Raw genomic sequence first — 55,925 nt, 5'->3', positions numbered from 1 at the left:
GCGCGGTACGGTCGGATCGCAGTCGTCGAGGAGGGCGACCGGAGCAAACTCGTGCTGGGATATGCCATGACTGTCGGAATCGGCGTGCTGTTCCTCGCGGTGCTTGCGTTCGAATGGTCGAACCTGCTGGCCGAGGGACTCAGGTGGACAACGGGTCCCTACGGGGCAACCTATTACGCACTGGCAGGACTGCACGCTGGTCACCTCATCGCAGGGCTGGTACTGTTCGGGATCGTCATCTACCGCGCCCGAGTCCGAGACCACTTCAGCGCCAACCGGAATCTGATGGTTCGAACGGCCGAGGCGTACTGGCACTTCCTGACCGCCATCTCGATCGCGATATTCATCTTCATCTACTTCGGCACCACCTAACCAATCAACTCCACCACCTCTTTCGAAGCCATGACCACAGCACCACAGTTGGAACGGAAACTACCGATACCGAATGTGCCGGTCACGAACCTGCTGGCAGCCTCAGCGCTCGGCGTCTATCTTCTCGTCGTTCTCGGAGCGACCACATCCCTCCTCGATGGGGCGGTGGCCTGTCCGACGTGGCCCGCCTGCAACGGCCAGTGGATCGTCTCGCTCTCGGACCCGGCGCTCGCTGCTGCATGGGGACACCGCTTCGTGACGCTCGTGGTCGGGCTGCTCTTGCTTGGCACCATGGTAGTTGCGTGGATTCGCCCCGTCGAAAGCCGGGTCCGCCTCGCGCTTGGCGTCGCAGGGGTACTGTATCCGGGACAAATCGTCCTCGGTGCACTCACCGCGGTCACCCGGACGTCGTCGCTATTGCCGGCTGCTCACCTCGTCGTGGGGATGGGAATCTTCTCTGGGCTACTCGTCGCGCTCCTCTGGCAACTCGAGAGTGAGTCCGCTCCGTCCGTCGCTGTCACCGAAACCGAACCGGCCGCACCGGCCGGTGACCTGGTTACGACGGAGCAAGCGAGCAGCCCAGCCCACGAACGATCGAACGGCGGAGCGGACCTCGGGCAGATGTCACGAGTACGCGCGTATGTGGCGCTGACGAAGCCGAAACTCATGTGGTTGCTCTGTCTGGTCGCGCTGGCCTCGATGGGGTTGGCCGCGGGAACGAGCCTCGACCCGGGGACTGCTGTCGCGACGCTGACTGGTGGCGTACTCTCAATCGGAGCCTCAGGGACGTTCAACAACGTCCTCGAACGGGACGTCGACCGGCACATGGACCGGACTGCCGACCGACCGGTCGTGCAGGGGCAGATTTCACCTCGTCGGGCCACCGCGTTCGGTCTCCTGCTCGCGGCTGCATCTGTCGGTGTGTTCGTCGTGTTCGTCAACGCCCTCGCAGCCGCGCTAGGGCTGCTCGCAATCCTGTTCTACAGCGTGGTGTACACCCTCGTGCTGAAACCGCATACCACACAGAACATCGTCATCGGCGGGGTAGTTGGTGCGTTCCCTGCGCTGATCGGCTGGGCCGCCGTCGAAAATACGGTCGGTATGCCTGCGATCATCCTTGGTACCGTGATTTTCCTGTGGACGCCGGCCCACTTCTATAACCTCGCGCTTGCGTATCGTGAGGATTACGCGGCAGCTGGGTTTCCGATGTTGCCCGTCGTCCGCGGGGAGGCAACGACTCGACGGCACATCCTTCTGTACCTCGGGGCGACGCTACTCGGGGCGGTCGCACTCGGCGCCACAACCCGACTCGACTGGCTGTATGCCGTCACTATCGTCCTGGTCGGCGGGGTGTTTCTGTGGGCAACCGTTCGACTGTTCCGCGAACGCACCGAACAGGCCGCATTCCGGACGTTCCACGCCTCGAACGCCTATCTCGGTGGCCTGCTGATCGCGATTCTCGTGGACACCCTCCTCGTATGAATCTGTCCGCGCACACCCGCGAGTGGGTTTCGTCGGTAGAGATAGAACGGCGCACAGCACGGTTCTGGATTGTCGTGGTTCTCCTCGAGGGATTTCTCCTACTCGCGTACTTCGCACTCACGACTGCCGAGCCCACTACTGAGGTTCGCTATCTCGTCTACCCCTTCGTCTGGATCAATGCCGGCCTGTGGGCCGTTCGACGCGTCACCCCCACTCCGGGGACGCGAACACATCGAGCAGTCGGGATCGTCATTGCGATCGCATACCTGTTCGTCGTTCTGTACATTCCCGGGACGATCGGGTTCGGGGCCACAGGTACACCAACCGATCTTCGTATAGCGATGTACGCACCAGGGTGGGGACCCCTCGTGGCATTCACCAGCCCGTGGCTTCGGCTGTATCTCGTTCCGTTCGAGGTACTCGGGTATGCGTCACTGGCGTATCTCGTGTACGCTAACGTGCTGGACCTGACCCGAAGTACGTTCAGCGGCGCGCTCGGACTCGTTACCTGTGTCGGCTGTACTGTGCCAGTCCTCACGCCACTCGTCGGCGTTCTCGGTGGGCCCGCCGCCGGCCTCACGACCACGGCGTACGCGTGGTCGTACGATATCGGGACGATAATCTTCCTGCTCACGGTCGGGTTGCTCTCGTGGAGCCATCGGAGGAGTCGTTCATGAGTCATGTGTCATCTCCGGGCGTCGGGTGCGTGGACAGCACGAGCTTATGAACATCGAATCCGCACGGCTCTCCACACCGTCCAGCTTCGAACGTCGGACGTCGTTGCTGGTCGGGATCCTCGGAGTCGCCGGGTCGTTTGCGTTCGCCGGAGCGACAACGGATTTCGTCGTCACTCCAGTCAGTTCGACTGTAGTCGACTTGACGCCCGGTGTAGTCGTTATCACGACGATCCAGCTACTGGGAACCCTGAGCGAACTGGTGGCGTTCATCGTTGCACTGCTCGCCACGGTCATGATCCTCTCGGGTGCGGCCCTTGTTGGCAACCAAATCGGCAGCCGAACCGGTGACTGGTTCGGTGTGATGCTCGGCGTGTACTTCACAGGGTGGTGCGTTGCAGCGCTCATCACGCGGTCACCAGTCCCCGCTCTAGCAGTTGCGATCCCAATGGGGATTACTGCCGGCCTCCGAGAGCGGTCACACGGACGAGACACCCAGACGTCAGTAGATGACCGGCGTCGACGAGCGCTGAAGACCGTCGCAGCACTCCTCGGTGCAGTCGGGCTCGGAACTGTACTCGGCCTCCGTGACGGACCGGTCGACACCGCACCCCTGTCAGCAATCCCGTCCAGCGAGCGAGAAACCATCGAACGTCGCCCGGGGCATGCTCGGCAGCAATCACTGGATATCGACGGTATTCCGGGACTTGTCAGCTCGGTTAGCGAGTTCTACGAGGTCGATATCAACACGATCAATCCGGATATCTCTGCCTCAGAATGGAGCCTCTCCATCACGGGAGCTGTCGAAAACGAACAGACCGTCAACTACACTGACCTCACGGCGATGGAGCCAGTCCATCAGTTCATCACCCTCCGATGTGTGGGGGATCTGCTCAACGGCGAACTCATGGATACCGCGCTCTGAACCGGTGTGCCGGTCCAACCGCTCCTTGCCCGTACCGGTGCGCACGGGTCACATGTGATGCTTCGGGCTGCCGACGGCTACTATGAGGTGTTCCCGTTCGAAGCGCTCGAAAACGGGGTCCTCGCCTACGGCATGAACGGTCGCACACGTCCCTGGTCACTGGGGCGAGATCAATGTCAAGTGGCTCACCGAGATCGAGGTTCTCGACCGCGAGTCGACGGGATATTGGGAAAAACGGGGGTGGCACGGGACTGGGCCGGTCAACACAGTCGCTAAACTCTGGGGAGTCAACCGCCTCGGCGACGGTCGCATACAAGTCGGTGGGCACGCCTACGCCGGTACTCGAGGAATCAAGACAGTCGAAGTATCGACCGACGGCGGGGACAACTGGACCGAGGCGGCGTTGAGTCCACAGCTCTCAGGTGTGGACGTCTGGCGGCAATGGAAATATGAGTGGCGACCTTCGACAGAGGTCTCCACTGTTGTCGTCCGAGCAGTAGACGGGTTGGGGAATCGCCAGCCCCGAGAGGTGTCACAACCGTATCCGAACGGTGCGACCGGCTGAGTGTCGAAAACGATCCGTCGGTGAGTACACCGAACTGCGTATCGAACCGTCTCCGAGTAGGTGAGCGCTCAACCGACCAGCACGAAGAGCAACTAGTAGTACACGGCTCACCGAAAATAGAGGTATACGAGCAGGGCTACACAGCCCGGAACGATACGGATAGAGGTCGGAAACCCCTGTGCTGCTTGGTCCTGTGCGAGGGCGAGGGCAACGAGCCCTGGCACACTCCCCGCGAGGAATAATCCAGCAATGATGAATCCGAAGAGTCCTGCGACACCGTTTTCTCTTCCTTTTTGAATCGAGTCCCGATAGACTAGATATCCTGCAACGAGAGCGAGGATCGGTAGGAGGAGAGAAATGAGTGCATTTCGACTAATCGCGAGAGGAACCATCAGTAGTAGAAGACCACAACAGCATCAAAAACATTCCGACGGGCCGTCATCCCTCCAGAAGTGGCTCCCGCAGCGTCCGAACTTCGTCACCGTCCTCCGTCAGCGCATATTCCACACGCGATGGGATTTCGTTGTACTGCGACCGTGAGACGAGCCCTGCCTCCTCGAACTCGTCGAGGCGCTTCGAGATCGTGGACGTGCTCGCAGTCGGCAGGTGGTCCTCGATCTCCGCGAATCGCAACGAGTCGTGCGCGCCGATGATACTGACCAGTTGCATCGCGTATTTCCGACTCAACGTATCGATGACGCCCGTGAGTGGACAGTAGCACGTTCCGTCGACGTCGCAGATGGACGCTTCTGAGGTGGTATCTGCCATATCTTCGCGGCCTCCAACGTACTCCATAGCTTTGAACTCTGAAGTATAAGAACTTCCCGTCGTAAAGTGTAGACACGAATGCCCAGCCCGACAGACTATGATCTCGTGATTCTCGGTGGCGGTGCGGCAGCATTCGCGGCAATCACCGAAGCCAGCCGGCAGGGCCTCTCGACGGCGATGGTGAACACCGGCCTACCGATCGGCGGAACGTGCGTGAACGTCGGCTGTGTCCCCAGCAAACACCTCCTAGCGGTCGCTGAGCACGGCGCCGCAGCGTCGGACAACCCATTCGACGCCGTCACTTACACAGAGGAACCGACCGTCGACTGGACCGAAGCACTCGACGGGACCGACGAAATCGTCGAGCGATTCCGACAGGAGAACTACGTCGACGTCGCCGAGCACTTCGAGACCGACATCTACGAAGGCTACGGCCAACTGATCGACGACACGACCATCGAGGTGGTCGATGGCCTCGACAAAGGGACCCGAATCGCCGGCGAAAAGGCTCTCATCGCGACCGGAAGTTCACCGTGGGCGCCACCCATTGACGGCCTCGACGACGTCGAGTACTACACCAGCGAGACCATTCTCGACGAACGCGACCTCCCAGAGAGCATCTCCATCATCGGCGGCGGGTACATCGCACTGGAGTGGGGGCAGATCCTCCACCGCGTTGGCGTCGACATCACGATCCTTCAGCGCTCCGACCGCATCCTCTCGGGGATGGAGGTGCAGCTCGGCCGAGAGATACAACGAGCCTTCCGTGAAGAGGGTATCGACATCGTGACCGGCAACGACTTCCAGCAGGTCCAAAGTGCGGCGGCAGACGGTGGCACTGAAGCAATTCAACAGGGCGTCACGGTGGAAACGACTGTCGATGGCGACTCCCGGGTGTTCACCGCAGAGGCACTCTTCGTCGCGACTGGAGTCCAGCCCAATAGCCAAAATATCGGTCTAGAGGCGCTGGGCGTCGAGACTGAGCCTGACGGGGCGATCCGCGTTGACGAGTGCTTCCAGACCACAAATTCCGACATATACGCGGCGGGCGACGTCATCGGCGAGCCCGAACTGGAGACGGTCGCCGCCAAGGAGGGCAACCACGTCGTCAAGAACGCGTTTGGCGACGAGGGGGCCACCATCGACTACAACGCCGTCCCGGCGGTCGTCTTCACCAGTCCCGAGGTCGCCGCCGTCGGCACGACCGAACTGGAGTACATGAACGAACACGGCACCTGTTCTTGTCGGACTGTCCAGATGGAGGACGTCCCGCGGGCAAAGGCTGTCAAGAACACGGATGGGCTCGTCCAGGTCGTCAAACACCACGAGACCGACGAAATCGTCGGCGTCCACATGGTCGGCCCCCGCGCCGCCGACATGATAATGGAGGCCACGCTGGCCGTGAAGTTCGACCTGACCGTCGACGACATCATCGACACGGTCCATCCGTTCCCGACGTTCTCCGAAGCGTTCAAACAGACCTGCCAGACGTTCCGGCGTGATACATCGAAAATGAGTTGCTGTATCGAGTGACACTCATTCGCCGCCAGCAACGATCTCGTCAAGTGCGCCGGATTCGTTCAGGTCCAGCAGGGCGCGATTGAGGAGCTCTCGGAGGAGGAACTCCTCGTAGTGCTGGGTGGCACAGTACTCACACGGTTTTAGTTCCTCGGCGACCGCTTCGATGTCGTCTCCGTGGGCCTCATAGAGCGATGTGAGAAGAGTCCGCAATTCCTCGGTAGTATGGTCCTGGGCCGCGCTGAGCGTCTGATCGCTGTCCTCAGGGAGGTCGTAAGAGAACACACGTGTATTCGATTTGTAATATTTCCGCGTGCCGCCGCCGGCCTCCTCAAGACGGGCGATCTCGACCATCCCAGCATCCTTCAGGACGTTCACATGGTGGCGAACCGTCGTCTCGGCCTTGTCCTCGCCCCGGCGTTGGAGTTCCTTGTGAATCCCCTCGATGGTCATCTCCTCGTCGGCGAGCATGTCCAAGATTTTCGCGCGGACGTCGTTCTCGAGAGCTTTCGCTTTCTCAGGATCGGTGGTGACGACCTCGCGGATCGGCACGTCGGATTCGAACAGGGCCATTCTGTATCTGGGTGTAGGGACACAACGACAGTAAGAGTATCGCCACCTCTTCGACGATGATTTAGTATTGATGCCACCGATATAACTTTTGTCATAATGGTTATGAGGCTCGCGAGACAAGGACGAACCAAGATGGGGACGACACAAGAGCAGTTCAACGTCGGCGGGATGTCTTGTTCCTTCTGCGCCGAGAGCATCGAGAAAGCCTACAGCCGGACCGGGGGCGTCGAGGATGTCGACGTGAGCCTCGCCCACGAGGAAGTCCTCGTCCGGTACGACGACGGCATCCTGAGCGAAGTCAAGGTGAAGGACACGCTACGGGACCTCGGCTACACCATCCGGGACCCGGACAAAGCGAAACGATACGAGCAACAGCAGGCCGAACTCGCCGACGGGAAGCGGCGCCTGCTTCTCGCCGGTGGGGCCTCCATCGTCGTTGCCGCGCTGATGGGCTGGATGATCGTCGTGATGGGGCGCTTCGAATCGGCCTCGCCCGTGATGGATCTCGTGACCCTGGGGCTGGCGCTGGGGACGATGTTCGGCCCCGGCCGCTACATCACGGAGAAGGCGTTCCAGAGCCTCCGCCGAGGAATCTTCAACCAGCACGTCCTCCTCGAGGCCGGCGCGTTCGCAGGCCTGCTTGGTGGGTTGCTCGGCCTGTTCGTCTTCCCGAGCTTTCCGACCGTCCACTTCTTCGCCGTCTCCGTGTTCATCACCACCTACCACATCCTCTCGGAATACACCAGCCTCATCGTCCGGACGCGAGCCTCCCAAGCCGTCCAGAGTCTTCTCGATCTCCAGCCGGACACGGCCCGTCGCGTCACCGACGACGGAAATGTTGAGGACGTTCCTGTCGACGACATCGCAGTCGGAGACCAGGTACGCGTCAAGCCCGGTGAAAACGTCCCCGTCGACGGCGTCGTCGGCGGCGGAAAATCCACGGTCGACGAGTCGGTCGCCACCGGCGAGTCCATCCCCGAAGAAAAGACCGAGGGCGACGAGGTTATCGGCGGGAGCGTCAACGAGACCGGGACGCTACTCGTCGAGGTGACCGCGATCGGCGACGACGCGTTCCTGAATCAGGTCGCCCGCGAAATCGAGGAAGCCCGGGCGATGAAGCCCGGTATCATCCAGCTCGCCGACCGCGTGCTCAAGTACTTCGTCCCGGGCGTGCTGACTATCGCTGCGCTCTCGTTAACCTTCTGGCTGGTCGCACCGCTGGCGTGGGGTGGTGGGCCGAACGTCCAGCGCGGCGCGTTCGCAGCACTAGCCGTCCTCGTCCTCGGGTATCCCTGCGCGTTGGGGATGGCGACGCCGCTTGCGCTCATCCGCGGCGGCGGCAAGGCCGCCAATCGCGGCATCCTGATGCGCTCGGGGGACGCCTTCCAGATCTTCCCCGACATCGACCACATCGTGCTGGACAAGACCGGCACCATCACTGTCGGTGAACCCGTCGTGAGCGAAATCGTCGGGGTGGGTGAGGGGGAGACCGACGTGCTGGCGACGGCAGCAAGTGCAGAGGCCTTCTCGGAACACCCGCTGGCCGACGCCATCCTCGACCACGCCGACGACCGCGGCGTCGAGTACGCCGACCCCGAATCCTTCGACTCTGTGACCGGGAATGGCGTCCGCGCGACCGTGGCCGGCGACGATGTCCTCGTTGGAAAGCCCGGCTGGCTCGAAGCCGAGGGCGTCGACCTCTCCGACGCCGGCGACGAGATCGAGCGGCTACAGCGCCGTGGGCTCACGGTATCCGGCGTCGTCCGCGACGGCGACCTCGTCGGCCTCATCGGCATCGGGGACGAGCTCAAGACCGACGCCGCCGAGACTGTCCAGCGAATAAAAGACGCAGGCATCACGCCGGTGATGATCACCGGCGACAACGAACGCACCGCCCAGGCGGTTGCCGAGGAGGTCGGTATCGAGCGCGTGATGGCCGACGTGCTGCCTGACGAGAAGCGCGAGGAAATTGGGCGTCTCCAAGACGACGGTGAGCGAATCACCGGTTCGCGAACGTCGTCAGAGCGCCGCTCTGACGGAAGCCACCGCGTGGCGATGGTCGGCGACGGCATCAACGACGCCCCCGCGCTCACGCAGGCAGACATCGGCATCGCCATCGGCGCCGGTACAGACATCGCCATCGAATCGGCGGACATCGTCTTGATGGGCGAGCGGCTGGGCGGCGTGATGGACGCCTACGAGATCGGCGAGGAAAGCTATCGGAAGACTCGCCAAAATCTCGCGACTGCGTTTGCGTTCAACGGGATCGGCGTCGCGGCGGCGACGACGGGGCTTGTCCACCCCGTGTTCGCGATGCTCGCGATGGTACTCTCGGTTTCGGCGGTGCTCGCAAACAGCTTCGGCGGGCAACTTCTCTCGGGCGAGGGCGTCAATACCGAGTTCGCCGTCGAAGATGAGGATAGTACCGAAATCGGAGACGGACAGCCAGCAGCCGATTAGGCCGCCACGTCGTAGCCGGCCCCTTCGATGGCTGTCGTCAGATCGTCGTCGGTTACCGCATTGTCGACGACCACGTTGACGGTGTCGGTCTCGTGGTCGGCTTCAACACGACTCACACCGTCGAGGCTTTGCAGCGCGTTTTCGACGTTCTCTTCGCACCCGTTGCACGACATCCCGATCACGGAAATCGTCTTTCGCTCCATATCTGACGATAGTCACTCACGCGGGTTGACCGTTACGGTAGTTATCGTATCGGTGTGAAATCTGTTAGAAGCAGATCGGCGCACCCCTGAGTATCGTTTGTAGTGGCCTGCAAGAAGCGGAGGCCTTCCGGGATGGAGCCAGCTGAAAATAGAGAGGATACCGATTTCCCGCCCGAAAAGCGACTCGAAGCACCGAACACGCGCCTAATCGACGCAGGCATCTCGACGATTCCAGACATGGATACGCTCCGGGAGTGCGTCGCCTACGAGAACGCCCACCAAAACCGGACACAGATTCTGCGACGCCTCGAGTGGAAAGCCGAAGAGCTGCGTGGGAACGAGGAGTAGACTCCGTTCTTAACCAACATTCCACGAGTCGAACACAAATTGTTGGTTAACGAAGAGTGGCCCCGGTTTTTCGAGCCCCTGAATGGGCGCGGGGCGGCCAGCAGCGGCCTCGCAGACCGCTACTCATGTCATCGATACCAGCACCAGCAGCAGCACTGCACGTGAAATTGCCACTGCCAGACGAGCCGACAGCGTGGCGTTCCTCCATCGAGCACCGTTCGCCCTCGACGCGTATGAACTCGGCTTCCTCCCCGGCTTTCGTGAAGACTGTGGCTATCAGCAGTCCCAGTCCACGCAGCTAGACATCCCGGTCGGGATGCTCGACAACGATTTCCGGAACCCCGATCTGGAGCGGTTCGTCGATCGGTTCTTCGAGCACGAACCACAGGTCGGTGTCATCGGCGACGTCTACGAACGCGACGACATCAACGACCACGTCGCCGCTGCTCGCGAGATTCAGGCCAGCTACCCGGAGGCCGAACTCATCATCGTCCCGAAGTCCCGAACGGTGATCGACGCGATTCCTGAAGACCTCGTCCTTGGCTACTCACGAGGCTATGCTGACCGCTTGGCGCACGAATTCTCCGACCCGCCCGACTGGCGCGGTCGGCGCATCCACATCCTCGGCGGGAGCCCACCCAAGCAACTCGAGGCTATCCGCCAGCTGACCCGACCGACGCTTTCTGCCGATCCTCCGGCCGACATCGTCGGCGTCGACTGGAATGGCTTGCATCGCGGCGCACAGTTCGGTGAGTTCTGGACGACCGACGGCTGGGACGACAGCGGTCGCGACGCTGACCACGTCACCGTTTGGAGGACGGTGCGTCATAGCCTCGCCCGAATCCGTGAGTTCTGGAAAGTCCACGGGATCTGGCCCGAGACGACACCCCAGGACGAGGGGATACACATCGAGTACGGGGGCCGACCCCAACCGATCTCGAACAGGCCGCTTGCACTGAATGTGGGACGAACGTCTGGCGAACACCTCGCGGCCCGTACGTCGCTGAATACGGGACCGGCGCAGTCTGTGGGTACTGTCGTTACGAGTGCTACTTCACCCATCGCCATCGGAATAACCACGAGGAGATCGCTGGCGAGCAGAGCGTCTACATCCCGCCGGCGTAAGCAGCGGGCTGTTTTTCGAGCCCCGGGAGGGGCGGAGGCTCGTTCGTGAGTCTTCAACCAGAGGTGACCGACAGTGAATCAACAACAGAGTGCTGAGAACGTTTCCATCGATGATATCCCGATCGATATCGCCACTACACAATCAGAACACGTCGAACCCGACGATGTCCCCGACGAAATCGGGTTGATTACCCGTGGGCTCGCGAGCGAGCGGCCACCGACGAATCCGCTCGTCGTGTTGAAGGCCGCTCGGTGGTGGTATATTCACGGAACGGGTGGAACCGATCCCGCGTTCCAGTGGGCTATCGAGTGGGCGCGCCACCTCGCGACCGATACGCCCAGCGACGTCGATCGGTTCGACGACTTCCTCGACTACCTCGTCACCGTCGGCTTCGCTGACGAGAAGACATCGCTTCGATAAGCAATCCCCATTCACACCGTGGGGTATCCAACCGGACGCTAGCGAACAGAAACGGTTCCGACAACAAGCTGTGCAGACTGAACGAAAGCCCTCAGAACTGGTAGCAGGCGACGTCCTCTCCACCACAGGTGGGACACATCTCGGTATCCGCCGGGAGGGTCGTGCCACAGTGGCGACACTCATACAGGGTGGACGTGCTGGCCGTGCGAATGCCAACCACCTCGCGAAGCACGTCGACAAGACTCATCTTCTCGGCGATAGTGTCGCACTGGTTGTTAATCCCCGCCTCCGATAGCACCCCCGAGATAAACCCCGCAGTCGCACCGTCGTTTATTGTGCGCCCCCGAGGGGTGCGGCGCGTGCTGAACTGACGCAGTTGCCGTGAACTCGATTCGGTGAATCCTATGGCTACGACCAGTGACCCGTCGGCCTCCTTTGAGGAGACCGACACACGGAACGCCGAGATGCACAGCACCATCGAAAATTGGATAGACGACCTTGTTGCAGACGTCGACGAGGCGAAGGTCAGTGAGGAGTTCCAAGAGTGGCTCGACATCCAAAGTCAGTTCCACGACTACTCCCATCGGAACACGCTCCTGATCACCCTCCAGTGTCCCCAGGCGACAAAAATCGCGGGCTACAACACTTGGCGGAACGAGTTCGACCGGCACGTCCAGGAAGGTGAAGATGCCATCTGGATCTGGGCCCCGATCATCACCAAGCAATGTCCTGAATGCGAGAACTCGCAGAGCTACCACGAGCAAAGCGACTGTGAGTACGACGAGACGCCGCCCGACGAGTGGTCGAACGGACTGGTCGGGTTCAAGCCAACCTCTGTGTTCGACGTCTCCCAGACCGAGGGCGAACCACTACCCGAGCTAGAAACCGAGGCCACGGGGGATGCCCAAGACCTGGTTCCCGTGCTCCTCGGCGCGGCGGACAATCTCGATGTCGAGGTTCGCATCGTCGACGCTGCCGACTGGGAGCACGGCAGCGCGAAGGGTGTCTGCAAATATCGGAGTAAGCGTGATCTTCACCCAGTCGTCGAGGCGAAAGCCCGCCCGAATCAGGCCGATCTCGCCGTGACGCTCATCCACGAGTACGCGCACGCGCTGCTCCATTCCGACGTCGACGACGCGACCGAGCGGTCGAAACGTGAGGTCGAGGCAGAAGCCGTCGCGTACATCGTCGGGCGGTATTTCGACCTGGATACGAGCGGGTCAGCGTTCTATCTTGCCGCGTGGCAGGGCGACGATGCGGAGGGCATTCAGGAACGTCTCGGGCGGATCAGTTCGACCGCACAGAAGATCATCGACACGGTTGCAGAGGGCTGAACACGCGGTTCTCACTGTTAACCAACGGTCAGACGGTAAGACAGTGTTTCGTTGGTTAAGTTTTTCAGCGCCCGCCGAGGGGCGGAGGCGCATTCCGACCTCCGTCGAATCATGAGTGAACTGTATCTATCCGCTGTCCTCGATGAGGCGGAACGGGTTGCAGAACAACACGACCAGATCGCCCGGTCGGCGGACGATCCAGCACACGAGTATCTACGGTACGCCGTCCTCCGGCTGCTCGAAGGCGAGACTGACGAGACGACTACGAATGGCCCGGAAATCGACGACGTAACCGTCGGGTACGGGGAAGACGACGCGATGTTCGACAGTTGGGGTGACGACGTCGAGTGGTGGGAGACGGTGGCGCCCCAAGACGGGTGTACCCGCTTCCGGATCTTCTACCCCAACGAGCACAAGGTTGTTCCACGGGGGATCGTCGACGTGATGGCCGCCCTCGGCGCGTGGCGCGTGTGGGCTGGGAACGCCGCAGCCTGTGGCTCCTACAACCATCGCGAGCGCCGTGAAGTCCACTATCGCTGGCCGGAAGGCCATCCGGTCGAAGAGCTGCTCCACGAGCGGCTCAGTGGCCCTGCGGAAGCCGTCGCTCCGGACGGTGGCCGAACGGGCGACGTCCGCGATCGGCTGGTCGTCGACGAGTCGTGTACCTGTCCCGACTGGCAGCAGAGAATACCCGACGGTGGCTGCAAGCATATGCGCCGCGTCGATAACGAAATCAAGCGCGGGCGTGTTCCGCGACCAGATGGTCGACTCCCAATTGACGCGGACTAGCTTTGGTTAACCAACAAATCGATTCTATCACCGCTCGCGTTGGTTAACGCAGACAGTATCTGACTCGCCCACCATCACGGGAGTGCCGAAGTCACGTCAACGAGTTGCTCTTCGGTCTCCCAGCGATACAGCCGTCCGTCCCGGTCGAACAGTTCGAGGACGCCGTCCTGCATCCAGCCGAAGGGGTGTTCTTCGTCCTCGTACTCTCGCTTGAGGACGTGGCTCTTCGCGAAGTACTCCGTCGTTCCAACGAGGAGTCCCTGTTCAACGAGGAAGTCGCTCGGTTCCTTCTCGGCGACGCCGACAAGGTAGGTCACGATGTCGGCGATCAGGCAGAATTTCTGAATGCTGTTGTCCCACTCCCCGCGGATGTCGACCATCCGGAAGGCGTAGGCGTTTTGCCGGCGATTGAGCCGGTCAACTACCAGGTTCAACCGGCGGATCGGCTCTCGATCATAGTTCCCGAGGACGAAATACGACCTATCGTTCTCATAGACAGGGGTCAGCTCACTCAAAGCGTGGAGAATCTCCTCGTTGTCCGCCAGCGAGATCTCTTCCTCATTGAGTTGGTCCTTCGCACTAATAAGGACCTCCTCGGGGACGGGCGGCTCTTCGTCGAACATATACAGGCTCTCTCAGCGCCGTGCGATATGATTTATGGAGTAAATCACCGGGTCAATCATGTGTAGCTTACTCCAGAGTGGTTTACTCAAGGGTAAACTACTTGCCGCCTGGGTGTGTACTGTGTCGTATGAGCACCGACCTAGGGACTGCTGGGGAAATGAAATCTCGCGAACTTGTCCACTTCGTGACTCAACAGACGCGGTTCGCGCTGGTCAACAATATCCTCCAGCACCCCGAGCAGCTCCCCTCCATGTACGAACTCGAGGAGCTCAACCCCAGTGTGAGCGAGGCGACCGTCTACAAACACATCCAGAAGCTGATCGACGCTGGCATCGTCAGGGAAGTCCCACTCGACGACGATCAGCGCCGGCAAGGATATCCCTGGAAGTTCTACGGCCTCACAGAGGAGGGCCAGACCTTCCTCGACGAACACAATCTCCTCGCCGCGGAGGAAACCCTCCAACAGATCTACGAGACCATCTCCAACAAGCCCGAGAAGATGGTCAAGTACGAGAACGCCCCTCGCCCGGACGACGCGTAACCCCGACAGAATCAGCTCCGTGTCAGTACTCAATCATCTGTTAATTTCGTACTCAGCCGCCAGCTCCTGGAACTCGGACCACTCGGGGAGACGGCCGTCCTGGATCTCGCCGTGTGTCTCGAGATACTGGAGTAGGGCATCAATCTCGTCTTCGAGTCCATACTTCGCCGCTCGCTCGCGGAGGTCGTCCTCGTCGACGTCGACGTGGCTGAGCAGGAGGAGACAGTACGAGCGGTAACGGCTGTCGTCGTCGATTAGCAGCGTGTGACAACACAGCTCCGCCGACGAAATTTCCTCTACGTGTTCGGAGTAGAGGTAGTAGCGGTGGTCGGTGAGGAGGAACTGGAGGTCGAAGGCCGCGAATCGAGCGAGCCCGGTTTCGTGGAACCCCTCCGCGTCGATCTCCGTTTCGGTCTGCGCGAGAAATTTGTCGTGATCCTCCCAGAGAATCGTCCCCTTCGGGGCGACGGATTCGAGGCGTTGGCGATGGAGATGATGTGCGAGTTCACGGGCGAACTCGTGGAGGCGGTCGAAGTCGCCGTTGAAGTCATAGCGGCCGTCGTCCGTCCCGACGAGTCCACAGTTGCGGAATCGCTTGAGGACACGGTTGACGGTATTACGGTAGTTGTCGCTCCGGTCGGCGATCTCGGCGACGGTTCGTGGCTGGTCGAGATAGTAGAGCACCTCGAGTGCCTTGCCGGTCAACAGCTCGGGGAACTCGATGTGGGAGTGCTGGCGGACGAGGTCCTGATAGCGTTCGACGGCACGAGCAGCTGACGGGACGACTCGTTTTCGCCGGCCGTCGCGTTCCGTGTAGACGAGCCCCTTCTCGACGAGGTCACCGACGGCACGGGAGAGGTAGCTCTCACTGTGGTCGAGCTTCGTCGCGAGTTCGGAGATCGTGTCGCCGCGGTCGACCGTGGCGAGGACCTCGAGTTCGATACGCCGGAGCACGGTGTAATATAGTACGAAACTTACATATAAAGAAGTTTCGAGTAGTGTTACAGAGGACGAGGTCAGCGAGTCCACGAACCTGCTTAACCAACAGAACTATGGATCGGCGAATTTTGTTGGTTAACACGGAGAGAGTCGATGTCCTACGAACCACCCTCCCCACCAGCAAACCTCTCGACGGAAATCGTCGACGCCCTCAACGAAGCCACACCGGAACATCTTCGGGACGTTGGTCGCTACGCCGAGGCGTTGGCCGAACACAAAGAGCGGGAAACTCGTCTCAAGGAGGAGGCGGACAACGCCGACGTCGAGGAGCGACCAGATGACCTACCGGACGACGTCCCGGCAAAGGCGACGATCACGATCAAGGAGATCAACAACAATCGCTACTACTACTGGCAGTGGCGGGACGGAGAGAAGATTCGTTCTCAGTACCAGGGTCCGGTCAACCCGGACGAGTAAAATTCGATGATGGAGGACACCCACCCCACGTTTCCGTCGTAACTGGATGTGGGTGAAGGGGGTGACACTGTTTTCGATTGGATCACACCCCCCGCGTTTCCGTCGTAACTGGATGTGGGTGAAGGGGGTGACACTGTTTTCGATTGGATCACACCCCCCGCGTTTCCGTCGTTTCTCCACGACGGCGTAGGGAGAGGCTATGATAGTGCTATGCAGCTACTAATTATGTTGACCTAGAACCAATCTAGAGGTGAACTAACTTCTGGAACACATAGATTAAAGTAGCAAAGCTGAGAAATGTCCATTAAGTGTGCTTCGACCAAGGAGGGGACGAAGTACTTCGCCCCCTCAGATGAAACAATCCTTTCCAGCTGCTTCTATAGACGGCCAACTTTGGACGGCTAGGCGGCTCTCGTCTTTGGTATCTCGTCGTGCACGTCTTCTTCGAGTCCCCACCCCACCTATTCAGTGATTACGACGGAAACGTGGGGTGTGTGGGTTCGGGATTCGACATCGAGGCGACGCTTCCGTCTACGGGTTTCCTATCTCACGTCGGAAACGCGGTTATATTATCAGAAATGCAATACTACCGTATTACGGCTTTTTCCCACTGATATCGGACAAGGAACGTCGGAAACGTGGGGTGGCGTTCTCCACTAGATTTATACTCCCCCCACTCACACTGTGTGATATTCAATGACGCCCGACTCTTCATCCAGTTCTGTCGACGATCCACTCTTTGAATCCGGGCATCGTATCTTCGCGAACAAGGACCTCCTGAAAATCGGCCACGTTCCGGAAGCTGACCGGATCGTCGGTCGCGACGAGGAGATCTCGAAGCTCGCGAAACGTCTCAACGGTGCTGTCCACGGGTACTCCCCGGAGAACGTGATGATCTACGGGAAAACTGGGACCGGTAAATCTCTCGTTTCAAAACACGTCTGCCAGCGAGCTCAAAATGCCGCTCAGGATGGCGTCGAGATTGGAACAGCGTATATCGACTGTGCTGAAGACAATACTGAGACTCAGGCGGTCTCCTCACTTGCTGCGAAGCTGAACGATGAATCTACGACTGGAATCTCCGTCCCCCATACCGGCCTCAGTACGTCGAAATACTACAAACTCCTCTGGAAGACGCTCGACGCTCAATTCGATTCTGTGATCATCATCCTCGACGAGATCGATTTGATGAACGACGACAGCGTGCTGATGAAGCTCTCGCGCGCTGAGGAGGCGGGGAAAATCGACTGTAGCGTCGGTGTCATCGCGATCAGCAACAAGATCCAGTACGTCGACAACGTGAACGAGCGCGTGAAAAGCAGCTTCCAGCACAAGGAACTGTTCTTCAAGCCATACGACGCTAACCAGCTCCGGGAGATCATGTTCAATCGCGAGGACGCCTTCCAGGACGGCGTCCTTTCCGAGGACGTGATTCCGCTCTCGGCGGCCTTCGCCGCGCAGGAACACGGCGATGCTCGGAAGGCGATCGACATTCTTCGCCACGCCGGCGAGGTCGCCTACGAGGCCGGAGCAGAGCAAGTGACGGAGGAACACGTCCGCCAGGCACAGCAGCACGCCGAAAAGGACCGGTTCAGAGAACTCGTGAATGGCGCACCCACGCAGGCGAAGGCGGCGTTGCTGGCGCTCACAGAACTGAGCGTCAACTCCAACGACGCTGCCTTCCTGACGAGCCGCGTGTACGACCAGTATGAGCGGATCTGCAATCACCTGGACATGGACATCCTCTCCGTTCGCCGGTTCCGCGACATCCTGAAAGAGCAAGCCTTCCTCGGGGTTGTCGAAATCGAGAAGATCAACAAGGGGAGTGCGGGCGGCATCCATCTCCAGAACCGACTCATTGAAGATCCTCAGGTCGTCCGCGAAACGATTCTCGAGGACAGCCGGATGCAGGACTGGACTCGCGAGTAGTGACCTCCTACTACTGAGTGGGGGCAGACGACGGAAATCTGGGGTGGGGCGTGCGGAAACGACGGAAACGAGGGGGTCGAAAATTACGTCGGAAACGTGGGGTTGGTTCCAAACGACGGAAATCCGGGGCTGGGCGTGGAGTTTGTTATGACGATTCGTCGCCGGCACCGAATGAACTCAAGACGGCATTTCTATCGGCTGAGAGCCCTCGTCAATGTCCGTCCGGTCCCATCCGAGTGGTGACAGCACGCTCTCGACCGCTCGGATCAGCTGTGTCTCGTAGTACGAGGAATCGTACGACTCTATCTCCTCGTGGGCGAGGGCGACCCGCTCTCGCGAGGTCTTCTCGTCGTCGTCGACCACATATTGGATATCCTGTCCAGGGTGGACGGCTAGGTCTTGGTCGCGAGCCCGTTTCAGGGCCGCCACGTTCTGGGTGTTCTGCGTGTACCCCTCCAGCGGCTTGGAAACGCGATTCCGTTCGACGAGGTGCTTGATCGGAACCTTTCCCATCGGCTTGTAGAACTCGTGGCGCCAGGAGTTCCACGGGACGAGCACGCCGCAGTCGTGGGATTCACAGATCCGAATCGTGGTCAGCACGTTGCCGATAGATGCCCACACCAGCTCCTGGGCGGATTTCTTCGAGCGCGAGACGAGTTCAAGGACTGGGTTTGGATGGTGCTCAACAACGAGGGCCGAATCGACGTAGAGATGACGAACGGTGTCCGTGACGAGGCACAGGAGCGGCGTCTCATCGAAACGCAGTAATTGGCCTTTCATCGAGCAATATTCGGCTAACGACACCACCCGGATCAGAAGGTCAAATTCCACGCCACCCACGCCACCCACACCACCCACGGCTCGCTCCACATGGACCGCGTCGACGAGCTGTTCGGTGATGAAGCTGCCACTGTGGTCGACCACCTAAATACCGCCTGAACTGCGAGATTCTGCAGCAGGTTTATGATTCCTGATTCTGTATGCTGTATCTGTATATGAAAAACGGAATCCTCACCGCGGCAACCTACGTCCAGAAAGGGGGCGTGGGAAAGACGACGACGGCAGCACACGTCGCTGTTGCCGCGGCTCAGAACCATGACTTGAACACGCTCCTTATCGACCTCGCAGGGACACAGAACGACCTCGCGACCCACTTCGGCATCTCCATCGACGAGGAGAGCATCGACGCACCGATCTCGGCTGTGTTCGGCGACCAGTGGGAGCTCATCCGCAACGGTATCGACAACGTCGTCGAGCGGATGACCTTCGACACGGGCGAGGGTCCGGTCCTTATCCCGGCCGACCCCGGTCTCGGAGCAGCTGACAACAACCTCGCGAACGTCCCGCGCGAGGAGCGTTACGACCGGCTGGCAGACTTCATTGCTGAGGACCTCGCGGCCACGTACGACTTCGTACTTGTTGACCTGCCGGGGAAGGAGGACAACATCGCCATCTCCGGCCTCTACGCGGTGGAGGACGTGATTGCTCCGCTGCGCCCCGGCGCGTTTGAGCGTAACCAGCTTGAGAATCTCGAGGCTGATCTGCAGGAGATCCGTGACGCCTACCCGGTCGATCCGCGGCTCGCGATGGTGTTGCCGACGATGATCGACCGCCGGACCACGCAGTCCTCGGAGTTCGTTGCGGACATCCGCGAGGCCTACCCCGATATCGCAGGCCTGCAGGTCGTCTCGACGCAGAACATCGGCGATTACCAGGAGGCGGGGTCGACGCTGTTCGCTGTCGACGACGACGAACTCTACTCTACCGGGCAAGAAGCCCTCGACGCGTACAGTACGGCGACTGACCAGCTGCTCCAGACTCTTCGACAATGACTGACGACACTCCCGACGCCGAGGAACTGCTCCAGCAGTCCAAGACACAGAAGCGCCACGAAACCGACCCGGCCGACATAACTGTGGCCGACGAACCGACGCTCGTCGACGCCGTTGCCGACGCCTACGCCAGCGACATCTCTGAGAACCTGACCATCCGCGACGGCAACCTCGCGGCGCTGTTCGCCGGGCTTGAGGAGACGGGCGAACTGGAAGCGGTCATCGAAGCGGCTGCCGACGAACTGGACCGCGACCGCGACGGTACAAGCAAGGCCGAGGCGCTACGGCTGCTGGTTCGAGTCGCGCTCGGCGAGGTGGCCCCAGAGACGCTTGAAGCCGGTGCCAAAGGCTACCAGCAGTTCCGCGAGTCACAAGACTACGAGTTCTGAAACCCATTTCTGAATCTCTTTACCGAATCCATATTCTGGATACATATACTGTATCTACTTCTGCTACACAACTTGGAGGAGAATCTGGATAACCCCGAGGACGGCGACGACAACGGCGAACGCTACTGAGAACCTTGGTACTTCACCGGCCGCTCGTGAACGGTTTCGTAGTTCTCGTGGCCACATACTGAGAACGAATACGGCACGTCATAGTGATTCTCTGTCTGATTATAACAGAATGAGTGGGTCGTTTCCGGAAAGAGCTGAGATTCTTCTAGCTTATCTACTCTAATCCTTGTGCTGTAATACGATCCCGCTTCGCCGGAATCCTGCGTTTCCGGAAATTCTTGAATGAAGTATCTGTGACTCCGTGATTCACTGATCGACGTCTTGCTTGGCGAGTTCGCGAATCTTCATTATTCCTGGAATCTGTGATTCATTGATTCAATCACCAACCAAGCAATGACCACGGAAAAGTCGGTGGGTGATGTTACGTTCTCTCTTCGAAGGCTTCGTCCAGTTGTTCTTGCATGAACTCGCGCCGGACTCGACGAGAACGCGAGTCAGAGAGGTAATTTTGCATCACTACCCGAGGATCGCTACTCCCCTGCTCTGCAGCGATTTCGTCGACGCCTTCGAGTACACCTTCGAGGACTGCAGTATAGGTATCGTACCAGAATCGACGGCAAAGCTGCGGACTCGGACGCTCACCCTCGATTCGCTCGGGAAGACCTGCTTCCAATGCAAGATTTTGGAACCAATTACGAATCGTATCGCGTGTCACGTACGGCGTTTTTCCCTGTGAGGATGGGAAGAGATATCCAGCCCACGTCTCATCTTCAGCTAGTTCGTCGATTTGGAAGTCAAACACGTCCATTCCGTACAGGAGAGACACCTCACCGGGCCCGTTCTTACGGCTCTTGAACATGATGAAGGGGACGTCGTCTTCAGGAACATCACGGTGGAACTGCGAGACATGGAGTGCTGCGACCTCACTCGCTCGAAGTCCCCAGCCAGCTAACGCCACGACGAGCAGTTGTTCTCGCGTTGTCCCCGCCGCCTGCATCAGCTTCCGAATATGACTCGCCGAAAGGGACGGAGTGGGTGAATCTTCGACTTCCCACTTAAATTCGTCGTAGAGACCGCTTGCAGGGTTCATCGAGGCGATCCGCCGACCGACCAGATGCTGATACCAGGCGTCGACAACGCGCCGCACACGCTGGAGAGTCTGGGCACTGTATTCGCGTTCGGTTCCTTCGTTCAACCAGTCAAATGCTGCATAGCACGCATCAACGGCTTCGTAGGCTGGATTCTCTCGGTCTCGTTGAATCGGTGTGAGGAGGTCGTTCGTCCCGTTCGCCTCCTGGTAGGCACGGACGTAGAGGTTCAGTCGCGTTCGGAGTGCGTCGACAGAAGACGACGCCAGACTGTATCGTGATTGCCGCCGGCTGAGGAACTGTTCGAGGGCGTCGATTGTTGCATCATCCGTTGTTTCCCATGTGTATCCCTCTTCATCGTCACCGAGCTCAAGGTCTTCGTCCCAGAACTCTCCGAATGGGCGGTCGTGATGGCGACGGAGAGCCGCGAGGAATGACCGCGCATCGTGATCCCGAAACCACTGGTAGGTCGGCTTCTCACTTCTCGAATCGATACCCTCTGCTTCGAGGCAGGGGGCGATCTCGTCCCAGTACAGGTCCGTGAAGGCCTCAAGTGAACACGAGGTCCATCGGACATCATCGAATGATGGCATCCGCTCAGCGTTGATCTTGTCCTCCTGCTCGGCATCCGATCGACTCATTGTAGCGCTCTCTTGGGGACTCGACCGTCCGAAATTGAATTGGTGCAGAATTCGGTTAGAAGCCTAGTCGCGGCCCAGTATGGCAATTTTAAGAGTGACATATTCGAGTTGTTCAGCGTTTCAGTCGGATTCATTATAATTTTGTGGGTTCGGCTGACTGCTCCAGTCTGCTAAACCCACGTCAAAATCGCTGAGAAAACGCATGGTAAGCATAAACTGCATGTTGCGATACAGATTTTTCTGCGTGGAAGTCCACTAGTTTCACGAGATAGCGGCTACAACGGCGAGCGAGAACTATTTTTAATCGCAGACAAGAGTGTGAATAAACCCAGCCATCAGTACCATTCAAAGAAACAGCCAGTTATGCCCGAAAAACAGCGAAAATCACCACCACTGAGCGGTGTTGCCACTCACGAGAATCGCATTCTCAATCCCCCAAAATGCTAGTCGGGAGGGTCTAACCCAACGATATTGTACTCCTTCGCAATCGTCAGGAAGAGGTCTGCTGTCACAAGGGGTTTGTACTCAAACTCAGACTCCGCTAATAGCTCCAACTTGACTAGCAAATCAGTCAATCTCCACACGTTGTACAGCGTGCACGCGTATAGGAAGTTGAAAAACCGATACTCAGGATTCATCGACGTAGTCCGAACACGGAAACTCTTGATTTGCTTAAATCCGTTCTCAATCCCCCACCGGTGCTTGTACTTACGCAGAACACGACTCACCATGTGTGCCTTCTCCGTCTCTGACATAGGCTCCTCACCATTGTCACTGTTTTCTGGGATTTCAAGAGCCGGGTGATTCGACTCGAACAACATAAACCGGTCCTTGTCCTCCTTATTCCCCGGGAGCTTTCGCTTGTCTTCCTCGTCTCGGACCTCATCAATCACGTCACCGAACAGCTGCTCGATCTCTTCCGCATCTGAATCCTTTACTTCTGAGAACTCATGTAGCAACTCTTGGCGCAGCTCATCCTTATCGTTTGACTCGTTGTCTCCATCCTCACTATCGGTCTCATCTGAATCATCATCGCCATCGTCACCGGTTCGCTCAGCGTTTATTGCAGGGACATACACACGCTTCCGAACAACACCCGCTTCCTCATCGGAATCTTCCTCACCAGACGTGAAGTCCGTAAGCGTCGTTCGTCCTTCGTCCGTGCTGCTGTCGGTGTCTTCGTCACTCTCAATATGAATGAGTTTACCCTGACGGCGAAGACGGGTACACGTTGCACGTTCACTGGTCCTCATTTTACCCGGATTCAAATAGTAGACCTCGTGATCATCACATACGTCCTTGACTGCATCGTGAGCGAATTCCCGGTCCATCATTGCCATTTCGACATCAACGAGATCCGTTGCACTCTCCAGTAACCGATCAACGATGGTAGCACGCTTCAGGCCACGGTGAACCGGAATCGCATCAAGTACAAGCGGGATATCTAATCCGACGATTTGGACGCTTGCCCACTGGAAATAGAACTCTGTGGACTTTTTATCGTCGTTTTTGTAGCCGAGTAGCCACTTGTTTGTCACATTCCCAGCCTCGTCAGACTCAATTTTCTTTTTTGTACTGTACGGGTTCGATTTCGTGATATCAATACTGACCAGGACCCCTCCAACGAGTTCAGAATCACGGCGAGCACGCTCAATTAACTCTCGTGTCGCATCACGATGCATCTGACGAGCATCTGTCGGGCCAATCTTGTGCAAGTGGTGGCGATGAGTACTGCCAGTCTGTACACGTTCGCGTGTGGTATCTGCAGCAAAGTTCACCGTCCCATCCTCCGCGTACATCTCTTCACGCGACCCCATGAACGCGTGTGCTTCAAAGAACGCGTTCTGATGGATTTCTGTATTCTTTCCACGCGGCAACTGATAATTCTCAGTCACCATTGGTTTCGCTTGCTTCCAGACATCCCGTGTTTTTGCAATCGTCCGGTCTCGGACTGTCAAATCATCCTGTGCGACTGCATTTGGAGCGTCAACACTCGGGTCGGGGTAGAACACCTCATCGGGAGCAGGGACACCGTGTTCTCGTGCTACGTTGACAAGCACTTGGCCGATGGTTCGGACGACTTGCTTGTGGTCGTCTGAAAGTCGATTCTCGTTCCAGACTCGCCAGAGCGTAGTTTTCGATGCAAGCCCGTTTCCGAACCCTAGTGCAGCTACTAACTCGGTGTTATCGTCAAGGTAGTCGTGGAGTGCAGTTTCGCCGCCCCAACCTTTGACGATTCGAAGAAGGTGCGCCTTCAACAACGGTTCTGGAGGTTGCTTGAAATGCCAGTCAGTGACATCGTACCCGAACCCTGACGGGTCGAGTTCTATGTGGCAGATCGCTTCTTCCACGTCGGTATGCTCAGGATGAGAGAACCATTCCTCAATGAATGCAGCAGCATCCCAAGCGAGCGGCCACGGGTCGTTATTCACTGTATCGTGGTTAGTCGAGTATGGCCACTCCCGATGGGACTCAGACAGAGAGTCGAGAACCGCTTGTTTTGAGTCGGGAGTGGCCGTCATGAGTTGATAGGGTAAGTTACTTCGAATCGAAGTGTAATATTCGGGGTGTCGTTTCCGAAAGTCTGTCTTAACCTACGTGACGGGGTGATAAACGCAGACTGCGTACAGGAGAGTCCAGTTTCCAAAAAGATCCAAATCGAAGTTTACTGTGTTTTGAGCGTCGTTGTGATTAGAAGAAAGTTTGACTACAAGTGAGGATAAGTAATGAAGTGTGATGCATGGCAGACACGCTTAGGGGGTTCTTTGAATTGCGTGGCGCGATGGGTCTCTTAGTGGTGCTGAAGGGAGAGGCAAAGCAGTTCAAGCACTTGAACGAACGATTGCATATTAGTTCGTCAACGCTGACGAAGCGTATTGGGGAAGCGAAAGGCCTCGGATTGATTACCCCGGAGATTGATGATCGGGAGACATCGGTGAACAATCTGTATCGGATTACAGAGCGTGGACAGTACGTTGTAGCGAAAATGGAGCGATTGGATATTGTCCACGCGTATCGAACGATGCTCAGTACTTCACAAAGCCGCTTAGTTAGAACGTCTGCTTGCTGAAGGTGTGTCTAAAACCAAACAAGCAGACGGTGAGATCCACGAGGACCAGCTTCTTAACTTTCTCGTCAACCGCCTTGACGAGGAAGTTTCGCTCTCGTTAGCCAATAACGCTGAAATCACTGCTGAAGACATCTATGAGGTCCTCGTCGGCGCTTGCGCCGACGGGACCTCTGTCTCTACGCTCTGTGCGTCGAGCCAGAACTCACCCGCTGGGAACACGGTCCTCTACCATCTTCGGACGAAGTTCGAGCCGGAACGGCTCGAACGAGTCGCTAACACGCTCCTGCGAAAGGATCTCGATGAATTGCTCCCCGAACAGGTGGAGGTCTGCGCAGACCTCCACCTGCGGCCCTACTACGGTGACGAAGACGACACAGACGGCCTCTATCACTCGGTAGCGAAGCGTGGAACCACTGCGTTCCACGCCTATGCCACACTCTACGCGCGTGTGAAGAACAAACGCTACACGCTGGCGGTACGCCGTCTCAAAGACGGCGATACCGCAAGTAGTGTCCTCGCTGAGTTCTTCGGTGTCCTCGACGGCCTTGACGCCGGGGTCAAGGCCGTCTACCTTGATCGCGGATTCTACGACAGTAAGTGTCTCACGCTGCTTCAGGCGCACAATTACGCGTACGTGATCCCGATCATCCGGTGGGGTGAGGCGATTCAGCAAGAGCTCTCGGAAGGATGGAGTCGCGTCATTCAGCATGATCTGACGGGGAAACTCGACGGTCACAGCTGGACCGTCGATTTTCCCGTCTACATCGACTGTACGTACCTAAATGGGAAGTATGACGAGAACGGTGTGGCGCGTCACGGCTACGCCGCTGACGCGCCGTTCATCGACTCACCACGGGACGCTCGATACCACTACTCGAAACGCTTCGGTATCGAGTCAAGCTATCGCTTGTTTGAGCAAGCGATAGCGACAACGACAACACGAGATCCAACGGTACGGCTGCTGTACGTGGTGGTGAGTCTCCTCTTACAGAACGTCTGGCGGTACCTTCACTACGAGTATGTGGCGACGCCCCGCCGAGGCGGGCGTCGCCTCTGGTGGTGGCCGTACAAGGAGTTCGTCAATATGATTCGACGAGCTGCGTGGACGGCCCTCGCGGTGCGTCGGGCCGTCCCCGCGAATCGGCCACCTGACGACCGATTCCACCGCTAACCACCGACCGAGCAAGCCAGCGGAGTGAGTGGCGACGCTGTCGCGTCGGCGGCTGACCGCCGCCGACAGCGACAGCTCTCCGTCGATCCGTCCGTAATTCTCTCGTCGAGACCGTCAGTACAACCGCTTCGACACAGAACTCAGGCCGCAGAAACAGCTAGCCGAGGATGCTTTGTGAGGTACTGAACCTGACCAACCTCGCATACGCCCGAAACGGCGAGACGATCTCCGTAACTGTTGTTGGGTCACCAGGGACGGCAGACGAAGAACAGAATACCGTAACTCTCGCTGGAGATACTGAGTACACGCTTTCATGGGGCCAGCCCCATACGGACTTCCAGGTCCGGATCAACCTGGAGTCCAGCACACCGCTGACGACCCCGACCGTCACGCAGGTAAACATCACCGGGTAACTGGAACTACAGGTACGGCTGGTTTCACTGAGGAAAAGACGTACCTGGATATGCCTCCGGGGCCCACCGAACCTTTATCGCCCTTTGCCCAAAAATACAGGCAACTGAGTACTCCATGGCAGAAGACACGTCCACATTCACCACGAAAAAACAGGGAATGGCGAGCAGTGATGAGTTCAAGTGGGGAGAGGGCGGTTCGTCGTGGGAAGAGGAAATTAACGAGAGCAACGGGTTCGGCATGAAGAACGGGAACGTCACGATCGCGCGGCCACCAGAAGCTGCGGTGAGTGTAGACGTATCGACTGGTGATCTCGATACGACGTTCTCGTTTGATGCGACCGGCACTACCGATCCAACAGATACGTCAATTTCGTACGAATGGGCATTCGGTGACGGTACAACAAAATCCGGGGCTGGTGACACAGTCTCTCACTCGTTCAGTACTGTTGATTCCTTCACTGTCACAGTTACCGCGACGAACGAGTACGGGAATACAGACACAGCCTCGGTCACGGTCACTGTAGAATCGCGTCCGCCAACGGCCTCGTTCACCGCAGACCAAACAACCGGAAACACAGACACGACGTTCTCGTTTGACGCAAGTGGTTCGACCGATCCCGATGGAGAGGCGTTGGCATACACCTGGAACTTCGGAGATGGGGCGACTGAAACTGGAGAGACGACGCCTCACTCGTTTAGCGAACCCGGAGATTACACAGTCGAGCTTATCGTTGAAGACGAGTACGGGAACACGGACACAACGACTACACCAGTCACGGTTAATTCGCGGGCCCCGGATGCGTCGTTCACTGTTTCCCCGTCTACTGGTGATGCTGATACCTCGTTCTCGTTCGATGGGAGCGGATCGAGTGACCCTGACGGGTCCACGATCACGTACGAGTGGACGTTCGGTGACGGCGCAACCGCAACCGGAGAAACCACGCCGCACTCGTACGCGACTCCTGGTACTTACACGGCTGAACTGACCGTCACGGACGCGTACGGAAACTCCGACATAGCAACCACTTCAATCACGGTTGAATCTCGGAACCCGGACGCATCGTTCACTACTGACTCGACCACCGGTAATGCGGATACGACCTTCGCATTTGATGGGGCTGGTTCGAGTGATCCGGATGGTTCTACGCTCACGTACGAGTGGGCATTCGGTGACGGTGCAACTACGACCGGCGAAACGACATCACACTCGTACGCTGATCCTGGTGACTACACCGTTGAGTTGACTGTTACCGACGAATACGGGAACACCGATACGGCAACCAGCACTATCACTGTCACCTCCCGTACGCCGGATGCCTCCTTCACAGTTGACCCGAGTACCGGGACCGCTGACACCTCGTTCTCCTTCGACGGGAGTAGCTCCTCAGACCCCGATGGGTCCATGCTCACGTACGAGTGGGACTTTGGTGATGGCGCAACAGCCACAGGCGCGACGACGTCACACTCCTACGGCACGCCGGATGTGTACACGGTCACGTTGACTGTTACAGACGAGTACGGAGCCAGTGCATCTACTTCGAAGACTGTGGAAGTGAACGATCTACCCTCGGCTAGCTTCACGTACTCGCCGAGCGACCCGACAACTGACGACACGATCTCGTTCGATGGCTCTGGTAGTAGTGACTCTGATGGAACAATCAGTTCCTACGCGTGGGACTTCGGAGACGGAGCAACTGCAACAGGAAAGACCGTGTCTCACCAGTATGCAGACTCGGCAACGTACACCGTGGAGCTCACTGTCACTGATGATGACGGTGACTCTGATTCGACGACCAGGAACCTGTCTGTTGAGGCTGGCGGTGAACGGACCAGCGGGATGAGCCAGTACATTCACGAGGATCCAGAAGCATCCACCTCATTCTCCACGAACTCGAACAACTGGCAATACGACATCGACCTGGACGGGACTGGCGGCGGCGGTGAAATCATGGTCGGGACAACCGGCGGGCAAATCGACCTCTCGGATGTGGAAACCGTATACGTTGATTGGATGCTTGACTACGGCGGCCGAGGGGCAGTTAACATCGGGATTGACTCAACGCTCTCGAACATTCACGATGAGAATGTTGATGGTGGAAATCTTGATGCCTCCTACCAACACAAGAATTCCAGTAGTTTCTCCCGACGCACAGATAGCCTGAACACGTCTGGTATCAGCGGGACCCGGCATATCGGTGTGGGGCTGCAAGCTTCGTCGTCGGGGTCCTACGATCACAGGTTGTACGTCTACAGCATATGGGGCGTCGATAGTAACGGAAACACTGTGTTCACGATCGTGATCCCGGACTCGATTAACTAACGGCCCGGTTTTTCGAGTGTAATCGCGTTGGAGTGAACGAGTTTGCAGAGGTTCAGTGTTCATAGTAGTAAATGAATTGCGTGAATTCACTGCCCACCCGCGATAACAGGGGCGAACTTTTATATTCATTAGGGGTGCACACTCTTTCAGAGTGGTTCAAGTAAACCGCCTTTGAACAACAACAATGCAACGACGCAAATTCCTCATTGGAAGTGCAGGGGCTGTCGCTACCGCAGCGTTCGGCTCTCTGGCCTATACAGAAGCAACAGTGAACCGGAGTGCAAACGTCAGCGTTGTCACAGACGACGACGCAAACGCCGCGCTCCTGTTCGATGCACAACTCGGCACGTCCATCAACGCCGACGGCCAACTCGTCGTGGACGGGCTCTCGAACCTCAACGGTGGCGGCGACGCCTACGCCACGCCTGACGGGACGTTCGTCTTCGGGGACAGTGCATCCCCTTCCACGACGTACGCGTTCTCGATGACCAACCAGCTCGCTTCCTCGCGGGCGTTCGACGTGGCCATCAACAACCTCGCACCGTCGGGTGCTGATCTCGTGATGACGTTCTACGACGGGACCGGTTCGCAGATCGGGCAGGCTGACTCGGCAACCGACGCAACGGGTATGACGCTCTCTGCGGGTTCCGCCGCGTACTGCGTTCTCGAAGTCGTCACGGACGTGGACACCACCGCAATCACTGGTGACATTGTCATCAGCGCAGCCTAACCACCTAACAAATAATTCACAATGCAACGACGAAAATTCCTAATCGGCACGGGCGGGGCGATCGCTACCGCAGCGTTCGGCTCCCTTGCCTACACAGAAGCAACCGTGAACCGGAGCGCAGACGTCAGCGTTGTCACAGACGACGACGCAACCGCCGCGCTCATGTTCACTGCACAGACCGGTACAAGCATCAGCGGAGACGGCCAACTCGTTGTCGATGGTCTTTCGGACCTGAGCGGCGGCGGCGACGCGTTCGTCACCCCCGACGGGACGTTCGTCTTCGGTGACCATGCCGCGCCATCGACGACGTTCGCCTTCTCGATGACCAACCAGCTCGCCTCCTCGCGCACGTTCGACGTGGCCATCAACAACCTCGCACCGTCGGGTGCTGATCTCGTGATGACGTTCTACGCCAGCGACGGTACAGAGATGTCCGTTGCAGACAGTTCAACTGATGCAACAGGCATCACGCTCGCCGCTGGTGCAGTCGCGTACTGTGTCCTCAAAGTTGTCACGGACGTCGACGATACGAACATCACTGGCGACATCCAGATCAGCGGGCAGTAACCCCGCTGGTCTTACTGAATAGAACACAACAAACACAATGATAACTCCAAACCAATGAACCGACGAAATTCCCTCATCGGAAGCGCCGGCGTGCTCGGAGCGAGTGCCGTCGGTTCACTCGCCTACACGGAGGCAACCGTTCAGCGGAACGTTGACGTTCGTGTAGAAGCTGATGACAACGCGCAAGCAGCGTTGCGTCTTCAAGCGGGTCCCGCTGGCGGGTCAGAGGTAGACCAGACGACTGGTCAACTCGTCGTGACTGGCGAGGCAGATGGAGTCCACGTCACACCTGACGGAGAGTTCATCTTTGGAGACGATGCCGATCCAGCGAACGTGTACGCGTTCTCAATGACGAACAACCTCGCGGTTTACCGTGAGTTTGCGGTCACCACTGCAACCGACAAGACCGACACCGCTGTCGGGATTGACTTCTACGACTCAGCTGGTAACCTCCTCGGTTCGTCTGCTGGCGCAGAAACCGTCTCGACAGACACCACCGACGTCCAAGTCGAAACGGTCGCTACCGTCCCAACAGATACGTCTATCAGTCTGACAGTGTACGAAGACACTGATCCGGCAAGTGACACAGACGAAATCTTGAGCGCAACTCGGAACGTCGAGGACGGAACAAACGTTTACTCGTTAACCGAACTCGACTTCTCCGACGAAAGTGATGTTTGGATGGAAGTTGAATTCACGGTTCAGGATTCCGCAACCGAAGATCCTGAACTCAGTGAAGTCACCCTCCAAACCTCACAAGGCTCAGATATTGGAACCATCGACGACGCCGGGCAAATCGTTCCCCTCGACGCAGGGGAAGTAGCCTACGCCGTCATGTCAGTCACCACCCCGCAAAGCGACGGGACAGTTTCGGGGCTTGTTGAGATTCAGTCGTCCGAGACTGAATCCTTCGCCTGAACACCCCCGCTTTCACCTCACACATGGGACGCATAGAATCCGTCATGATGGGCATGGCGATTCTACTACTCCTACTCATTACGATCGGGTACGTCGCCCCACCGGGCGCGTCACCGCTCGTACTCACATCCACCATCAGCGACAGCATGACTCCTGGAATCACTCAGGACGAAGTGCTATTCATCACTCCTGACGAACCAGAAGTCGGAGATGTAATCCTCTTCCAATCTGACTCCGTTGAGCAAAACGTCCTTCACCGAGTCACGAACGTGACGGACAGCGGTGCGTACATCACGAAAGGCGATGCGAACGACGTTACAGACCAAAAAAGCGGCATGGACCCGGTCCAACCCGACGACGTGTACGGAACAGCCGTCACCTTCGGTGGGTCAGACGCGTTTTCCATTCCATTCATCGGAGCAATCATTTCAAATCAATCCATCGTCCTCGCACTCTGGTTCATCATCATGGCCCTCGGGTTCGCACCAGCAATTTTCGACAACACCGGATCAAAGCGAGGCGACCGATTATCTGCAGCTGCTGATAACATCGACCGAAATATCATCTTCATTGTCGGGCTCGTCATCATAATCGCCATCCCAATTGCTGTAATGGGGGCTGTTGTGAACGAAAACGTGACAATCATCTCATCACAGTCAGTGGAGCCGGGAGCCGACGGCGGCCGTACAGTTGCGGTTGGGCATTCTACTAATCAAACATTCAATATGACTGGTGGGACCCTCATCGGGATGACTCAAACCGCGCATATGGAAGGGGACTTGCGCCTTGAAGACGTTGAGAGTTCACCATTGAGCTCACGCACACAAATCACGGTGAGTAACCCGCCGAGCGACGGCCCTGCGGCACACACCGGCCACATCACGTTCTACACGTTTCCGGCGACATTACCGCATTCAACGCTCACAACACTTGCAGAGATCCACCCGGTTCTCGCAGCAATCGCAAGTGGCGGCGTGATATCTCTCGCATTAACCGTGGTTACCCTCATTGCCATTGACCCGAATCAACGGCTCCGACGGACAAAAACACGACTCCGGCAGAACCGTCGGGGACGATGAACAACTCAAACGCCATTGCAGGCTTTAATAAGCCTGTGAACCTAACTACGTTCAACGGTAAAATCGATGGGTAGCTCACTGTATTTATTAAGAGTAAAATCTGCCGTTGCAGATTCAGGCATAGCAATCGCAGTTGGGTTATTGCTCATGTGCATTCTAAGCGCTGTGATCGTCTCAACCGGGGTCATCACGCCAGTCAGTAACTACTCCCCGACAGTCCTTCTTTCGGACGATGCAACGGAATCACCATCAGAAACTGAGCACCTCATCACTCAAGCAAATGACGTCGATGCGCGAGTTTCTCACTCCACTGCGGCCTACACGTCAGGGCAACAACTCCGAAACGAACATGCCTATCCACTTGGCGCAGTAGACAACGTAACAGTAATCGGGTCATCAAAAGGGGAAGCAGCTACAGTCACGCAACAAGAACTGGTTCTCGCATACCAGGCCACACTCCCTGGCGAAAGTTCAGCATTCTGGTCAGACACAACAGTTCTCGCTGAACAAAGTTTTGAAGACTACTCTGAAGGCGAGGTCGTCAGAGTTCAAGATACAATCAACATTAGTGACGTCGAACAACGCCAGGAATCATTACAAGATGACTTCGGCGGTGACGTGAACGTCGAGACCATGGTTCTAGTTCGGACACAATACGAGTACACTCATCCGGGAAAGACTACCGACCCTGGCGATGACACAGTCATATCGAAATCAGCAGAGCACACGAACAAAATCTCGTTCACGGAACAACTGTTCGTCCTTCCAAACACAGCAGAGGAAACGTCATCCACAACTGGCGGGGAGCAATCCTCACAATCGAACGGCGGTCTCCTCAACATTCTCCTGATAGCACTCACCGTGATGTCCGGGATCGGAGCAGTGTATAGCATCGTCGGAGCGCGGAGATACGACAGTGAACACGTCCGGTTTGAACTCGACGAAGCCCGGCACGAAGAATGGGTTACAATCATCGACCGGTTCAAAGATTCGTCAGCCTCTACAACGTCACGAGTTCGAAGTCTGAGTGACCTAGTTGATCTTGCCATCGATAAGCACGATCGTGTTGTGTACTGCTGCACCGAGCACAAATACTACTTTGTGGACGGCGACGTACAGTACGAATACGAACCAGACGTCTACCCATCATACGCTAACACGTTCGGAGACGTCGTCACCCCGCAAGCAACCACGGACGAAGAAGAACAAGCAGATACTGTGGAATCCGACCCTGAAACCGATTCCACTACAGAACCCCAAGAGGAAGACACTGACCACCCCTCTAACGATGACCCACCCGAAACGTAACCCCGTGAACAACTCAGAAACACTGGTACGATGAGAACACGAAGTAAACAACGACGAAACGGGAAGTCCCTCCTCAAGCGAGGGAGCGTGTTAGTACTTACAGTCCTCATCGTGTTCGCTGTCGGGGGGATGTGGTCATCCGTGAGCTTCACCCACAGTGATTCAACCCGGGCTGGAAATGTCTCTGTTGTCGGCGCAGAAGATCCAAACGCTGTTGTCGGTATCATCCCGGCCACTTCAATCGATACGGGGTCGGATAACCAGGACTTCACAACCCTGCATAACCACCTCGGGTCGTCTGCAACACTGACAGTAGAGATAACCACGGAAGACGCTAAAGACAACGTCACGTTCGTCTCAACGTCCTCTGTAACTGTCTCCGGCGATGGGACGACCGCTACGGTTGATTTGAACAACGATAACTCGATCACACTGCTCGTCGACGTGGATTCGAATGTGAGCAGCTCAGTTGACACGGTGGACTTCGTTGTCTCCGGTGGGGCCAATGATGGGCGGGTTTCCGTGGATATCAACGAGCAAACCGGCCCGACCGTCAACAAGAATTAACAACTTGTGGGTGCTAAGTCGCCTTCCTCAACGAACCGTTGTGAGTAGGGAGGTGATACAGCACCCCAATCCGTATCGTTGAATAAGTTGGTTTGCGAACGTTTATCCGTTGAAATCGAGTATCAGTACTTCACAAAGCCGCTTAGTTAGAACGTCTGCTTGCTGAAGGTGTGTCTAAAACCAAACAAGCAGACGGTGAGATCCACGAGGACCAGCTTCTTAACTTTCTCGTCAACCGCCTTGACGAGGAAGTTTCGCTCTCGTTAGCCAATAACGCTGAAATCACTGCTGAAGACATCTATGAGGTCCTCGTCGGCGCTTGCGCCGACGGGACCTCTGTCTCTACGCTCTGTGCGTCGAGCCAGAACTCACCCGCTGGGAACACGGTCCTCTACCATCTTCGGACGAAGTTCGAGCCGGAACGGCTCGAACGAGTCGCTAACACGCTCCTGCGAAAGGATCTCGATGAATTGCTCCCCGAACAGGTGGAGGTCTGCGCAGACCTCCACCTGCGGCCCTACTACGGTGACGAAGACGACACAGACGGCCTCTATCACTCGGTAGCGAAGCGTGGAACCACTGCGTTCCACGCCTATGCCACACTCTACGCGCGTGTGAAGAACAAACGCTACACGCTGGCGGTACGCCGTCTCAAAGACGGCGATACCGCAAGTAGTGTCCTCGCTGAGTTCTTCGGTGTCCTCGACGGCCTTGACGCCGGGGTCAAGGCCGTCTACCTTGATCGCGGATTCTACGACAGTAAGTGTCTCACGCTGCTTCAGGCGCACAATTACGCGTACGTGATCCCGATCATCCGGTGGGGTGAGGCGATTCAGCAAGAGCTCTCGGAAGGCTGGAGTCGCGTCATTCAGCATGATCTGACGGGGAAACTCGACGGTCACAGCTGGACCGTCGATTTTCCCGTCTACATCGACTGTACGTACCTAAATGGGAAGTATGACGAGAACGGTGTGGCGCGTCACGGCTACGCCGCTGACGTGCCGTTCATCGACTCACCACGGGACGCTCGATACCACTACTCGAAACGCTTCGGTATCGAGTCAAGCTATCGCTTGTTTGAGCAAGCGATAGCGACAACGACAACACGAGATCCAACGGTACGGCTGCTGTACGTGGTGGTGAGTCTCCTCTTACAGAACGTCTGGCGGTACCTTCACTACGAGTATGTGGCGACGCCCCGCCGAGGCGGGCGTCGCCTCTGGTGGTGGCCGTACAAGGAGTTCGTCAATATGATTCGACGAGCTGCGTGGACGGCCCTCGCGGTGCGTCGGGCCGTCCCCGCGAATCGGCCACCTGACGACCGATTCCACCGCTAACCACCGACCGAGCAAGCCAGCGGAGTGAGTGGCGACGCTGTCGCGTCGGCGGCTGACCGCCGCCGACAGCGACAGCTCTCCGTCGATCCGTCCGTAATTCTCTCGTCGAGACCGTCAGTACAACCGCTTCGACACAGAACTCAGGCCGCAGAAACAGCTAGCCGAGGATGCTTTGTGAGGTACTGAGTTTTGAACGGAGAACCACTCGTCAGTCGCGTTTTCAATGACGTCCATATCGGATAGGAACCTCAGAAACCGTTCCCGAAGATCGAACAGCTCTTCCTCTGAAGTCGGTCCAGTAATGATGTATTTGCCAGTTCTGTAGACGGTGATCAGCGGGGCTTCTTCCTCAAATCGAAGATACATGCCGGGATACTTGTCGGGGTTATATTGAGCCTGAGGTTGTCCGATTTCTTCGGCGAGCGTTTCAAGATCAAGCTCAACATTGAGCGAACCTGACCCGACCATATTCACGACGCTCACCATCGTTCAGCCCACCAAGAGACCAGAACAGAATCGAAGCTACCCATCTTCAGAAGAATCTAATTCCCAGAGCTTAGCGTTCCCAACCTTTCGAGAAGTAAGTTTTCCCTCTCCCTCCAATTCAGTTAGCTTTGCGTGAGCAGTTCGATAGGCACAACTAACTTCATCGGCAATTTCTTGGGTACCAGCTGAGCCCCCTAACGATTCGAGAGCCGACAGAAAGTTCTCCTGAGTATATCGCTCGGTGTATTTTCCCGTCTGCTCATCTCGATCCTTGGGCATTACTTTGTCCATTGCACCTACCTGTAGAAGGGGTTTAATCTCTTGCACCCAATGCATCCTACTGCAATGGCAACGCTTTTCCCAATGCAGGTTAATGCATTGGATAGGGGAGCTCAGCCCAACGGGAGATCCAGTGTAGAGGATACCCGCGTGCTGGAGCACGCGGGCGGGGCTTCCTGATAATCCGAGGTAACCCCAATGGAAGATTCAATTCCAGACCAACAAGAAGGCACGGATCGGAAGATAATTGAAGAAATATATCAACTAGAAAGAATTGCGCTCGGGGAAGGGGTCGCGGTTTGTGAAGCCTGCGGTGAGGAACTGCGGGAAGGCGCTCCGCTCGTCGTGTTCGCCTTCCGGCCGGCCAATCAACTGGCCTTCGAGACCGGGCACGTGAAATGCACTGAGTGTCGGCATGAGCCGACGGAGTACTTTACGCTCGGCGTGCGCGAGCTCGTATTAGAGGGTCGTGTTGGTACTTGTACTGACCCTGCAACTCAATCGTCGTGGCCGGTGTTACTGGCTCCGCAGCCGCGCGCTGTGAGCCCGGCGGACATGACCACGGTGCAACCACTACCGGGAATTGCGTGGTTCCGCCAACCTATCGCGCGTAGCGACAGGTACGTTGCTGCGGATTGTGAATCGACGCGTAAGCCATGGCAGCGTCCGGTGGCGCGGGCTAACAGGTCGAACCGCGATGGCGCGTCCGATCGGGAAACTGGTTCGATGAGTGATGACGCGACTGGGACTATTGCCCCACACGCTGGTGATGGCGGCCGTCCGGGAGGTGCTCGGTGACGATGCGCCGGAATCAAGATACGCAGGCCTTCGATGATTCACACCTCGACATCGACTTCGCTCTCCCGCGTCCTGTCGATGAGATGGCGTTCCCGGATCTGTACGTTGGTCTCGACATCGACCTACTGGCACCGGGTGATGGGATCGTCACGGATCGCCATCATGCCTCAGCTGACCGGTACGAAGCAGACGACCCGCAGAATCAGATTGCAGGTCAGATCTCGCCGTTCACGTTGTCGGGCTGGCTGCGCCATGCCTGTGAACGAGTGGTGCAGACGGCGGGCGCGACGGCGTGCCATCCGGGCTATGCCGACGCCGACTATATGCTCGACGACGTGTACGACCGCGACCTCGACAACGGCTATCACGAGAAAGGGTCCTGCGTCGATGATGACGGCGTTGACGACACCGGCTGTGTCATCCACGATCTCTTCGGTGGGTTCGGCGACCGCGCGGGCCGGGTAATCCGCCGGCCGATTCGCTTCTCACCCATCCGAAGGCAGGTGGATGTGACGAAGGGTGAGGCCGAAGCTCACTACAGACAGTTGAACACGCAGGTGCGTTCGCGGAACGCTGAGGATGAGGGGCAACCACTCAGGCAGGCGACGCGGGACGTCGTTGGGAATCTCGTGGGGACGTGGCGCTTGACGCTCCGGGAGTTGAAGCCTGAATACGTGGGGCTGCTCGTCGAGGCCATCGCGTACTTGGATGCTCATAGTGGCGATTTTGAGATACAACTCGGCGGCGCTCGCAACTTCGGGGCTGGGATCGTCGATGCCCACGTCGTCAACCCGTTGTACACGGAGGCTGAACTTCGCCGGGTCTACAACCGCGCGCAGGACCCGACGAGCGGGATGCAGACGAAGGACGACATCTGGCGTGACCAGTGTCGTGACGAGTTCGTCAGGGCACTGCAGGCTCGGACAGCCGCCGGTGATGGCGACCTTCCGATGCCGACGGGGGATGATGCAGCGTGACCCGAAACGCTGAGTGGAACCCCGACACCGCGTGTGCCCGAGAGTGGCAGCCAGTCGAAGCGCCCAAGCGCCGCCGAGACCCGAAACGTGAGGACGAGCCGGTGCAGCGGTCGTCGCCAGTAGCGGACGATGCGTCGGGCCCTGACCCGGCGGCGCGAGCACACGACACCCAAGACCGCGACGACGCCGAGCGTCCAGACCGTGGAGACGTAGAACTGGACTCTGAGGGCCAGGATGGTTGACTCGGCTGTCGAGGCTGACAGCCGTGACGACGCGTCTACGCGGGCTGAGCCGATGGTGGCTGTTTACCGACACGACGTTCACAAGCTGCGTGCCAGGCCGCACGCGTCGGCGGCCGACTCGTACGCCAGCGTGCCGGTCAACGAGACAGTTCCGCGTGACGCTGATCGGGATGCAGCACTGCTGAGCCGCCCGGCGGGTGAGCCCGAACAGACGGTCGCCAATCACGAGTCGCCGTACCGGCTGTCACTGTTGACGGGCGAGACGGCGGCGACGACCGAGCGGATCAAGGCGACGACGGGCGGTGGTTTTCGAGCGCTGGTCACGCCGGAGGATCCGGAGTGCCTGCACGCGCGGTGGCTGACGAGCGAGGTCCCGGCTGCATTCAACGAGTCGGTGTACTATCCGTACACGTCGCTGCAGTACCACGTGTTGCTCACGGCGGCGCTGTTGCACAACTACCGCGCCAGGCACGCGTTTGAGGACTTGTTTCTCGTGGCGACGACGCCAGACGTGACGCCGAATGCAGACGCGGTCTCGACCCGCGACCCGAAGACAGCGCTGGCGGCCGACGCCGTCGAACCCCACCGAACAGTGCTATGGACACCTGAGATGACCCTGCACGTGACGGCGACGCCTGGTGATCGACCGGCTGCGCGGCTCGGTGATGTGCCGGCGCGCTCGTTTGCGGATGTCTGGTCGCGTCTGCCTGCGCACCCGTTCGACACGGATGGCGAGCGGCGCTGGCGGCTCTTGGATGCCCAACTGCGTCGCATCCGGTCGTGGTCGGCGGCACTTGCGTACATCGATGAATTCATCGAATTGCACGGCTCGGCGGCCGGGGAACTGGAGGGTGATGGGGCGTGATTCCCATCACGACCTGGAGGCGAAACAAGGGGTCGTGTGAACGATGACCACGATCCAGCAGGTGCTGTTCGAACTGGAGACTGACTACATGGGCCACCCGTACTACCTGACCGGGCACGCGCTGTACACCGCGCTCGCCCGCCGTGTGGATGCGCAGGCGCGACGGTCGCTCAACGTCAGCACTGGTGTGTTCGTCCCTGGCGAGTACGGGGCATACCCGGAGTCACATTCGCACGACGGGTATGGAGGGAAGCTTGGCATGTCGCTCCCACCAGTGGAGTCGTACGAGGATGTGTTCGTGTGTCGGGATGCAGCGCAGCGGTGGTTGCTGGACTCACGGCCACGGGATGCGCACAACACGCACGACGTCCAGAGTCATGGCGGCCGACTGGCGTTTGCACCGAAGGCTCACTTCGGCCGGCCGCCCGAGCATCGGAACAGCAAGCGGACGATGCACTGGCACGTCCACTGCTACCTGCACGCCGATGGGGGAGACGAGGACGTCCTCCCGCTTTCCGTGGATGTACTGGATGGGCTGCGTGTCGGCGGGGGTCGAAACTACGGGTTCGGTGAACTATCGCTCGCGGAGACGCAGGTCATTGATCTGGATGACCTCGATTACTCGCGGGTTCGAGAAGCAGACAACGTCCAGTTGGAACTGTTGTCGCCGTACGTGTTGCAGAGCGATTCGCCGGGGGCTGACAGTCAGTCGGTGCCGTGGTGGTGGGAGTCTGACGGGGAGTTTCGTCGCCGGACGGGTCGGCTCGTGGCCGGTGATGAGTGTCATGAGCTGGCAATGATTGATCATGGGCAAGTCGTTGGGTACGCGGGCGATCGTCCGGTTGAGACGGCGATCAATGGTATTCAACGCGTCGGGACGCACGCGAAGTTCGGGTTCGGTGAGTTCCGGGTACGGCCGGTGAGTAAGGATCGGGTTCCGGGACGTGTGAGTATCGCGGGTCCTCGGGAGACCGTCGGTGGTGAGCGGTGATGGCGCTGGAGTTAGTGGCATTCGATATCGAAACCACCGGGTTCGAGGTTAGTGACGAGGTGACTGTAGTCGGATTTGCGGTGCCGATGGGGGTTCGGGCGTTCGTGCAGACAGACGGGCGCGCAGCGCCGGATGTTGAGGCGGCGGTTCGTGATCGTGTTGAGTCGCACGTCCAGGTGTCGACACACGAATCAGAGCGTGTATTGTTGGAGGCAGTCGGCGCGTTCGCTGCAGATCGGTTAGTGGGAAATGACGTGTTGCTGGTCGCGTTCAACGGTGAGTTATGGCGGTCCGGGTTCGACTTACCGTTCTTGCGGACGCGGCTCTCCCGGGTAGGTGTTGAGTGGCCGTTCCGGGAGATGCCGTACGCTGACCTGCTGCCGGTCGTGACGAATCGATTCAACACGACTGGCGATGACGGAGAATCACGGTCGGATCTCGCCGGGGTGTACGAGGTACTTTGTGACGGGCAGTATAGTGATCTCGACCCGTTCGCGGACAGTGCAGAAGCCGTGACTGCGTACGAGGATGGCCGGTTCGGTGACCTTGTGGTGCATAACGTCGCGGATGTCCTTCGTACCCGGGAGTTAGGACTGCTCTCGGAACGGTACTGCTCAAAGTCCGATTTCAAACTGAAATCGCTGACCCCGACACGTCATGAGTAACTGGAATCCGAGTCGCTGGACAGAGACGGTCGACGTGTTCGGTCGCTCTGGAAGTGTTCGGTGTCGATAGTGCCGCTGGTGCGGATTGAAGCGATACCCCAGCAGATTACGGCAGAGCGGCGCAGTAGCAGTCGAAAATGAACGGCAGCCTCAAGTGAGATACGACATGGTAGAAGCTGAATCACAACCTCGGAAAGATGAATTGAGCGGCGCAAGCACAGACGGTGACGAGTCCGACGTAACCAGTCCTCGTGAATGCAACGAGACGGTGAATCCAGAGACGCGTGATGACGTGTTGACCGAATACTGGCATCGCTGCCAGGTGTGCGGCCGTCGGGGCCCGGAGAAGGGTGGGTTAGCTACTCTGCACGTCCATCACATCGAACGCGACCCTGAGGGGATGGATGAGCACGACATGGCGAACCTGACGCTCCTGTGCCGGTCTTGTCACAGCTGGTTCCACCAGCAGAGCACACCAGATGACTCGCCAGTCGAGCTCACTGAGGAGGATCAGAGTGTGCTGCTTCCGCAGGACATCGAGATTCTACGGTACTTGTCGGAAAATGGCCCGACACGTACTGGTGACATCGTGTCCGGGCTGCCGAGCGATCACTCGGTATCAGCGGTTCGTGAGCGGTTGTGGGTGCTAACAGGGCTCGATAACCTCGTCGAAGGCCGTGACCGGCAGATCGTCGATAAGGACATCGAAACCGGGGAGTGGGGGCTCACCGACCAGATCGAAAGCTCCGCTCGTGGCCATATCCCGGACGACCCCCAACTGTTGTTGCAACGCATGGAAGACGAGCAAGTGAGGCAGGCGCTTGAACGCGGCTGTGATCGCAGCGATATCATCGATGTGCTGGGCATCTCGCGCCGAACCACGTTCAATAAGCAGAAGCGCGCCTGTGCGTACGGTTTCCCATTGTCTGCGTTCAATCGCGGTGGACGGCCGACTGATAGTGAGCGGTCAGAACGGAGTTCCGTTACGGCTGACACGGATACAGGAGAGGCTGATGGGCAGCAGCGGCTTGACGCAGTGCCTGACAAGGATCCTGACTCGCTAGGCAGGACGGAAACGTGGGGTGCGGCCGACTCGGAGTCTGAGGCGCAATCCACGGGTGTGGATGACCGTCGTGGTAGTCAAACCGCGAGTGACGACGTTGGGAGCGAGGAACTACAGGCACATCTCCAGGAAGCAATTGATGCGTTACGGGATGTGAACGAAGTACTGTAGTTGGAACGGACTCAAGTCACGCACAGCGTTAGAGAACTCTTTGGTGTAGTCGAATTCACCGAGAGTTTTGACTGCGTTCGATCGACGGTTCGAATTCGCCTTCGTGTTCGGGTAGTGAGAAGGGGGTGTGTCCGCAATTATGCTGACTTGTTTACGAAGGTTAATGAAATGGCGTAGGCATGGGTATATCCGGAAAAGACAGGCCCGTTAAGCCTGTTCAAAGGCAGTGCAACAGAGGTGTCCGCAAAGACGGGGCCGTCATGGTCCGAAGTCAGAATACGATGGTAGGTGATTTTGCCGAAGAATTCGAGCCGAATTCTTCTCATGCACTTCAACGTTTGTCTTTCTGACCGGGAGAGAGGGTACGCGACCGGCGTAGTAACTTTACGACTTATTAAGTGGGTTAGTACGCGATGGAACCTTGCAATGCAACGAAAAAATGAACTCAGAGAAGCGCTCACGGACGCTGACGCGGTAATTGTAGATCACGAAGACGTCGATGAGGTTCTGGAATACGTTGATGACGACACGGACGTTTTTGCTCCGGAGGGAGGTGGCGGCCTCGGATTTGACCTTCTTGAGAACGGTGAAATAGCTACGCAAGTCGGGGCAACCGGTTTGAGCTTCTATGAGAATGTTGTTTCGGTCTGGAAGGAACCTGGCCACGGGCTTGTATGTGAAGAGACGGAGCCAGGCCCTTCCACAGAATTAGAAAAGTGGGAACATCGCCAAAAAGAAAGTTCGGGCGACATGACGATTGATCCTGTCGAGAAGAACCTTGATCCTAAGACGTTACGAGCAGTGCGGACATTCATTCATGGATATCCAGAGACCCTGCCCGAGATCTCGACAGAGGAGTTGTCGGAAGCGCAAGAGGCCGGCTACGGCATACAAGCGCCTCTCATGGCAACCCTGTCTAAATGGCTGGATGAGATCGAGAACGCGAACGTCGAATCGAACAACGATGGTACCGGGACGATAGAGTAATTCTATCACAGTTTTCGCAACGTTGCGGTTGATCCAGCACCTAGACGATACCGTGTCTTCCTTCTTTGAGAGTATTGTGACGCCGGCTGTTGTCGAATCAAACCTTCAGTAGATGATCATAGATGCGCTCGGTTGTCTGGATGCTGCGGTGACGTAACCGATTGCGGACGTCGTAAAGCGTGTTGTCCTCTTCTTCGTTCATCATCCGATAGGCAACACCGTGTCGAAGCGCGTGCGGCGTCACGTCACCGGCATCGCCGCGACTGCCGTCGAGCTTGTAGGGGCGTACGTCTGCGGCTTCAGCAACTTTGTGAAGCATATTCCGCACACCCTGTTCGGAGATACGGTTCGAGGATCGAGAGGGGAACAATGCCGGTGTGTCCTTCCATCGATTGGTGAGGTAGGCAGATAACAGACGGGCGGTCTCGTCTGCGAGTTCGAGTGTTACTGGCGGTGGCGAGTTCTCATTGGGGTAGTCTTTCTGGATCTCTGTTGGCAGGTAGAGTTCCGAGTTGTTGCTCCGGAGCAGTGAGACATCAACCTGGACAAGTTCTCCTACTCGGAGTCCGGTATCGTACGCGAACGCAGTGATTGCCTCATTACGCTGCTGAAGATATTCTGCGCCTGCCGTGTAACAGGCGGATCGGAGTGCTTCAACTTGCTCGGGTGTCACCCATACTTTTGCACGAACTTTGGAATCTGCAGAATTGGTCATTACAACGAATCCTCTTTAAATACTACCAAAGGTTACAAACACTTGAACTTTGGACTCTACAAACAGACTCCAAAGTTCGTGATCAGGCAAGCGAATCAACATAGTCTTATCAGGTTCCAATCTGTTTTTCGAGTTGATGGCGGAACCACTTGGCTCGGAGGAGGCCCCGCTGACCGAGGATTCTCACTGTTGGTCGGTTTTCATTAGCGGGGGTAGCGACGACGAAGAATCCGAGCCTCTAGCCCATTTGCGCGTTCAGGCTCACGATCGCAACGCGGTGCGTCATCTTATTCTTGTGCGCGGCGGTCGCACCAAGCAGACCGACCGAATTGTCGAGAGCTACGGCGAGTCCGGTGGCCGTATCGCACATTTTGTGACTGGTGATGAGATGCTGGCCATCGGTTACTACATCCAGTTACTCGAACTCCACGAACTGGACGAGAACGACATGTACGCTGGCCTTGAAGATGCAGTGCCTGATCTGTATGCCGAGTACAAGACGTGGCGGGAGGAACTCGACGTGAGCGACCGTCGCCTCCGGTTACTCGATCAAGCCGAAGCTGATACTGAATGGGATCCGCTGTACGAGGATATCCTGGAGCAGGGGAAGTGGCGAACTGTTACTCACGACAACGACCTGCAGGGATTCGCCCGCGCGCTCCACCGCCGGTTCGACTTCGATTCCAGCGGTTGCTATAGAAACGCCCGACTCGTGATGCAGGACAATCGCTACTGGGAGAACGACCGTGTTCAGTACGTTGAGGGAATCGGCCTCTCGAAGCACACTGCACGCATCACCGGCCACGGCTGGATAGAACATGACGAACGCGTGGTCGAACTGACCTGGCCGTGGCATAGTCCGTTGCCGCCAGAAGAGACAGTCTACTTTGGACGCCCCGTTTCGCGTAAGGAACTGGAAGATTCGTGGAACCGTGGCGAATACGGCCCGTACATACTAAACGGCGACGCCTCGCAGATAGCTTGAGGAGAGTGTCATAGACCGGTTCCATACCCTTGTTGCACATAGACGGAAACAGTAGAGGCAGCAGAATGGCGACTGCATACGTTGTCTGGCAGTAGATGGTTGCTGCTTATCCGTGAGTTCTCTATCTTCGGGGAAGACAATGTATTCAACAGCGTTATCCAAGGTCTGTTTGATTATCGTGCTATGGCGGAACAACTCTCGTTGAAGCAACTTTCCCAGTACACCTTCGCAACTGACGAACGACTCGCTAAAATGGAATCCGGGACAGAACTTGACGAGGAGCCAACTGAGTTTACGGCGTTCTATCATCGTGACCGCGGCGGCGTCGAAGAGGACGTTCTGGTACGGGATGTGAACGAAATAATCGAGGAGTCGAAATGGGGTCCGCTGCTGGACAAAGGATTTGAGCGGATTGCGTACCTGCTTGAGGGGGCGAATACCATCCCGGTCGGAGAAAAAGGGAACGGCGACCTCTATGAGCTCACCTACGGTAACGGCGAACCAGCAGTCGGGGATAAAGTACAGATCCAGTTGCGGCAGGAGTAGGGGAGTGAATCGGTTTAGCTCTTCGGCACCCGATAATACTGACGCGCTGAATACAAGGTACTAACTTACCGAAGATTCAATATCGCTTCAGTTGCTGCAATCAGAACCTTGCGTTCCTCAGAAAGTTCAGGGTGTTCTTCCCGAACATCAAATTCAATGTCATTAAATTCACTCATATAACTCATTGCGACCTCGCGCTCCTGTTTCTTGTTGTCATTTCGAATGTTTACCCTTACGCTGTGCCACGGCATATCGTCAGGAAGCGGAGTCACTTCAACGTCCCACTCGTCACCGATACCGATGAGTTCCAAATTTATAGGTAATCTCGAATGGCTCCAAGTGTCGGAACTATCCTCTGACCATTCTGTGGGAGTTTCTGAATCTGACATTCTCGGCTATCAATTCAAATCAACAGATTATAAGAGTAGTCCCTGAACCCGCGTTTAAACCGGATTGACAGATTGAGTACGACGAACGACAGGTTACTGCTGGACACACACTGAATTCAGCACGACTGCTGGAACCTATCATCAACTGAGGGTCTCAACGAGGACGGAAAGGTCAGAAAGTACGGCTGGAGCGCTCTTTGTCTGTGAGAGTCGGATAGAATGCGTGGAGGTCGATATCCTGGTACAGTCGTTCATCTAAGTCATCGACTACTGTGATACATCTCTCCGACATTTTTAGCAGGTCTTCCCAATCAGAGATGTATAGAATCTGCAGAGGAGAGTGGAGGAAGTCGTGGCGGTGAGACCTTACCCGCTTCACTTTATCATGACTTAACAACCCGGTCTCATCCATCAACCGAGCCATGTCGGTGATAGAGGACCGCCGACTATTCAACCACTGCATGATCTGTGTACCGTACGGCTCTTCACTGTCCTCGTCGAGAGCACGGTCTCGGTTCTCTTCCATCCACTCCAGAATTTGGTACCCTTCTTCCGTCTCATTTCGGAAGTGGTGGAAGCACAGAATCGGAACTCCTGCCTCGAAATAACTCACTGTCAAGCTATGGAGCTCGTACGTCTTCAACCCGACACCGCCGAAACTGAACTCCATGGGAAGATCATCATTCTCTGCCTCTTCCCATTCCTGCTGTAGTTCCTCATGCAGCCGGTGAACTTCATTGTGGAACCCGTCCAGGAATGCCAACGACAATGCATTCTTGACATCATCCGGCATATCGCTTGTATGCCAGTCACTGGACTTTCCATCCTCATCACCGACTATCTCAGAAAATTCCATGGGAGCACAGACAGAACCGTGCCTCAAAAATCCCCCTCAGCAAACTGATCCAATGTCAGTCTCCAATCCAGTGGACATATACTATACCAGAATAGCCAATCCTCAGTTAGCCTATTCTGAATTAGGCTATTCGAGAGTTTTATCTGGTTGGGCGTCAGTCAGAGGGTATGGAGCGATTCGTGGATCGGGAGGATGAGCTCAGTCGGCTTCGAGGGTGTTACGATTCTGACGACGCTGACATGGTCGTGATTTTCGGTCGTCGCCGCCTCGGGAAAACCGAACTCGTCCGAGAGTCACTGGAAGACCGCGATGACGCCGTTCTATACCAAGCAACTGAAACAACCCGGCAGATCCAACTGGATGCGTTCGTGGACGTGGCGGCTGAGTCGATTCCGGGGATCGATCGGATTGAGGGCGAGTGGGAGTCGTTGCTCGGGTATCTTGCTGACCAGGATGCAGTCATCGTGCTGGACGAATTCCCGTATCTGATTGACGCTGATGAGAGTCTCCCGTCGGTGATTCAGCGATTGTGGGATCAGGAGTTGCGTGACACTGGTGTGACGCTCATACTCGTGGGGTCCTCGATCAGTATGATGGAGGAGGCGACACTCCTCGGGAACAGTCCGCTGTACGGCCGGTTCACCGAGAAGATTGATCTGCGCCAGCTCGATTTTGCTGCCGCGCGCACGTTCTTCCCCGAGAGCTATTCCGCTGAACAACTGTTCCTCGCGTGGGGTGTGTTTGGTGGGACGCCGTACTATCTGGATGGCGTCGATATGGACAACGATCTTGGAACAGTCATCCAGCAGTCGCTGCTGTCACGGCAGGGGTTCCTGCATGACGAGCCGGAGTACGTGCTTCGTACTGAGCTGACCGAGCCGAACCGGTACTTTGCTATTCTGAAAGCGATTGCGGCCGGGAACACGACATCGAATGAAATCGCGCAAACGGTCGGGATCGATGGCAAGCAAATTTCGACGTACACGCAGAAACTGGAGCGACTGCGACTGGTCGAACGAGAGGTACCGGTGACCGAGGACAAGACCAGGTCACGCCGTGGTCGGTACCGGATTCTCGATCCGTTGTTCCGGTTTTGGTTCCGGTTCGTCTATGGAAACGAAGACCGCTACGAACGGTTAGGTGCTGACGCCTACGAGACGGTCATCGAACCGGATCTGGCGGACTTCGTGAGCAGAGCATTCGAAACCCGCTGTCAGGATATTCTGCCTGACCTGTATCCTGAAACGATGTTTACCGACATCGGCCGCTGGTGGTATAACGAATACGAGGTGGATGTGGTCGGGCTCGCTGCCGACGGGAAGATGGTGACGGGCGAGTGTAAGTTCACGTCCGCGCCTCTCGATTACAGCGCACTCGCCTCGCTTGAAGACCATACTGATGAGATTCGATGGTCGCCTGATGGGAGCGAAGTCGAACACGAGTATGCGCTGTTCGCCCGAAACGGGTTCACGGACTCTGTTCGTGAGGCAGCCGCTGATCGTGACGACCTGCAGTTGTTCAACCTCGAACGGATCGTTGACCCGGGAGCATCGCAGTAGGAGTGTTGGAATCTGTGAAATTGGCGACGGTGAGGGGAGGTGAACTATGTCTCTGAGTCCGCTGGCTGGATCTTGTCTCTGAAATTTGTAACGGCGTCTGCGTGCTGTTCGTGTGCTTGTCGTAGTTGTTTGGTGGTTTGACCAATGTTCTCGTCTTCTGTGAGTGCAGCGAGGTGCTGCGCGCCAGGCACCAGTTCGTACAATTTGATTTTCCCGCCGTCGTCAGGGTAGGTCATAAATTCACGCCAGAGGCCGAGTTTGGCCCCGTCGGTGAGACGGGTGGCGATCGTGCCGTGACTCACCACAAGCGCTTCATCAATCTCGCTGAATCGTTTGGACCCGTCAGCGAGTTGGGCGAGGATTTCGACTGCACCTTTCTTTTCGAAGAAGTCCCTGACCTTCGCGGTATCGAGGTCAGCTCCGATATTGCCGTCTGGTTCTGCGTAGGAGCCGATGTTTGTGTCTGTCCTGTCTTCGTCCGACATCCCGTCGGTCACATCTGGTTGTTCCTCTGCCGAATGACTACTTCGCTCTAAATTCCCAATCGTCTCGTTATCGTCGTCGGTTGTGTCCGAAGAGTCGTTTGGCATATTCGTATCTCCTTCTTGTACGCCAAGGCTTTAAACTATAGTGGGTAAAATCACTAGCCAGTAAAAATTAGAATGGCTATAAATTTGAACAACATCGGCCGAGTGGTGGCGAAGAGGGGGTCGACATGAACCCTGAGGCCTCCGATACCCGACAGTCGGCCATCGAGACTGCAGAAGAATTGCGGGACGATCTGGAAGCCCTAGCAGCGAGTGATCTTCCCTTCGCGTATGACGCTGAACGCATTTTAGAAGATCTGGAGCAGGCACAACAAGAGGAAACCGCAGGCCAATGACCAGGGAACGTATCGGGCGAAAAACGCTTAAAGAGCAACTACCCGCAATTCTCCACGAACAGTTTCAACTAGATAATTTGCCGCAAGATCACGAACCGTCGTGGGAGTATATCACCGCGAATACACGGTACTCCGCCCAAGGACTGAACAACAAGTCCAAAGAGCTGTACGGACAGACCATTCTTGAATTTCTTCGAGAACAGGGATTTGGCGTGCGTAGTACCGGAAAATGGCCGACAGACGATGAAGAAACCATCCGTTCGCTGGAGTACTATATTGAGAGCGCCGAAGAGCGGAAAGAGTGGAGTGAGAACACCATTGATTCCGTTGAGTCGGTGATGAACAAGGTGTACGAAGCGATTCGAGACGAAGGACTCGACATCGAGATGCTGGATATCGGCTACTATGACTCTGAAAAGAACCGTGTGGAGAATATCCAACACGCTATCACAATCATCGAATACATGGATCGTGACCTGGCCGACAGCACGATGGGAAACTACCCTCGATATTTTGAGGAATATTACAACATCGTGAAAAACAAGCACCAGATCAATATTAATCCAGTCGAAGAAGCACTCGATGAATTCGAATGGTACCGGAGTGATAGTGACGCACAGCCAGTCACTGAAGCACAACTAAACGATCTGTGGAACGCGTTAGATGTCCTTGACGAGTGTCCTGTGGACGGTCACGATTTAGAGCGGTGGCGGTTATGGATGAAAATGCTGCTCATCTTCTTGATCGCCGTTGGTCCCCGGTCAAATGAAGTCGAACAACTTGATTTGCGGACACAACTTCATTTTGGTGATGACCCGCATGTTCACTTCGCCGTACGAAAGAACATGCGACGAGATGAGGGACCAGCAAAAGTCCCGATAATGATGGGTGGTGATTTCCTTCGAGCGTATCGTGAGTACATTGACGCGATCGGTGGGAATGGGAAGTTGGTTCCGAGTGACCAGTCTGAATCTGGCTGCCGGACTCCAAGCACGCTGAATGAATGGCTGGGGCGACTATGTAAGATTGCTGGCGTTCGACTTGATGGCGGGGAGTTTCCGACGATTCAGAACTTTCGCCAGTTTTGGAAGACACTGTATAAGAGGGCAGTTGCAGAGAACCGAGAGCAGATCAAATTTGTCTCTGAAGAAGATGGCAAGAAGGATTACGAGAGTGATGAGCGTGATTACATCGACGATGTAGTGAACCGACAGCATGTTCGTGGTCTTGGTCGGGAATATTTTGGTGACGTGCTGGACCTCGGTGAATTACCTGAATTAGTTCGGGAAGAGCTGGACCAAGATCAGCATGGTGAGCGACAGACCAAGTTCACCGATCACGACTTTGGCACCTGAACGTTTGCGATGGAGTGATGGGTGGTGAAGCCTATTCGGGAGGGCGCTGGTGGTACACGGTGCTATTCATAGACAATATAGGATCCGTCGCAGAATATGAACTTCGCTGACCGGTGATCAGATCGTTGTCTCGCTGACGTAATCTTCAGCCATACCCACTGAGTGTCACTTCTCTGACTGTCGAACTTTGGTAGCTTGTGACGCCACCGGAAATATGCTACCCGTTACAGTCTGGTGAATTTGGTTGAGTGAATAACCCGTCGAACAACTACGATGAGGTAACCCGCTTCTGTACAGCGATTCGAAAGTATTGGGAGTTGGTTCGGTTGTGACAGGATACAAATCACAAACAAACAATAACCGACTCATATATGGTTTCTGCCAGTTTATTTCAGGCTTCTTCTGGATTAGACCTCCAGACCTAATGCCCGGAGTTCTTCGAGTTCGCTCTGGACGCTTTTGAGCCGGTCTTTCATGTCTTCTTCTGCCTCTAGTGCGGAGTCGAATAGCCGTTCCCGCCGCTCTTCAATCTTCTCGACACCCTTGGGACTCAGCGCCTGTCCACACCACATACACTGAACCTTGTCTCGCGGTGTTTCGCGTTGACAGCGAGGACATTCAACCGGGCCGATGTCAGCGATTTCGTCCGCTGAAACGTCCATCCCGTGGGCGCGAGCAACCTCGCGGGCCGTGTCTTCTGCGAAGACGATGATGTATCGCCGCGCCTCGTCACTGTTCTCGACCCACCCGTGGTGGCGCTCCAAGTGATGTTCAGTCGATCACATCGGGTTAGAGTAAGTGTCTGCTTGGGTGCGGTGTGAAGCCTACCCAGGCAGACAGCGAGATAGAGGAAGAGCACCTGCTTAATTTTGTCGTCAACAGCCTCGACGAGGAACTTGCGATAGACCTCGGCGAGAATGTCGAGGTCACGACAGAGACGTTGTACGAGGTCCTCGCCGGCGCCAGCGCCGGCGGGACCTCAATCAACCACGTCTGCGAAACAACTGACGACTCGCCCCACGCCAATACCGTCCGTGGACATCTCACCGACCAGTTTGAGCTGGACTCCGTTGAGGCGGTTGGGGACACACTCCTGCAACGAGATACTCTTGAGACACTGCCGGATCGGCCGGTGGAGGTCGTCGCCGACCTCCACCTGGATCCTTACTACGGTGACGAGGACGAGACAGAGGCGCTGTACTCCTCGCAGGCTAAACGCGGAACCACGGCGTTTCACGCGTATGCGACGCTCTATGCGCGGGTACGAAACAAGCGGTACACGCTGGCGGTTCGCCAGTTAGTCGCTGGCGAGACCACCAGCGATGTCCTCGCTGAGTTTCTTGAACTGCTTGACGGCCTTGACCTCGGCGTCAAGGCCGTCTACCTCGATCGCGGATTCTACAACAGCACCGGTCTCAAACTGCTGTACGCGCACAACTACGCCTACGTGATGCCGATTGTCAAGTGGGGCGAAACGATTCAGGACGAACTCAACAGCGGCTGGAGCCGCGAGATTGAACACGATCTCGCCGGCGAGGTGACGTTTCCTGTGTTCATCGACTGTGTTTACCAGCAAGGACGGTGCGACGAACACGGGGTGGCGCGTCACGGCTACGCCGCTGACGCGCCGTTCATCGACACGCCACGAGATGCCCGAAACCACTACAGCAAACGCTTCGGCATCGAGTCGAGCTACCGATTAGCCAAGCAGAGCCTCGCGTTCACCAGTTCTCAGGATGCTGGACTGCGGCTGGTGATGTTTGTAGTGAGCCTATTGCTTCAGAACAGCTGGCGGTATCTTCACTGGAGGTACGTGGCGGCGCCCCGCCGCGGGGGGCGCCGCCTCTGGAGATGGTCGTTCACGGAGTTCTGTGAGATGGTGCTGCGGGCAGCCTGGACAGCGCTTGGTGTGCGCAGGTCTGTTCCAGCGAACCAACCACTCGACGACCGGTTCTTCCGGTAGCTGTCCACCGCTCGGGACAGCAATCGTGAGTGGCGACACTGTCGCGTCGGCGGCAGTCCGCCGCCGACAGCGACCCCTCACCGCCGAAACTCACCGTCCGTGTCATTTCGAGAATTGACCACGCATCGAAGACGCAAATTCAACCTCTACTGGAGGGGGTAGAGAATTCTCGATGTGATCGACTGATGTTGGGACACGTTCTTGCGAGCCAGATAACTTGCGGAGGATTTTCGCATCCGGGTGAAGCCCATCTTTGACGGCTTCTTCAGATCCCCGTTCTTAACTGCTCGCTCAACAGGCTTTCGGAGCATTTTCTGCTTCATCTTGTAACTCACCTCGCGTCCGGTATCCAGGTCGCACCAGAGCGGCGCTTCTGGATCATCTCCTTTTGGGTGAACCTCTAACCAGCGTTGGAGGTACGGAACGGATGTGATAAGGGTGACTGACCGTTGCCCCTGCCGACCGTTGACTGTGATTTCTTTCCCGTATTTGTGGTCCCCGACGTCACCAACTTTCATCGACCGGAATTCACCCGAGCGAGTTCCAGAGTCCCAATCAACTGCGACCGCCGCCTTGTTTCTGGCATACTTCGCGTTATTCAGGACCGGGAGAATGTGTTCATCCCACCACCACATTTTCGTCTTGTCTGGAATTGGATCATAGTCATCCGGGAGATCGGCCGAGATCCATTCGACACTGTATGGTTTCTCGTCTTCAGGATCCCCGCGAGTAATGTGCCCCCCGAACATCCGGAGTGCGACTCGGTGATCCCGTTTTGATTCCTCGCTATCGTAGTTTCCGTTGATCCAGCTGACGTACCGTTTCGCCTTCTTTTTCTCCGTCTCCGTGTCACCGATCATATCGACGAGATCTGGCTCGGGAAGTTGATCCGGGCTGTATTTCTCCGAATCCCCTGCCATCATCGTGCAGTGCTGTAGGAGTTTCACCCGCCTGCCCGTTGAATAGTTATGAGCACCGAGTTCGTCCGAGAACTGCAACAGCGCATCTTTGTCATCTTGTGGCAGTACTTCTGATTTTTTAATCCGGTTGTGGAGGGCTTCGACCTTAGGCGGCAAGCTTGTCATAACTAAATGAAACAACCAGAGGCATTTGAACCCCTGGTTCAATGCTGGGAGGCGGCATTATACTCACAGTTCAAATGCCTGCGAGCCCTTAGCTCCGCGCAACAGGGTCACTACCTGACCGGCTCTAGCAACCTGTGCGCGGGACAGATTCTGATCTCCAAGATTTTCTCAGGCTATTGGAGTTGCTCTGTCTTCGTCATTGCGGGCTGTAAGACTGCGCATGCCATGCCGGGAATACCGTCCGTGAGGGATCCCGGGGAGGATACCGAAACCCCGTTACTACACGACGTATAATTGATGATATCCCATGCCCTCGGACACAAAAGCCACTGATATCGACCTCACCCCGGGGACTGCGAAATCCGATATCGTTGTGTTCCTCTACAACAACCCGGGCAGTGGGTTCAGCGCCGGCGATATTCACGATCGGCTCGACATCGCTTCTGGAACGGTCAAAACGTCTCTTACTCGCCTCAACAACGACGGGCTAATTAGGAAAACCGAGGACGGCGCTTACCATGCGCTTGGCCACCGCGACGACCTTCGCCGGTACGTCGGGAGCCTCAACCAGCTAGAAAGAATGTTCGCCGTCAAGAACTACGACGAACACACCAACATAGACGGCCCCCAACTGGAAGACATCGACGAAGACGAGCTTGATGCTGAGATCACAGCGTTAGAAGCCGAGCGCAACCAGGAATAACTCCCTACCGGGCAGTGGGAGTCTCATCGGAGTGAATCCGCCCTGTGAAGGCCACGCGAATCGAATAAGAGTTTGCTGTCAGGGTTCTATTCAATACTTCAACAGCATTGGGCGATTCGTGAGGTCAGAAGATGGGTGTGTCAACTGTTCTATGACACCCCGAGTCGAAGAAGGAAGAATACGGCGGTTAGATGCAGAAAAGATGCCCTGATCTCGACGCTACAAACTCGTTCGAGAGAGCCCTGATAGATAGATCAGATGGGTTCGGACGTATTCGCTACAGCGGATGGCGCGGCCGAGTACATCGAACAGGTGCAAGTCGCGTTGATTTGACTATATTTGCGCCCGTCTCATCTGTGTTCGCTCGGGTCACTGATTCGTGTGTATCGTTGTGTCGAGACTCTCGCCGACAAATCTCGGTAACCACTTAGACCCGGAAGTCAGGATTTATCGATCCACTCTGAGAGCGTCGCAGCGACGGTAGTGTATGCAGCGTGTTTCCCTGCTCTGAACTCATCGATCTGCGATGGATTTTCCGATACTACCGGGTACGATTCCACAACGCGTTTGATTTGCTTGAGTGTCTGAGCGTCGAGTTCCGAGGGGTCGATGGGTTCGTCGTCAGTCATGCCTTGAGCTTCGTGTCAGTCGTATTTGAGTGGGTTGGCCGTTCAGGGCAAACGTGTACTCAGGAGTGTATCGGTATGTCAGTGGGAATCTCAGGGAAGGACGGTGATGCCCGATCTCAGTACCCGCAGTCGTCGAGAATTTCGACTACTTCCCGAGCGCCGGTCACTTTTCGCCGCGCAGAACGGAGCTCACGATCCACCTCTGATGTAGACATACCGGTCTCATCAGCGGTTCGCTGTCGCCCAACATCCGCGATCGCACGGAATGCGAGCGCCTGAGCCTCTTTGGAATCAAGCATCCCCGTGTTACTGAGTGAGCTTGAGATCACGTAGACACGATCCACTCCAGAATCTACGCCATCGATGTCAGCCGGCCATCCCATGGTCTCGAACTCTGTCTCGGTGAGTACCGTGTCAACGTCGTCTGTGTCTGTGCCTGTGCTTGGTTCGCTGCTGTCTGCTCGTGTCATTGTTTGTCTTAGAGCCGGGATCTCCGCCGACCTGATGGCTCGCCCGGGAGTCGAACCCGAGCCCCTGCGCCGGGGAGCGCCTGTCGAGCGGAAGCGCGGTCGCACCTTATCGGACGGTCACAGATACGAGGGGAGACGGTGGAACGACACTATATTTACTGAGAAGGTCGCGGACAGCGGCCATGACCTCACTCTCGTGTTCGAACTCCGGGTGACTCACGACTCCCTCTTTGGAGCGGAGCGCCAGATAGAACGGATCGAACTCTGATGCCGGGATTCCATTCAAATCCTCCACACACTCGGGTGCAGACATCTCAGCGACTTCCTCAGCGTCCGCGACTGCTTCGCGCGGATGCTCGCGGAGGTATTCGAGGGCGTGACAGACTCCGTCGGGAAACTCATCGGAGTACTTGTTGACGTGGGTGAGCGCGTCGCTGAGGGCGTCTTGGTCAACCTCCGCGCGAGCAGTCCACGTTGTACACCCAACTTTTTCCACGAGATGGAACGCATCGGTGATGCGATCGTTCTGATGGGAGAGTGCCACGAGAACGGAATCGCCGGTCTCAGGAATCTCGTAGATGCCTTTGTCGGATCCGTGCTCGTCTTTCAGCTTGTAGCGTAGCGTCCAGTTGTCCGGGATACTCCAGAGATGCTTACCGGGCTCAACTGTGGTTCGCGTTGCGGGGACGCGACGCGT

At 57.0% G+C, this 55,925-nt stretch carries 59 protein-coding genes and 2 pseudogenes (2 of these 61 cut by a window edge); 42 read left to right on the top strand and 19 right to left on the bottom strand.

Annotation, left to right across the window (positions count from 1 at the left end):
* From HLAC_RS14120 to HLAC_RS19995, 5 genes are all read left to right on the top strand, one after another.
* Window positions 1–372 carry the final stretch of a cytochrome c oxidase subunit 3 gene (locus HLAC_RS14120; RefSeq protein WP_012659232.1) on the top strand. It extends 444 nt beyond the left edge of the window, so the window shows 372 of its 816 coding nt (coding positions 445–816); its start codon lies off the left edge, out of view; it ends in the stop codon at window positions 370–372.
* Between the two features lie 30 nt (window positions 373–402).
* Complete coding sequence (locus HLAC_RS14115; RefSeq protein WP_012659231.1) at window positions 403–1,854, top strand: heme o synthase; 1,452 nt, start codon at window positions 403–405, stop codon at window positions 1,852–1,854.
* Complete coding sequence (locus HLAC_RS14110) at window positions 1,851–2,531, top strand: DUF7546 family protein (protein ID WP_012659230.1); 681 nt, start codon at window positions 1,851–1,853, stop codon at window positions 2,529–2,531. Before HLAC_RS14115 ends, HLAC_RS14110 begins: the two co-directional genes overlap by 4 nt.
* Before the next feature lie 46 nt (window positions 2,532–2,577).
* The gene (locus HLAC_RS19460) at window positions 2,578–3,453 is read left to right on the top strand and encodes a molybdopterin-dependent oxidoreductase (RefSeq protein WP_197690646.1); all 876 of its coding nucleotides are present in this window, start codon (window positions 2,578–2,580) and stop codon (window positions 3,451–3,453) included.
* A gap of 169 nt (window positions 3,454–3,622) precedes the next feature.
* A complete protein-coding gene (locus HLAC_RS19995) occupies window positions 3,623–4,018 on the top strand; it encodes a molybdopterin-binding protein (protein ID WP_197690647.1) in 396 nt (131 codons plus the stop codon).
* 107 nt (window positions 4,019–4,125) lie between these two features.
* On the opposite strand, the gene HLAC_RS18865 is transcribed toward HLAC_RS19995, so the two are convergent.
* Together HLAC_RS18865 and HLAC_RS14100 are read right to left on the bottom strand one after the other, a co-directional pair.
* Window positions 4,126–4,410 carry a hypothetical protein gene (locus HLAC_RS18865; protein ID WP_014053355.1) on the bottom strand — a complete coding sequence of 95 codons (285 nt, stop codon included), beginning with the start codon at window positions 4,408–4,410 and terminating at the stop codon, window positions 4,126–4,128.
* 46 nt (window positions 4,411–4,456) lie between these two features.
* Window positions 4,457–4,786 carry a winged helix-turn-helix transcriptional regulator gene (locus HLAC_RS14100; protein WP_012659229.1) on the bottom strand — a complete coding sequence of 110 codons (330 nt, stop codon included), beginning with the start codon at window positions 4,784–4,786 and terminating at the stop codon, window positions 4,457–4,459.
* Between the two features lie 78 nt (window positions 4,787–4,864).
* Between HLAC_RS14100 and merA the strand changes: the two genes are divergently transcribed.
* Complete coding sequence (gene merA, locus HLAC_RS14095) at window positions 4,865–6,319, top strand: mercury(II) reductase (RefSeq protein ID WP_012659228.1); 1,455 nt, start codon at window positions 4,865–4,867, stop codon at window positions 6,317–6,319.
* Between the two features lie 3 nt (window positions 6,320–6,322).
* Here merA and HLAC_RS14090 read toward each other — a convergent pair whose 3' ends face one another.
* Window positions 6,323–6,877 (bottom strand): ArsR/SmtB family transcription factor, encoded by a 555-nt coding sequence (locus HLAC_RS14090; RefSeq protein ID WP_012659227.1) that lies wholly within the window; start codon window positions 6,875–6,877, stop codon window positions 6,323–6,325.
* Window positions 6,878–7,009: 132 nt separating this feature from the next.
* Here HLAC_RS14090 and HLAC_RS14085 point away from each other — a divergent pair, with 132 nt between their 5' ends.
* Complete coding sequence (locus tag HLAC_RS14085) at window positions 7,010–9,337, top strand: heavy metal translocating P-type ATPase (protein ID WP_012659226.1); 2,328 nt, start codon at window positions 7,010–7,012, stop codon at window positions 9,335–9,337.
* On the opposite strand, the gene HLAC_RS14080 is transcribed toward HLAC_RS14085, so the two are convergent.
* On the bottom strand, window positions 9,334–9,540 hold the full coding sequence (locus HLAC_RS14080; RefSeq protein WP_012659225.1) for a heavy-metal-associated domain-containing protein: 207 nt from the start codon (window positions 9,538–9,540) through the stop codon (window positions 9,334–9,336). The two genes, HLAC_RS14085 and HLAC_RS14080, sit on opposite strands and share 4 nt — an antisense overlap.
* A gap of 132 nt (window positions 9,541–9,672) precedes the next feature.
* Here HLAC_RS14080 and HLAC_RS14075 point away from each other — a divergent pair, with 132 nt between their 5' ends.
* From HLAC_RS14075 to HLAC_RS14050, 5 genes and pseudogenes are all read left to right on the top strand, one after another.
* A complete protein-coding gene (locus HLAC_RS14075) occupies window positions 9,673–9,888 on the top strand; it encodes a DUF8129 domain-containing protein (protein ID WP_012659224.1) in 216 nt (71 codons plus the stop codon).
* 82 nt (window positions 9,889–9,970) lie between these two features.
* A pseudogene (locus HLAC_RS14070) lies at window positions 9,971–11,013 on the top strand (DUF6610 family protein).
* A 73-nt stretch (window positions 11,014–11,086) separates the two neighbouring features.
* Window positions 11,087–11,434, top strand: coding sequence for a DUF8013 domain-containing protein (locus tag HLAC_RS14065; RefSeq protein WP_012659222.1), 348 nt, complete (start codon window positions 11,087–11,089; stop codon window positions 11,432–11,434).
* A 404-nt stretch (window positions 11,435–11,838) separates the two neighbouring features.
* Window positions 11,839–12,768, top strand: coding sequence for an ImmA/IrrE family metallo-endopeptidase (locus tag HLAC_RS14055; protein WP_012659220.1), 930 nt, complete (start codon window positions 11,839–11,841; stop codon window positions 12,766–12,768).
* Window positions 12,769–12,879: 111 nt separating this feature from the next.
* Complete coding sequence (locus HLAC_RS14050) at window positions 12,880–13,557, top strand: hypothetical protein (protein ID WP_012659219.1); 678 nt, start codon at window positions 12,880–12,882, stop codon at window positions 13,555–13,557.
* A gap of 74 nt (window positions 13,558–13,631) precedes the next feature.
* Here the strand turns inward: HLAC_RS14050 and HLAC_RS14045 are convergent, their stop codons facing one another.
* On the bottom strand, window positions 13,632–14,180 hold the full coding sequence (locus HLAC_RS14045) for a DUF8170 family protein (protein ID WP_012659218.1): 549 nt from the start codon (window positions 14,178–14,180) through the stop codon (window positions 13,632–13,634).
* Window positions 14,181–14,308: 128 nt separating this feature from the next.
* Here HLAC_RS14045 and HLAC_RS14040 point away from each other — a divergent pair, with 128 nt between their 5' ends.
* Window positions 14,309–14,722 (top strand): MarR family transcriptional regulator, encoded by a 414-nt coding sequence (locus HLAC_RS14040; protein ID WP_012659217.1) that lies wholly within the window; start codon window positions 14,309–14,311, stop codon window positions 14,720–14,722.
* A gap of 33 nt (window positions 14,723–14,755) precedes the next feature.
* Here HLAC_RS14040 and HLAC_RS14035 read toward each other — a convergent pair whose 3' ends face one another.
* Window positions 14,756–15,676: a MarR family transcriptional regulator gene (locus HLAC_RS14035; RefSeq protein WP_012659216.1), complete on the bottom strand. Its 921-nt coding sequence runs from the start codon at window positions 15,674–15,676 to the stop codon at window positions 14,756–14,758.
* A 138-nt stretch (window positions 15,677–15,814) separates the two neighbouring features.
* On the opposite strand from HLAC_RS14035, the gene HLAC_RS14030 reads away from it, so the two are divergent.
* Entirely contained in the window at window positions 15,815–16,138 is a 324-nt protein-coding gene (locus HLAC_RS14030; protein WP_012659215.1) for a DUF6788 family protein, read from the top strand.
* A 696-nt stretch (window positions 16,139–16,834) separates the two neighbouring features.
* The gene (gene orc4 / locus HLAC_RS14025; protein ID WP_012659214.1) at window positions 16,835–18,067 is read left to right on the top strand and encodes a DNA replication protein Orc4; all 1,233 of its coding nucleotides are present in this window, start codon (window positions 16,835–16,837) and stop codon (window positions 18,065–18,067) included.
* A 145-nt stretch (window positions 18,068–18,212) separates the two neighbouring features.
* On the opposite strand, the pseudogene HLAC_RS14020 reads toward orc4, so the two are convergent.
* Window positions 18,213–18,562, bottom strand: a pseudogene (locus HLAC_RS14020) (hypothetical protein); the annotation flags it as partial.
* A gap of 500 nt (window positions 18,563–19,062) precedes the next feature.
* On the opposite strand from HLAC_RS14020, the gene HLAC_RS14015 reads away from it, so the two are divergent.
* Together HLAC_RS14015 and HLAC_RS14010 are read left to right on the top strand one after the other, a co-directional pair.
* Entirely contained in the window at window positions 19,063–19,899 is an 837-nt protein-coding gene (locus HLAC_RS14015) for a ParA family protein (RefSeq protein WP_049933879.1), read from the top strand.
* A complete protein-coding gene (locus HLAC_RS14010) occupies window positions 19,896–20,288 on the top strand; it encodes a DUF8115 family protein (protein ID WP_012659212.1) in 393 nt (130 codons plus the stop codon). Before HLAC_RS14015 ends, HLAC_RS14010 begins: the two co-directional genes overlap by 4 nt.
* Window positions 20,289–20,778: 490 nt before the next feature.
* Here HLAC_RS14010 and HLAC_RS14005 read toward each other — a convergent pair whose 3' ends face one another.
* Window positions 20,779–22,086 carry a tyrosine-type recombinase/integrase gene (locus HLAC_RS14005; protein ID WP_012659211.1) on the bottom strand — a complete coding sequence of 436 codons (1,308 nt, stop codon included), beginning with the start codon at window positions 22,084–22,086 and terminating at the stop codon, window positions 20,779–20,781.
* 443 nt (window positions 22,087–22,529) lie between these two features.
* Window positions 22,530–24,608, bottom strand: a complete 2,079-nt coding sequence (locus HLAC_RS14000; protein ID WP_012659210.1) for a transposase — start codon at window positions 24,606–24,608, stop codon at window positions 22,530–22,532.
* Between the two features lie 218 nt (window positions 24,609–24,826).
* Here HLAC_RS14000 and HLAC_RS18860 point away from each other — a divergent pair, with 218 nt between their 5' ends.
* From HLAC_RS18860 to HLAC_RS13950, 10 genes are all read left to right on the top strand, one after another.
* A complete protein-coding gene (locus HLAC_RS18860; RefSeq protein WP_197690643.1) occupies window positions 24,827–25,156 on the top strand; it encodes a hypothetical protein in 330 nt (109 codons plus the stop codon).
* Between the two features lie 4 nt (window positions 25,157–25,160).
* Window positions 25,161–26,327 (top strand): ISH3-like element ISHla1 family transposase, encoded by a 1,167-nt coding sequence (locus HLAC_RS13995; protein ID WP_009486633.1) that lies wholly within the window; start codon window positions 25,161–25,163, stop codon window positions 26,325–26,327.
* A 528-nt stretch (window positions 26,328–26,855) separates the two neighbouring features.
* Window positions 26,856–29,060 (top strand): PKD domain-containing protein, encoded by a 2,205-nt coding sequence (locus HLAC_RS13985; protein ID WP_012659208.1) that lies wholly within the window; start codon window positions 26,856–26,858, stop codon window positions 29,058–29,060.
* 184 nt (window positions 29,061–29,244) lie between these two features.
* Window positions 29,245–29,790, top strand: a complete 546-nt coding sequence (locus HLAC_RS13980) for a hypothetical protein (protein WP_154018583.1) — start codon at window positions 29,245–29,247, stop codon at window positions 29,788–29,790.
* A gap of 21 nt (window positions 29,791–29,811) precedes the next feature.
* Window positions 29,812–30,357 (top strand): hypothetical protein, encoded by a 546-nt coding sequence (locus HLAC_RS13975; protein ID WP_143420281.1) that lies wholly within the window; start codon window positions 29,812–29,814, stop codon window positions 30,355–30,357.
* Between the two features lie 54 nt (window positions 30,358–30,411).
* Window positions 30,412–31,275, top strand: coding sequence for a hypothetical protein (locus HLAC_RS13970; protein WP_088901384.1), 864 nt, complete (start codon window positions 30,412–30,414; stop codon window positions 31,273–31,275).
* 23 nt (window positions 31,276–31,298) lie between these two features.
* Complete coding sequence (locus tag HLAC_RS13965) at window positions 31,299–32,354, top strand: signal peptidase I (protein WP_012659207.1); 1,056 nt, start codon at window positions 31,299–31,301, stop codon at window positions 32,352–32,354.
* Window positions 32,355–32,420: 66 nt separating this feature from the next.
* Window positions 32,421–33,662 carry a DUF5305 family protein gene (locus HLAC_RS18855; RefSeq protein WP_012659206.1) on the top strand — a complete coding sequence of 414 codons (1,242 nt, stop codon included), beginning with the start codon at window positions 32,421–32,423 and terminating at the stop codon, window positions 33,660–33,662.
* A 141-nt stretch (window positions 33,663–33,803) separates the two neighbouring features.
* Complete coding sequence (locus HLAC_RS13955; protein WP_143420280.1) at window positions 33,804–34,229, top strand: hypothetical protein; 426 nt, start codon at window positions 33,804–33,806, stop codon at window positions 34,227–34,229.
* 170 nt (window positions 34,230–34,399) lie between these two features.
* Window positions 34,400–35,566: an ISH3-like element ISHla1 family transposase gene (locus HLAC_RS13950; RefSeq protein WP_012659204.1), complete on the top strand. Its 1,167-nt coding sequence runs from the start codon at window positions 34,400–34,402 to the stop codon at window positions 35,564–35,566.
* A 114-nt stretch (window positions 35,567–35,680) separates the two neighbouring features.
* Here HLAC_RS13950 and HLAC_RS13945 read toward each other — a convergent pair whose 3' ends face one another.
* Complete coding sequence (locus tag HLAC_RS13945; protein ID WP_009486645.1) at window positions 35,681–36,052, bottom strand: TATA-box-binding protein; 372 nt, start codon at window positions 36,050–36,052, stop codon at window positions 35,681–35,683.
* Window positions 36,053–36,529: 477 nt separating this feature from the next.
* On the opposite strand from HLAC_RS13945, the gene HLAC_RS20110 reads away from it, so the two are divergent.
* The 8 genes from HLAC_RS20110 to HLAC_RS13915 all read left to right on the top strand — a co-directional run bounded on the left by HLAC_RS20110 (window position 36,530) and on the right by HLAC_RS13915 (window position 43,090).
* Window positions 36,530–37,129, top strand: a complete 600-nt coding sequence (locus HLAC_RS20110) for a DUF8112 family protein (RefSeq protein WP_012659202.1) — start codon at window positions 36,530–36,532, stop codon at window positions 37,127–37,129.
* A 2-nt stretch (window positions 37,130–37,131) separates the two neighbouring features.
* Complete coding sequence (locus HLAC_RS13940; RefSeq protein ID WP_012659201.1) at window positions 37,132–38,106, top strand: hypothetical protein; 975 nt, start codon at window positions 37,132–37,134, stop codon at window positions 38,104–38,106.
* Complete coding sequence (locus HLAC_RS18850; protein WP_154018582.1) at window positions 38,103–38,348, top strand: hypothetical protein; 246 nt, start codon at window positions 38,103–38,105, stop codon at window positions 38,346–38,348. The genes HLAC_RS13940 and HLAC_RS18850 overlap by 4 nt, the downstream gene beginning before the upstream one ends.
* The gene (locus HLAC_RS13935; protein WP_012659200.1) at window positions 38,341–39,213 is read left to right on the top strand and encodes a DUF8168 family protein; all 873 of its coding nucleotides are present in this window, start codon (window positions 38,341–38,343) and stop codon (window positions 39,211–39,213) included. The genes HLAC_RS18850 and HLAC_RS13935 overlap by 8 nt, the downstream gene beginning before the upstream one ends.
* A gap of 43 nt (window positions 39,214–39,256) precedes the next feature.
* Window positions 39,257–40,204, top strand: a complete 948-nt coding sequence (locus tag HLAC_RS13930) for a hypothetical protein (protein WP_009486648.1) — start codon at window positions 39,257–39,259, stop codon at window positions 40,202–40,204.
* Complete coding sequence (locus HLAC_RS13925) at window positions 40,204–40,869, top strand: 3'-5' exonuclease family protein (protein ID WP_009486649.1); 666 nt, start codon at window positions 40,204–40,206, stop codon at window positions 40,867–40,869. Before HLAC_RS13930 ends, HLAC_RS13925 begins: the two co-directional genes overlap by 1 nt.
* A 166-nt stretch (window positions 40,870–41,035) precedes the next feature.
* Complete coding sequence (locus HLAC_RS13920; protein ID WP_009486650.1) at window positions 41,036–42,103, top strand: HNH endonuclease; 1,068 nt, start codon at window positions 41,036–41,038, stop codon at window positions 42,101–42,103.
* 324 nt (window positions 42,104–42,427) lie between these two features.
* A complete protein-coding gene (locus tag HLAC_RS13915) occupies window positions 42,428–43,090 on the top strand; it encodes a hypothetical protein (RefSeq protein WP_143420278.1) in 663 nt (220 codons plus the stop codon).
* 97 nt (window positions 43,091–43,187) lie between these two features.
* On the opposite strand, the gene HLAC_RS13910 is transcribed toward HLAC_RS13915, so the two are convergent.
* Window positions 43,188–43,805, bottom strand: a complete 618-nt coding sequence (locus HLAC_RS13910; RefSeq protein ID WP_009486653.1) for a tyrosine-type recombinase/integrase — start codon at window positions 43,803–43,805, stop codon at window positions 43,188–43,190.
* Between the two features lie 136 nt (window positions 43,806–43,941).
* Between HLAC_RS13910 and HLAC_RS13905 the strand changes: the two genes are divergently transcribed.
* Together HLAC_RS13905 and HLAC_RS13900 are read left to right on the top strand one after the other, a co-directional pair.
* Window positions 43,942–44,790 carry a hypothetical protein gene (locus tag HLAC_RS13905; RefSeq protein WP_009486654.1) on the top strand — a complete coding sequence of 283 codons (849 nt, stop codon included), beginning with the start codon at window positions 43,942–43,944 and terminating at the stop codon, window positions 44,788–44,790.
* A gap of 183 nt (window positions 44,791–44,973) precedes the next feature.
* On the top strand, window positions 44,974–45,336 hold the full coding sequence (locus tag HLAC_RS13900) for a hypothetical protein (RefSeq protein ID WP_009486655.1): 363 nt from the start codon (window positions 44,974–44,976) through the stop codon (window positions 45,334–45,336).
* Between the two features lie 65 nt (window positions 45,337–45,401).
* Here HLAC_RS13900 and HLAC_RS17920 read toward each other — a convergent pair whose 3' ends face one another.
* Window positions 45,402–45,725 carry a hypothetical protein gene (locus HLAC_RS17920; protein ID WP_012659198.1) on the bottom strand — a complete coding sequence of 108 codons (324 nt, stop codon included), beginning with the start codon at window positions 45,723–45,725 and terminating at the stop codon, window positions 45,402–45,404.
* A gap of 172 nt (window positions 45,726–45,897) precedes the next feature.
* Entirely contained in the window at window positions 45,898–46,581 is a 684-nt protein-coding gene (locus HLAC_RS13895; protein WP_009486656.1) for a hypothetical protein, read from the bottom strand.
* A gap of 167 nt (window positions 46,582–46,748) precedes the next feature.
* Between HLAC_RS13895 and HLAC_RS13890 the strand changes: the two genes are divergently transcribed.
* Window positions 46,749–48,140 carry an ATP-binding protein gene (locus tag HLAC_RS13890; RefSeq protein ID WP_009486657.1) on the top strand — a complete coding sequence of 464 codons (1,392 nt, stop codon included), beginning with the start codon at window positions 46,749–46,751 and terminating at the stop codon, window positions 48,138–48,140.
* Between the two features lie 44 nt (window positions 48,141–48,184).
* Here HLAC_RS13890 and HLAC_RS13885 read toward each other — a convergent pair whose 3' ends face one another.
* Window positions 48,185–48,730 (bottom strand): hypothetical protein, encoded by a 546-nt coding sequence (locus tag HLAC_RS13885; RefSeq protein ID WP_009486658.1) that lies wholly within the window; start codon window positions 48,728–48,730, stop codon window positions 48,185–48,187.
* Between the two features lie 125 nt (window positions 48,731–48,855).
* Here HLAC_RS13885 and HLAC_RS18845 point away from each other — a divergent pair, with 125 nt between their 5' ends.
* Together HLAC_RS18845 and HLAC_RS13880 are read left to right on the top strand one after the other, a co-directional pair.
* Window positions 48,856–49,023, top strand: coding sequence for a hypothetical protein (locus HLAC_RS18845; RefSeq protein WP_014053191.1), 168 nt, complete (start codon window positions 48,856–48,858; stop codon window positions 49,021–49,023).
* Window positions 49,020–50,378: a hypothetical protein gene (locus HLAC_RS13880; RefSeq protein WP_009486659.1), complete on the top strand. Its 1,359-nt coding sequence runs from the start codon at window positions 49,020–49,022 to the stop codon at window positions 50,376–50,378. The genes HLAC_RS18845 and HLAC_RS13880 overlap by 4 nt, the downstream gene beginning before the upstream one ends.
* Window positions 50,379–50,785: 407 nt before the next feature.
* Here the strand turns inward: HLAC_RS13880 and HLAC_RS13875 are convergent, their stop codons facing one another.
* The gene (locus tag HLAC_RS13875) at window positions 50,786–51,142 is read right to left on the bottom strand and encodes a zinc ribbon domain-containing protein (protein ID WP_049933782.1); all 357 of its coding nucleotides are present in this window, start codon (window positions 51,140–51,142) and stop codon (window positions 50,786–50,788) included.
* A 53-nt stretch (window positions 51,143–51,195) separates the two neighbouring features.
* On the opposite strand from HLAC_RS13875, the gene HLAC_RS13870 reads away from it, so the two are divergent.
* Window positions 51,196–52,341: an ISH3-like element ISHla11 family transposase gene (locus tag HLAC_RS13870; protein WP_012659197.1), complete on the top strand. Its 1,146-nt coding sequence runs from the start codon at window positions 51,196–51,198 to the stop codon at window positions 52,339–52,341.
* Window positions 52,342–52,487: 146 nt separating this feature from the next.
* Here HLAC_RS13870 and HLAC_RS13865 read toward each other — a convergent pair whose 3' ends face one another.
* Window positions 52,488–53,426 (bottom strand): site-specific integrase, encoded by a 939-nt coding sequence (locus tag HLAC_RS13865; protein ID WP_012659196.1) that lies wholly within the window; start codon window positions 53,424–53,426, stop codon window positions 52,488–52,490.
* A 307-nt stretch (window positions 53,427–53,733) separates the two neighbouring features.
* On the opposite strand from HLAC_RS13865, the gene HLAC_RS13860 reads away from it, so the two are divergent.
* Window positions 53,734–54,129, top strand: a complete 396-nt coding sequence (locus HLAC_RS13860; RefSeq protein WP_009486601.1) for a MarR family transcriptional regulator — start codon at window positions 53,734–53,736, stop codon at window positions 54,127–54,129.
* 440 nt (window positions 54,130–54,569) lie between these two features.
* On the opposite strand, the gene HLAC_RS13855 is transcribed toward HLAC_RS13860, so the two are convergent.
* From HLAC_RS13855 to HLAC_RS13845, 3 genes are all read right to left on the bottom strand, one after another.
* Complete coding sequence (locus HLAC_RS13855) at window positions 54,570–54,758, bottom strand: hypothetical protein (RefSeq protein ID WP_009486602.1); 189 nt, start codon at window positions 54,756–54,758, stop codon at window positions 54,570–54,572.
* A gap of 116 nt (window positions 54,759–54,874) precedes the next feature.
* Complete coding sequence (locus HLAC_RS13850) at window positions 54,875–55,228, bottom strand: hypothetical protein (protein WP_014053186.1); 354 nt, start codon at window positions 55,226–55,228, stop codon at window positions 54,875–54,877.
* Between the two features lie 106 nt (window positions 55,229–55,334).
* Window positions 55,335–55,925, bottom strand: the 3' portion of a protein-coding gene (locus HLAC_RS13845; RefSeq protein WP_009486603.1) for a hypothetical protein. 141 nt of this gene lie beyond the right edge of the window; only the last 591 of its 732 coding nucleotides appear in the window; the start codon falls outside the window, past its right edge; it ends in the stop codon at window positions 55,335–55,337.

The sequence above is a fragment of the Halorubrum lacusprofundi ATCC 49239 genome, from assembly GCF_000022205.1.
In the GTDB taxonomy this organism is placed as follows: Archaea; Halobacteriota; Halobacteria; order Halobacteriales; family Haloferacaceae; genus Halorubrum; species Halorubrum lacusprofundi.
The sequence above is the reverse complement of the archived record's forward strand: the minus strand, read 5'-3'. Positions and strand labels throughout refer to the sequence as shown.

What these genes read in the sequence shown, in the direction of transcription:
- HLAC_RS14115 (WP_012659231.1), top strand. Translation starts at nt 403, where the DNA reads ATGACCACAGCACCACAGTTGGAACGGAAACTACCGATACCGAATGTG.
- HLAC_RS14110 (WP_012659230.1), top strand. Translation starts at nt 1,851, where the DNA reads ATGAATCTGTCCGCGCACACCCGCGAGTGGGTTTCGTCGGTAGAGATA.
- HLAC_RS19460 (WP_197690646.1), top strand. Translation starts at nt 2,578, where the DNA reads ATGAACATCGAATCCGCACGGCTCTCCACACCGTCCAGCTTCGAACGT.
- HLAC_RS18865 (WP_014053355.1), bottom strand. Translation starts at nt 4,410, where the DNA reads ATGGTTCCTCTCGCGATTAGTCGAAATGCACTCATTTCTCTCCTCCTA.
- HLAC_RS14100 (WP_012659229.1), bottom strand. Translation starts at nt 4,786, where the DNA reads ATGGCAGATACCACCTCAGAAGCGTCCATCTGCGACGTCGACGGAACG.
- merA (WP_012659228.1), top strand. Translation starts at nt 4,865, where the DNA reads ATGCCCAGCCCGACAGACTATGATCTCGTGATTCTCGGTGGCGGTGCG.
- HLAC_RS14090 (WP_012659227.1), bottom strand. Translation starts at nt 6,877, where the DNA reads ATGGCCCTGTTCGAATCCGACGTGCCGATCCGCGAGGTCGTCACCACC.
- HLAC_RS14085 (WP_012659226.1), top strand. Translation starts at nt 7,010, where the DNA reads ATGGGGACGACACAAGAGCAGTTCAACGTCGGCGGGATGTCTTGTTCC.
- HLAC_RS14080 (WP_012659225.1), bottom strand. Translation starts at nt 9,540, where the DNA reads ATGGAGCGAAAGACGATTTCCGTGATCGGGATGTCGTGCAACGGGTGC.
- HLAC_RS14075 (WP_012659224.1), top strand. Translation starts at nt 9,673, where the DNA reads ATGGAGCCAGCTGAAAATAGAGAGGATACCGATTTCCCGCCCGAAAAG.
- HLAC_RS14055 (WP_012659220.1), top strand. Translation starts at nt 11,839, where the DNA reads ATGGCTACGACCAGTGACCCGTCGGCCTCCTTTGAGGAGACCGACACA.
- HLAC_RS14050 (WP_012659219.1), top strand. Translation starts at nt 12,880, where the DNA reads ATGAGTGAACTGTATCTATCCGCTGTCCTCGATGAGGCGGAACGGGTT.
- HLAC_RS14045 (WP_012659218.1), bottom strand. Translation starts at nt 14,180, where the DNA reads ATGTTCGACGAAGAGCCGCCCGTCCCCGAGGAGGTCCTTATTAGTGCG.
- HLAC_RS14040 (WP_012659217.1), top strand. Translation starts at nt 14,309, where the DNA reads ATGAGCACCGACCTAGGGACTGCTGGGGAAATGAAATCTCGCGAACTT.
- HLAC_RS14030 (WP_012659215.1), top strand. Translation starts at nt 15,815, where the DNA reads ATGTCCTACGAACCACCCTCCCCACCAGCAAACCTCTCGACGGAAATC.
- orc4 (WP_012659214.1), top strand. Translation starts at nt 16,835, where the DNA reads ATGACGCCCGACTCTTCATCCAGTTCTGTCGACGATCCACTCTTTGAA.
- HLAC_RS14015 (WP_049933879.1), top strand. Translation starts at nt 19,063, where the DNA reads ATGAAAAACGGAATCCTCACCGCGGCAACCTACGTCCAGAAAGGGGGC.
- HLAC_RS14010 (WP_012659212.1), top strand. Translation starts at nt 19,896, where the DNA reads ATGACTGACGACACTCCCGACGCCGAGGAACTGCTCCAGCAGTCCAAG.
- HLAC_RS14005 (WP_012659211.1), bottom strand. Translation starts at nt 22,086, where the DNA reads ATGAGTCGATCGGATGCCGAGCAGGAGGACAAGATCAACGCTGAGCGG.
- HLAC_RS14000 (WP_012659210.1), bottom strand. Translation starts at nt 24,608, where the DNA reads ATGACGGCCACTCCCGACTCAAAACAAGCGGTTCTCGACTCTCTGTCT.
- HLAC_RS18860 (WP_197690643.1), top strand. Translation starts at nt 24,827, where the DNA reads ATGGCAGACACGCTTAGGGGGTTCTTTGAATTGCGTGGCGCGATGGGT.
- HLAC_RS13985 (WP_012659208.1), top strand. Translation starts at nt 26,856, where the DNA reads ATGGCAGAAGACACGTCCACATTCACCACGAAAAAACAGGGAATGGCG.
- HLAC_RS13980 (WP_154018583.1), top strand. Translation starts at nt 29,245, where the DNA reads ATGCAACGACGCAAATTCCTCATTGGAAGTGCAGGGGCTGTCGCTACC.
- HLAC_RS13975 (WP_143420281.1), top strand. Translation starts at nt 29,812, where the DNA reads ATGCAACGACGAAAATTCCTAATCGGCACGGGCGGGGCGATCGCTACC.
- HLAC_RS13970 (WP_088901384.1), top strand. Translation starts at nt 30,412, where the DNA reads ATGAACCGACGAAATTCCCTCATCGGAAGCGCCGGCGTGCTCGGAGCG.
- HLAC_RS13965 (WP_012659207.1), top strand. Translation starts at nt 31,299, where the DNA reads ATGGGACGCATAGAATCCGTCATGATGGGCATGGCGATTCTACTACTC.
- HLAC_RS18855 (WP_012659206.1), top strand. Translation starts at nt 32,421, where the DNA reads ATGGGTAGCTCACTGTATTTATTAAGAGTAAAATCTGCCGTTGCAGAT.
- HLAC_RS13945 (WP_009486645.1), bottom strand. Translation starts at nt 36,052, where the DNA reads ATGGTGAGCGTCGTGAATATGGTCGGGTCAGGTTCGCTCAATGTTGAG.
- HLAC_RS20110 (WP_012659202.1), top strand. Translation starts at nt 36,530, where the DNA reads ATGGAAGATTCAATTCCAGACCAACAAGAAGGCACGGATCGGAAGATA.
- HLAC_RS13940 (WP_012659201.1), top strand. Translation starts at nt 37,132, where the DNA reads ATGCGCCGGAATCAAGATACGCAGGCCTTCGATGATTCACACCTCGAC.
- HLAC_RS13935 (WP_012659200.1), top strand. Translation starts at nt 38,341, where the DNA reads ATGGTTGACTCGGCTGTCGAGGCTGACAGCCGTGACGACGCGTCTACG.
- HLAC_RS13930 (WP_009486648.1), top strand. Translation starts at nt 39,257, where the DNA reads ATGACCACGATCCAGCAGGTGCTGTTCGAACTGGAGACTGACTACATG.
- HLAC_RS13925 (WP_009486649.1), top strand. Translation starts at nt 40,204, where the DNA reads ATGGCGCTGGAGTTAGTGGCATTCGATATCGAAACCACCGGGTTCGAG.
- HLAC_RS13920 (WP_009486650.1), top strand. Translation starts at nt 41,036, where the DNA reads ATGGTAGAAGCTGAATCACAACCTCGGAAAGATGAATTGAGCGGCGCA.
- HLAC_RS13915 (WP_143420278.1), top strand. Translation starts at nt 42,428, where the DNA reads ATGCACTTCAACGTTTGTCTTTCTGACCGGGAGAGAGGGTACGCGACC.
- HLAC_RS13910 (WP_009486653.1), bottom strand. Translation starts at nt 43,805, where the DNA reads ATGACCAATTCTGCAGATTCCAAAGTTCGTGCAAAAGTATGGGTGACA.
- HLAC_RS13905 (WP_009486654.1), top strand. Translation starts at nt 43,942, where the DNA reads ATGGCGGAACCACTTGGCTCGGAGGAGGCCCCGCTGACCGAGGATTCT.
- HLAC_RS13900 (WP_009486655.1), top strand. Translation starts at nt 44,974, where the DNA reads ATGGCGGAACAACTCTCGTTGAAGCAACTTTCCCAGTACACCTTCGCA.
- HLAC_RS17920 (WP_012659198.1), bottom strand. Translation starts at nt 45,725, where the DNA reads ATGTCAGATTCAGAAACTCCCACAGAATGGTCAGAGGATAGTTCCGAC.
- HLAC_RS13895 (WP_009486656.1), bottom strand. Translation starts at nt 46,581, where the DNA reads ATGGAATTTTCTGAGATAGTCGGTGATGAGGATGGAAAGTCCAGTGAC.
- HLAC_RS13890 (WP_009486657.1), top strand. Translation starts at nt 46,749, where the DNA reads ATGGAGCGATTCGTGGATCGGGAGGATGAGCTCAGTCGGCTTCGAGGG.
- HLAC_RS13885 (WP_009486658.1), bottom strand. Translation starts at nt 48,730, where the DNA reads ATGCCAAACGACTCTTCGGACACAACCGACGACGATAACGAGACGATT.
- HLAC_RS18845 (WP_014053191.1), top strand. Translation starts at nt 48,856, where the DNA reads ATGAACCCTGAGGCCTCCGATACCCGACAGTCGGCCATCGAGACTGCA.
- HLAC_RS13880 (WP_009486659.1), top strand. Translation starts at nt 49,020, where the DNA reads ATGACCAGGGAACGTATCGGGCGAAAAACGCTTAAAGAGCAACTACCC.
- HLAC_RS13865 (WP_012659196.1), bottom strand. Translation starts at nt 53,426, where the DNA reads ATGACAAGCTTGCCGCCTAAGGTCGAAGCCCTCCACAACCGGATTAAA.
- HLAC_RS13860 (WP_009486601.1), top strand. Translation starts at nt 53,734, where the DNA reads ATGCCCTCGGACACAAAAGCCACTGATATCGACCTCACCCCGGGGACT.
- HLAC_RS13855 (WP_009486602.1), bottom strand. Translation starts at nt 54,758, where the DNA reads ATGACTGACGACGAACCCATCGACCCCTCGGAACTCGACGCTCAGACA.
- HLAC_RS13850 (WP_014053186.1), bottom strand. Translation starts at nt 55,228, where the DNA reads ATGACACGAGCAGACAGCAGCGAACCAAGCACAGGCACAGACACAGAC.